This is a genomic window from Pseudomonas sp. Q2-TVG4-2 (genome assembly GCF_013620795.1).
In the GTDB taxonomy this organism is placed as follows: Bacteria; Pseudomonadota; Gammaproteobacteria; order Pseudomonadales; family Pseudomonadaceae; genus Stutzerimonas.
The window spans coordinates 56,304-112,626 of record NZ_LGLW01000009.1 but is presented as its reverse complement, the minus strand read 5'-3'; the positions used below and the strand labels follow the sequence as shown (position 1 = coordinate 112,626).

54 protein-coding genes and 1 pseudogene (1 of these 55 running past the window's edge) are annotated in these 56,323 nt (G+C 61.9%); 18 read left to right on the top strand and 37 right to left on the bottom strand.

Annotated features, from left to right (window positions below; translation table 11 throughout):
• Positions 1–56 precede the first annotated feature (56 nt).
• Positions 57–1,430: a nucleotide 5'-monophosphate nucleosidase PpnN gene (gene ppnN / locus H3028_RS18595; RefSeq protein ID WP_181298710.1), complete on the top strand. Its 1,374-nt coding sequence runs from the start codon at positions 57–59 to the stop codon at positions 1,428–1,430.
• A gap of 40 nt (positions 1,431–1,470) precedes the next feature.
• Here the strand turns inward: ppnN and H3028_RS18590 are convergent, their stop codons facing one another.
• From H3028_RS18590 to znuA, 4 genes are all read right to left on the bottom strand, one after another.
• A complete protein-coding gene (locus H3028_RS18590; RefSeq protein ID WP_181298709.1) occupies positions 1,471–2,343 on the bottom strand; it encodes a DMT family transporter in 873 nt (290 codons plus the stop codon).
• Between the two features lie 371 nt (positions 2,344–2,714).
• Positions 2,715–3,413, bottom strand: a complete 699-nt coding sequence (locus H3028_RS18585) for an NrdJb (protein WP_181298708.1) — start codon at positions 3,411–3,413, stop codon at positions 2,715–2,717.
• A gap of 49 nt (positions 3,414–3,462) precedes the next feature.
• Entirely contained in the window at positions 3,463–5,613 is a 2,151-nt protein-coding gene (locus H3028_RS18580; RefSeq protein WP_181298707.1) for an adenosylcobalamin-dependent ribonucleoside-diphosphate reductase, read from the bottom strand.
• A gap of 161 nt (positions 5,614–5,774) precedes the next feature.
• Positions 5,775–6,767 carry a zinc ABC transporter substrate-binding protein ZnuA gene (gene znuA / locus H3028_RS18575; protein WP_181298706.1) on the bottom strand — a complete coding sequence of 331 codons (993 nt, stop codon included), beginning with the start codon at positions 6,765–6,767 and terminating at the stop codon, positions 5,775–5,777.
• A 65-nt stretch (positions 6,768–6,832) separates the two neighbouring features.
• Here znuA and H3028_RS18570 point away from each other — a divergent pair, with 65 nt between their 5' ends.
• The 7 genes from H3028_RS18570 (at position 6,833) to H3028_RS18540 (ending at position 12,172) form a co-directional block, all read left to right on the top strand.
• Complete coding sequence (locus H3028_RS18570; RefSeq protein WP_181298705.1) at positions 6,833–7,318, top strand: Fur family transcriptional regulator; 486 nt, start codon at positions 6,833–6,835, stop codon at positions 7,316–7,318.
• Entirely contained in the window at positions 7,315–8,085 is a 771-nt protein-coding gene (gene znuC, locus H3028_RS18565) for a zinc ABC transporter ATP-binding protein ZnuC (protein WP_181298704.1), read from the top strand. The genes H3028_RS18570 and znuC overlap by 4 nt, the downstream gene beginning before the upstream one ends.
• A 5-nt stretch (positions 8,086–8,090) precedes the next feature.
• Positions 8,091–8,876, top strand: a complete 786-nt coding sequence (gene znuB, locus H3028_RS18560) for a zinc ABC transporter permease subunit ZnuB (protein ID WP_181298703.1) — start codon at positions 8,091–8,093, stop codon at positions 8,874–8,876.
• 6 nt (positions 8,877–8,882) lie between these two features.
• Positions 8,883–9,380, top strand: a complete 498-nt coding sequence (locus H3028_RS18555) for a M48 family metallopeptidase (protein WP_181298702.1) — start codon at positions 8,883–8,885, stop codon at positions 9,378–9,380.
• A gap of 239 nt (positions 9,381–9,619) precedes the next feature.
• Positions 9,620–10,627: a methionine ABC transporter ATP-binding protein gene (locus H3028_RS18550; protein WP_181298701.1), complete on the top strand. Its 1,008-nt coding sequence runs from the start codon at positions 9,620–9,622 to the stop codon at positions 10,625–10,627.
• Positions 10,627–11,292 (top strand): methionine ABC transporter permease, encoded by a 666-nt coding sequence (locus H3028_RS18545; protein WP_181298700.1) that lies wholly within the window; start codon positions 10,627–10,629, stop codon positions 11,290–11,292. The genes H3028_RS18550 and H3028_RS18545 overlap by 1 nt, the downstream gene beginning before the upstream one ends.
• A gap of 106 nt (positions 11,293–11,398) precedes the next feature.
• Positions 11,399–12,172: a MetQ/NlpA family ABC transporter substrate-binding protein gene (locus H3028_RS18540; RefSeq protein ID WP_181298699.1), complete on the top strand. Its 774-nt coding sequence runs from the start codon at positions 11,399–11,401 to the stop codon at positions 12,170–12,172.
• Positions 12,173–12,396: 224 nt separating this feature from the next.
• On the opposite strand, the gene H3028_RS18535 is transcribed toward H3028_RS18540, so the two are convergent.
• The 5 genes from H3028_RS18535 to H3028_RS18515 are packed head-to-tail and all read right to left on the bottom strand — an operon-like array spanning position 12,397 to position 16,416.
• On the bottom strand, positions 12,397–13,029 hold the full coding sequence (locus H3028_RS18535; protein ID WP_181298698.1) for an SCO family protein: 633 nt from the start codon (positions 13,027–13,029) through the stop codon (positions 12,397–12,399).
• Between the two features lie 50 nt (positions 13,030–13,079).
• On the bottom strand, positions 13,080–13,979 hold the full coding sequence (gene cyoE / locus H3028_RS18530; RefSeq protein WP_181298697.1) for a heme o synthase: 900 nt from the start codon (positions 13,977–13,979) through the stop codon (positions 13,080–13,082).
• A 16-nt stretch (positions 13,980–13,995) separates the two neighbouring features.
• Positions 13,996–15,066 carry a heme A synthase gene (locus H3028_RS18525; protein ID WP_181298696.1) on the bottom strand — a complete coding sequence of 357 codons (1,071 nt, stop codon included), beginning with the start codon at positions 15,064–15,066 and terminating at the stop codon, positions 13,996–13,998.
• Positions 15,067–15,121: 55 nt separating this feature from the next.
• Positions 15,122–15,703 (bottom strand): hypothetical protein, encoded by a 582-nt coding sequence (locus H3028_RS18520; protein WP_181298719.1) that lies wholly within the window; start codon positions 15,701–15,703, stop codon positions 15,122–15,124.
• 5 nt (positions 15,704–15,708) lie between these two features.
• Positions 15,709–16,416 (bottom strand): SURF1 family protein, encoded by a 708-nt coding sequence (locus tag H3028_RS18515; RefSeq protein WP_181298695.1) that lies wholly within the window; start codon positions 16,414–16,416, stop codon positions 15,709–15,711.
• A gap of 70 nt (positions 16,417–16,486) precedes the next feature.
• Between H3028_RS18515 and H3028_RS18510 the strand changes: the two genes are divergently transcribed.
• Positions 16,487–16,690, top strand: coding sequence for a twin transmembrane helix small protein (locus tag H3028_RS18510; protein WP_168426106.1), 204 nt, complete (start codon positions 16,487–16,489; stop codon positions 16,688–16,690).
• 7 nt (positions 16,691–16,697) lie between these two features.
• Here the strand turns inward: H3028_RS18510 and H3028_RS18505 are convergent, their stop codons facing one another.
• From H3028_RS18505 to H3028_RS18480, 6 genes are all read right to left on the bottom strand, one after another.
• Positions 16,698–17,597 (bottom strand): cytochrome c oxidase subunit 3, encoded by a 900-nt coding sequence (locus H3028_RS18505; RefSeq protein ID WP_181298694.1) that lies wholly within the window; start codon positions 17,595–17,597, stop codon positions 16,698–16,700.
• Positions 17,594–18,175 (bottom strand): cytochrome c oxidase assembly protein, encoded by a 582-nt coding sequence (locus tag H3028_RS18500; protein ID WP_181298693.1) that lies wholly within the window; start codon positions 18,173–18,175, stop codon positions 17,594–17,596. The genes H3028_RS18505 and H3028_RS18500 overlap by 4 nt, the downstream gene beginning before the upstream one ends.
• Before the next feature lie 23 nt (positions 18,176–18,198).
• Positions 18,199–19,827 (bottom strand): cytochrome c oxidase subunit I, encoded by a 1,629-nt coding sequence (gene ctaD / locus H3028_RS18495; RefSeq protein WP_181298692.1) that lies wholly within the window; start codon positions 19,825–19,827, stop codon positions 18,199–18,201.
• Between the two features lie 12 nt (positions 19,828–19,839).
• Positions 19,840–20,973 (bottom strand): cytochrome c oxidase subunit II, encoded by a 1,134-nt coding sequence (gene coxB, locus H3028_RS18490; RefSeq protein WP_181298691.1) that lies wholly within the window; start codon positions 20,971–20,973, stop codon positions 19,840–19,842.
• A 208-nt stretch (positions 20,974–21,181) separates the two neighbouring features.
• Positions 21,182–21,442, bottom strand: a complete 261-nt coding sequence (locus tag H3028_RS18485; RefSeq protein WP_181298690.1) for a hypothetical protein — start codon at positions 21,440–21,442, stop codon at positions 21,182–21,184.
• A gap of 401 nt (positions 21,443–21,843) precedes the next feature.
• Entirely contained in the window at positions 21,844–22,908 is a 1,065-nt protein-coding gene (locus H3028_RS18480) for a PA0069 family radical SAM protein (protein WP_181298689.1), read from the bottom strand.
• Positions 22,909–23,076: 168 nt separating this feature from the next.
• Here H3028_RS18480 and H3028_RS18475 point away from each other — a divergent pair, with 168 nt between their 5' ends.
• Positions 23,077–24,150, top strand: a complete 1,074-nt coding sequence (locus H3028_RS18475) for an acyltransferase (protein WP_181298688.1) — start codon at positions 23,077–23,079, stop codon at positions 24,148–24,150.
• 28 nt (positions 24,151–24,178) lie between these two features.
• Here H3028_RS18475 and H3028_RS18470 read toward each other — a convergent pair whose 3' ends face one another.
• The 4 genes from H3028_RS18470 to H3028_RS18455 all read right to left on the bottom strand — a co-directional run bounded on the left by H3028_RS18470 (position 24,179) and on the right by H3028_RS18455 (position 28,839).
• A complete protein-coding gene (locus H3028_RS18470) occupies positions 24,179–24,949 on the bottom strand; it encodes a DUF1835 domain-containing protein (RefSeq protein ID WP_181298687.1) in 771 nt (256 codons plus the stop codon).
• Between the two features lie 16 nt (positions 24,950–24,965).
• Positions 24,966–25,244, bottom strand: coding sequence for a YheV family putative zinc ribbon protein (locus tag H3028_RS18465; protein WP_181298686.1), 279 nt, complete (start codon positions 25,242–25,244; stop codon positions 24,966–24,968).
• Positions 25,241–27,289: an oligopeptidase A gene (prlC, locus tag H3028_RS18460; protein ID WP_181298685.1), complete on the bottom strand. Its 2,049-nt coding sequence runs from the start codon at positions 27,287–27,289 to the stop codon at positions 25,241–25,243. The genes H3028_RS18465 and prlC overlap by 4 nt, the downstream gene beginning before the upstream one ends.
• A 560-nt stretch (positions 27,290–27,849) precedes the next feature.
• The gene (locus H3028_RS18455; RefSeq protein ID WP_181298684.1) at positions 27,850–28,839 is read right to left on the bottom strand and encodes a bile acid:sodium symporter family protein; all 990 of its coding nucleotides are present in this window, start codon (positions 28,837–28,839) and stop codon (positions 27,850–27,852) included.
• A gap of 83 nt (positions 28,840–28,922) precedes the next feature.
• Between H3028_RS18455 and H3028_RS18450 the strand changes: the two genes are divergently transcribed.
• Together H3028_RS18450 and H3028_RS18445 are read left to right on the top strand one after the other, a co-directional pair.
• Positions 28,923–29,744, top strand: a complete 822-nt coding sequence (locus H3028_RS18450; protein WP_181298683.1) for a helix-turn-helix domain-containing protein — start codon at positions 28,923–28,925, stop codon at positions 29,742–29,744.
• An 84-nt stretch (positions 29,745–29,828) separates the two neighbouring features.
• Entirely contained in the window at positions 29,829–30,365 is a 537-nt protein-coding gene (locus tag H3028_RS18445; RefSeq protein ID WP_181298682.1) for a gamma carbonic anhydrase family protein, read from the top strand.
• Between the two features lie 33 nt (positions 30,366–30,398).
• On the opposite strand, the pseudogene H3028_RS18440 reads toward H3028_RS18445, so the two are convergent.
• Positions 30,399–30,785 (bottom strand): annotated as a pseudogene (locus H3028_RS18440) (hypothetical protein); the annotation flags it as partial.
• Between the two features lie 252 nt (positions 30,786–31,037).
• On the opposite strand from H3028_RS18440, the gene H3028_RS18435 reads away from it, so the two are divergent.
• Complete coding sequence (locus tag H3028_RS18435) at positions 31,038–31,682, top strand: HAD family hydrolase (RefSeq protein WP_181298680.1); 645 nt, start codon at positions 31,038–31,040, stop codon at positions 31,680–31,682.
• Here H3028_RS18435 and H3028_RS18430 read toward each other — a convergent pair.
• The 4 genes from H3028_RS18430 to H3028_RS18415 form a co-directional block, all read right to left on the bottom strand.
• Complete coding sequence (locus H3028_RS18430; RefSeq protein ID WP_181298679.1) at positions 31,679–33,622, bottom strand: alkaline phosphatase D family protein; 1,944 nt, start codon at positions 33,620–33,622, stop codon at positions 31,679–31,681. The two genes, H3028_RS18435 and H3028_RS18430, sit on opposite strands and share 4 nt — an antisense overlap.
• A gap of 177 nt (positions 33,623–33,799) precedes the next feature.
• The gene (locus tag H3028_RS18425; protein ID WP_181298678.1) at positions 33,800–34,522 is read right to left on the bottom strand and encodes a ferritin-like domain-containing protein; all 723 of its coding nucleotides are present in this window, start codon (positions 34,520–34,522) and stop codon (positions 33,800–33,802) included.
• Between the two features lie 11 nt (positions 34,523–34,533).
• The gene (locus tag H3028_RS18420; protein WP_181298677.1) at positions 34,534–35,709 is read right to left on the bottom strand and encodes a hypothetical protein; all 1,176 of its coding nucleotides are present in this window, start codon (positions 35,707–35,709) and stop codon (positions 34,534–34,536) included.
• 246 nt (positions 35,710–35,955) lie between these two features.
• Positions 35,956–37,014: an aminopeptidase gene (locus H3028_RS18415; RefSeq protein WP_181298676.1), complete on the bottom strand. Its 1,059-nt coding sequence runs from the start codon at positions 37,012–37,014 to the stop codon at positions 35,956–35,958.
• 136 nt (positions 37,015–37,150) lie between these two features.
• Here H3028_RS18415 and H3028_RS18410 point away from each other — a divergent pair, with 136 nt between their 5' ends.
• The 3 genes from H3028_RS18410 (at position 37,151) to H3028_RS18400 (ending at position 39,146) form a co-directional block, all read left to right on the top strand.
• Complete coding sequence (locus H3028_RS18410) at positions 37,151–37,576, top strand: hypothetical protein (RefSeq protein ID WP_181298675.1); 426 nt, start codon at positions 37,151–37,153, stop codon at positions 37,574–37,576.
• A gap of 122 nt (positions 37,577–37,698) precedes the next feature.
• Entirely contained in the window at positions 37,699–38,109 is a 411-nt protein-coding gene (locus tag H3028_RS18405) for a hypothetical protein (RefSeq protein ID WP_181298674.1), read from the top strand.
• A gap of 41 nt (positions 38,110–38,150) precedes the next feature.
• The gene (locus H3028_RS18400; protein ID WP_181298673.1) at positions 38,151–39,146 is read left to right on the top strand and encodes an LLM class flavin-dependent oxidoreductase; all 996 of its coding nucleotides are present in this window, start codon (positions 38,151–38,153) and stop codon (positions 39,144–39,146) included.
• Positions 39,147–39,239: 93 nt separating this feature from the next.
• On the opposite strand, the gene H3028_RS18395 is transcribed toward H3028_RS18400, so the two are convergent.
• From H3028_RS18395 to H3028_RS18375, 5 genes are all read right to left on the bottom strand, one after another.
• Complete coding sequence (locus H3028_RS18395; RefSeq protein ID WP_181298672.1) at positions 39,240–40,052, bottom strand: class II aldolase/adducin family protein; 813 nt, start codon at positions 40,050–40,052, stop codon at positions 39,240–39,242.
• A 166-nt stretch (positions 40,053–40,218) separates the two neighbouring features.
• Positions 40,219–41,481: a TRAP transporter large permease gene (locus tag H3028_RS18390; RefSeq protein ID WP_181298671.1), complete on the bottom strand. Its 1,263-nt coding sequence runs from the start codon at positions 41,479–41,481 to the stop codon at positions 40,219–40,221.
• A gap of 10 nt (positions 41,482–41,491) precedes the next feature.
• Positions 41,492–41,998, bottom strand: coding sequence for a TRAP transporter small permease (locus tag H3028_RS18385; RefSeq protein ID WP_181298670.1), 507 nt, complete (start codon positions 41,996–41,998; stop codon positions 41,492–41,494).
• 52 nt (positions 41,999–42,050) lie between these two features.
• Entirely contained in the window at positions 42,051–43,055 is a 1,005-nt protein-coding gene (locus H3028_RS18380) for a TRAP transporter substrate-binding protein (protein WP_181298669.1), read from the bottom strand.
• A gap of 468 nt (positions 43,056–43,523) precedes the next feature.
• Positions 43,524–44,438 carry a LysR family transcriptional regulator gene (locus tag H3028_RS18375; protein ID WP_258237847.1) on the bottom strand — a complete coding sequence of 305 codons (915 nt, stop codon included), beginning with the start codon at positions 44,436–44,438 and terminating at the stop codon, positions 43,524–43,526.
• 361 nt (positions 44,439–44,799) lie between these two features.
• Here H3028_RS18375 and H3028_RS18365 point away from each other — a divergent pair, with 361 nt between their 5' ends.
• Positions 44,800–46,146 carry a sodium:proton antiporter gene (locus H3028_RS18365; RefSeq protein ID WP_181298667.1) on the top strand — a complete coding sequence of 449 codons (1,347 nt, stop codon included), beginning with the start codon at positions 44,800–44,802 and terminating at the stop codon, positions 46,144–46,146.
• A gap of 67 nt (positions 46,147–46,213) precedes the next feature.
• Here the strand turns inward: H3028_RS18365 and H3028_RS18360 are convergent, their stop codons facing one another.
• The 6 genes from H3028_RS18360 to H3028_RS18335 all read right to left on the bottom strand — a co-directional run bounded on the left by H3028_RS18360 (position 46,214) and on the right by H3028_RS18335 (position 52,427).
• The gene (locus H3028_RS18360) at positions 46,214–46,429 is read right to left on the bottom strand and encodes a dodecin (protein ID WP_168425932.1); all 216 of its coding nucleotides are present in this window, start codon (positions 46,427–46,429) and stop codon (positions 46,214–46,216) included.
• 408 nt (positions 46,430–46,837) lie between these two features.
• Complete coding sequence (locus tag H3028_RS18355; protein ID WP_181298666.1) at positions 46,838–47,053, bottom strand: KTSC domain-containing protein; 216 nt, start codon at positions 47,051–47,053, stop codon at positions 46,838–46,840.
• Positions 47,050–48,849 (bottom strand): ABC transporter ATP-binding protein, encoded by a 1,800-nt coding sequence (locus H3028_RS18350; RefSeq protein WP_181298665.1) that lies wholly within the window; start codon positions 48,847–48,849, stop codon positions 47,050–47,052. Before H3028_RS18350 ends, H3028_RS18355 begins: the two co-directional genes overlap by 4 nt.
• Positions 48,846–50,000 carry a beta-glucosidase gene (locus H3028_RS18345; protein ID WP_181298664.1) on the bottom strand — a complete coding sequence of 385 codons (1,155 nt, stop codon included), beginning with the start codon at positions 49,998–50,000 and terminating at the stop codon, positions 48,846–48,848. Before H3028_RS18345 ends, H3028_RS18350 begins: the two co-directional genes overlap by 4 nt.
• Before the next feature lie 13 nt (positions 50,001–50,013).
• Positions 50,014–51,255, bottom strand: a complete 1,242-nt coding sequence (gene glf / locus H3028_RS18340) for a UDP-galactopyranose mutase (protein ID WP_181298663.1) — start codon at positions 51,253–51,255, stop codon at positions 50,014–50,016.
• Entirely contained in the window at positions 51,243–52,427 is a 1,185-nt protein-coding gene (locus H3028_RS18335; RefSeq protein ID WP_181298662.1) for a glycosyltransferase family 1 protein, read from the bottom strand. Before H3028_RS18335 ends, glf begins: the two co-directional genes overlap by 13 nt.
• 413 nt (positions 52,428–52,840) lie before the next feature.
• Between H3028_RS18335 and galE the strand changes: the two genes are divergently transcribed.
• A complete protein-coding gene (gene galE / locus H3028_RS18330) occupies positions 52,841–53,908 on the top strand; it encodes a UDP-glucose 4-epimerase GalE (protein WP_181298661.1) in 1,068 nt (355 codons plus the stop codon).
• A gap of 33 nt (positions 53,909–53,941) precedes the next feature.
• Here galE and H3028_RS18325 read toward each other — a convergent pair whose 3' ends face one another.
• Both H3028_RS18325 and H3028_RS18320 read right to left on the bottom strand, forming a co-directional pair.
• On the bottom strand, positions 53,942–55,333 hold the full coding sequence (locus tag H3028_RS18325) for a S8 family peptidase (protein WP_181298660.1): 1,392 nt from the start codon (positions 55,331–55,333) through the stop codon (positions 53,942–53,944).
• Positions 55,334–55,578: 245 nt separating this feature from the next.
• Positions 55,579–56,323, bottom strand: the 3' portion of a protein-coding gene (locus tag H3028_RS18320; protein WP_181298659.1) for a LysR family transcriptional regulator. It continues 161 nt past the right edge of the window; 745 of the gene's 906 nt are visible here — the last part of the coding sequence; its start codon lies off the right edge, out of view; the stop codon is at positions 55,579–55,581.

Here is a 56,323-nt window from a genome sequence, read left to right as displayed (position 1 = left end):
ATCCTGATGCACCTGACCTGCCTGGCTCGGTAGCATTTTTTCAGGGAACAGAACGAATGACCTCACGCTATGTAATCAATGCCTCGGTAAGCCCCAAAGGAAGCCTGGAAACCCTGTCCCAACGGGAAGTACAACAACTGAGTGAAGCCAGTTCGGGCAGCACCTATACGCTGTTCCGCCAATGTGTCCTGGCGATCCTAAACACCGGCGCGCGTATCGATAACGCCAAGACCATCCTCGAGGCGTACGACGACTTCGAGGTCCGCATTCATCAGCAGGATCGCGGCGTGCGGCTGGAGCTGCTCAACGCGCCCGCCGATGCCTTCGTCGATGGCGAGATGATCGCCAGCACGCGCGAAATGCTCTTCAGCGCGCTGCGCGACATCGTCTACACCGAAAGCGAACTGGGCAGTCCGCGTATCGATCTGAGCAGTTCCGCGGGTATCACCGACTACGTGTTCCATCTGCTGCGCAACGCCCGCACCCTACGCCCCGGCATCGAGCCGAACATGGTGGTGTGCTGGGGCGGGCATTCGATCAGCACGGAGGAATACAAGTACAGCAAGCGGGTCGGCCATGAGCTGGGCCTGCGTAACCTGAACATCTGCACCGGCTGCGGCCCTGGGGTGATGAAAGGCCCGATGAAAGGGGCGACCATCGCCCACGCCAAGCAGCGCATCCTCGCCGGCCGCTACCTGGGGCTGACCGAGCCGGGCATCATTGCCGCCGAGGCGCCGAACCCGATCGTCAACGAGCTGGTGATCCTGCCGGATATCGAGAAGCGCCTGGAGGCCTTCGTGCGGGTCGGCCACGGCATCATCATCTTCCCCGGGGGCGTTGGCACCGCGGAAGAGTTTCTTTACCTGCTAGGCATCCTGCTGCACCCGGACAATCGCGACGTGCCCTTCCCGGTCATCCTCACCGGCCCGGAAAGCGCCGCGCCCTACCTGCAGCAACTATGCGAGTTCGTCGGCGCGACACTGGGCGAGGAAGCCCAGAACCTCTACCAGATCGTCATCGACGACCCGGCCGAAGTGGCGCGGCAAATGGTCGAGGGGCTGAAAGCGGTCAAGCAGTTCCGGCGCGAGCGCAACGATGCCTTCCATTTCAACTGGCTGCTGAAGATCGAGGAAGGCTTCCAGCACCCCTTCGATCCGACCCACGAGAACATGGCCAACCTGCAGCTGACTCGCGATGTGCCACCCCATCTATTGGCGGCGAATCTGCGCAGAGCCTTTTCCGGAATCGTCGCCGGCAACGTCAAAGACAAGGGTATCCGCCGCATCGAGCAGTTCGGCCGCTACGAAATCCATGGCGACACGGCAATCATGAAACCGCTGGACGAGCTGCTGCAGGCGTTTGTTCTGCAGCACCGAATGAAGTTGCCCGGCGGGCGACCCTACGTGCCCTGCTATCGCGTGGTCAGCTGAGGCTGCTGGCCGGGCGGCAGAACCGCCACCCGGCCTCAGCTCATCGAGATCGCGGCCCCGGCGCCGCACGGAACACCAGCGCCAGACCCAGCAGAATCGCAGCCATGCCCAGCAGGCCGAGGCGCGACAGCTGATTGCCGAGGAACAGGTAATCCATCCCCACGGTTACCACCGGCACCAGATAGAACAGGCTGGTGACGTTGACCAGATTGCCGGTCTGAATCATGCGATACAGCAACAGCTGCGCCGCCACCGAAATAACCAGCCCCAGCCAGAGCACCGGAACGATGAAGCCGGCCACGGCTTCGATCCGGATTGGCTGAAACGGCACGAAGGCCAGGCACAGCAGCAGACTCACCGCGTACTGCGTCGGCAACACTTCCACCGGGCTTTGACGGATGCGCTGCTGCAAGATCGCCCCAAGCGTCATGCACAGCAGCGCACCAAGAGCGAAGAGCATTCCTGCAAGTGAGAAGCGCGCCAGCACCAGGCTCTGGAACACCACCGCGGCCAGCCCGGCCAGTGCCACCAGCAAGCCGACCAGGCGCAGCGGCGAGAAGCGTCGTTCGAGGAGCAGCAAGGTGAGTATTGGCTGCACGCCAAGCAGTGTCGCGATCACGCCCGGCGTCACGCCATGGTCCATGGCCTGGAAATAGCAGATCGAATAACAGCCGATCATCAACAGACCGGTAGCTGCCGTGTGCCGGCCAGTACCGGGCACCGGCCGCCAGCGCCATCGGTAAAGGCCGATCAGCGCCACCGCGCCCAGGGCCAGAGCAAAGCGCACGATCAGCAGCGCGAACGGGGTGCCGTGATCGAGCCCCCAGCGGGTAAAGATGGCCGCACTGCCCCATAGCAGTACGAACAAGGCCATGACGCCGTAGGACTTGCACGACGATTTGTCGATATTCATCAGTCATCCACCTGTCGAAAGCAAAACAGGCTCCAGCCGGACGTCGAGCACGTGGGCGCATCGACCCGTAGGGTCGGCGAGTCAAAGCTGGAGCTGCGAGGTGCGGGCGAATCAGCCCAGCGCAACCGCCTGTGGAGGTGGTGGCGCGATTGCCAGGACGGCAACGACAGATGGAGGAGGTGCAATCGCGCACAGCCGGCCCACACCGAACTCGGCAAGCTTCACTGGAAATAGGCTGTGGACAAGAGAGGACATGCGATCGGTGGCCGGATAGGTTGCCTTGATAACGATGCGCTGAAAACTAGCAGAGCCAGGCCCGCCCGGTAAAGCGGGCCTGACGAACGCCACGGCAGGCGATCAGTGCAGTCGGCTCAGCCGCACTTCGAATTGCCGCAGTTCAGACAGGTGGCGCAGCCATCCATCTGCACCACGGCCTGGGTGCTGCACTTGTTACAGAGTTGCGCACCGGCCGGAAATCCTTCGCCCGGCTCGAGGGCTACCGCGCCCTGGCTGGCCTCGTAGGCGGCGCGCTTTTCAGCCAGGTACTTGAGCTGGGTTTCGTCCAGCGCATGGCCTTCGAGCATGCCGATAGCGATTAGATGGCGCTCCAGCACGCCACCGATTTCGGCGACGATGGACGGCATGTAGACGCCACCCTTTTTCAGGTAGCCGCCGCGCGGGTCGAATACCGCTTTCAGCTCCTCGACCAGGAAGGTGCAGTCGCCGCCCTTGCGGAACACCGCCGACATGATGCGGGTGAGCGCAACGATCCACTGAAAGTGGTCCATGTTCTTCGAATTGATGAATATCTCGAATGGCCTGCGCTGCTCGTGCGGTGTGCCCGCGTTGAGCACGACATCATTGACGGTGACGTAAAGCGCGTGCTCGAACAGCGGCGACTTGATCTTGTAGGTCATGCCGACCAGGGTTTCCGGGCGCTGCAGACTCTCGTCCATCTCCACCACCGTGGAGGCCTTGCTGGTGGTGCTCTCGGGCGTCACGGCTGGGCGTTCGAGGGTCTCGTCGACGACCTTGAAGCCCTTGATGCGTTGGGTGATCTTGACGGTCATTACAGTTCTCCGTCCGGGCGACGCGCGCCGCCCGGCTGTCAGTCGGGGCTCAATACTTGCCGTAATAGCCTTCTTTGAGGGCGTCGAACAAGTTGGCGGCTGAATTGACCTCGCCGTCGTATTCGACCTCTTCGTTGCCTTTCAACTCGACCACGCTGCCGTCTTCGAGGATGAAGCGGTACAGGGTCTTCTCCAGGTCGGCCTCCTTGACCAGCACACCCTGGAATGCCGCCGGGTTGAAGCGGAAAGTGGTGCAACCCTTCAGGCCCTGACGCCAGGCGTAGCGGTAAATGTCCTTGAACGCCTCGAACGGGTAGTCGGTGGGCACGTTCGCGGTTTTGGAAATCGACGAGTCGACCCACTTCTGCGCCGCCGCCTGGATATCGACGTGCTGCGTCGGGGTAATGTCGTCAGCGGTGATGAAATAGTCCGGCAGCTGTTGTGACGGGTCACTGGAGCCTGGCTGCGCCTTGGAATTGATCAGGGTGCGGTAAGCCAGCAATTCGTAGCTGAAGACCTCGATCTTTTCCTTGGCCTTGCGCCCGGCCCGGATCAGATTGCGCGAATAGTGATGAGCAAAACTTGGTTCGATGCCGTTGGAGGCGTTGTTGGCCAGGCTCAGGCTGATGGTGCCGGTGGGCGCGATGGAGCTGTGGTGGGTGAAGCGCGCGCCCTGCTCGGCCAACTGCTCGATGAGTTCGGGGGCGTACTCGGCGATCCGCTGCATGTAGCGCGAGTATTTGGCATGCAGTACGCGGCCCGGCACTCGATCGCCGATCTTGTAGCCGTCTTTCTTCATCTCCGGGCGCTTGCGCAGCATCTCGGCGGTGACTTCGAAGGTTTCGGCCAGTAGAGGCGCCGGACCCTTTTCCTTCGAGAGATCGAGCGCGGCTTCCCAGCCGACCAGTGCCATTTCGCGCGCGACTTCTTCGGTGAACACGCAGGCTTCGGGGCTGCCGTAGCGTAGCTTGAGCAGCGTCAGGGTCGAGCCGAGGCCGAGGAAGCCCATGCCATGGCGGCGCTTGCTTTCTATCTCGTGGCGTTGCTGCGCCAGCGGCAGGCCGTTGATCTCCACCACGTTGTCGAGCATGCGGGTGAACAGGCGCACCACTTCGCGGTACTTGTCCCAATCGAAGCGTGCATTGACGCCGAATGGATCGATCACGAAATGGGTCAGGTTGATCGAGCCCAGCAGGCAGGAGCCGTAGGCCGGCAGCGGCTGCTCGCCGCAGGGATTGGTCGCGCGGATCGCTTCGCACCACCAGTTGTTGTTCAGCTGGTTGACCCGGTCGATGAGGATGAAGCCCGGCTCGGCGTAGTCGTAGGTGGAGACCATGATCATGTCCCACAGGTGCCGCGCCTTGACCCGGCCGTAGATCTTGCAGGCCACCAGACCGTCCTCACGAACGACGTAACCGTCGTGACTCGGCCACTCGCGCCAAACCACCTGAGCCGGATCGTCGAGGTCGAGCTCGGCCTTTTCCTTCAGGTGCAGTGGGAAGATCAGCGGCCAGTCGGCGTCGCTGTCCACCGCCTGCATGAACTCGTCAGTGATCAGCAAACTGAGGTTGAATTGACGCAGCCGGCCGTCCTCGCGCTTGGCGCGGATAAATTCGCGCACATCGGGATGACCGACGTCGAAGGTCCCCATCTGCGCGCCGCGGCGACCGCCGGCGGAGCTGACGGTGAAGCACATCTTGTCGAAGATATCCATGAACGACAGCGGCCCGCTGGTATGCGCGCCGGCGCCGGATACGAAGGAGCCGCGCGGGCGCAGGGTGCTGAACTCATAGCCGATGCCACAGCCGGCTTTCAGCGTCAGTCCGGCCTCGTGGACCTTGCCGAGAATGTCGTCCATCGAATCGCTGATGGTGCCAGAGACAGTGCAGTTGATCGTCGAGGTGGCTGGCTTGTAGTCCTGCGCACCGGCGTTGGAAATGATCCGCCCGGCGGGAATCGCGCCATTGCGCAGCGCCCAGAGAAAGCGTTCATACCAGTGCTGGCGCTGCTCGGTCTGTTCGACGTCGGCCAGCGCCCGCGCCACCCGTTGCCAGGTCGCATCGACGCTGTCGTCAATGGGCGCGCCGTCCTTGCTGGTCAGCCGATATTTCTGTGCCCAGATGTCCTCGGAGGCCGCCTGCAAGGCGATGCTGGAAGTGGTTCTGGTCTCGGCCGCGATGGGCCCGTCCGTCTTCGCCATGCGCTGCGCATCCTCGTCTTGATTGATAAAAAACGAAGCAGCAGCTTATGCCAGGAGCGACGAGCGCTTCCATGATAGATATCAATCAGGCGCCTGCCCCGTATAGAAAAGCGGCATTGTGGATCGACGGCAGCTCAACGGCCGCCGATCAGCGACGACGATCAGAGCGACTCCAGACACTCGGCGAGCGACGTGCCCAGATTTTCGATCAGGCCCTCGTATCCGCCGGCATTGGCCTCGATCCCGTGGCCCATGGCGTCCAGCTCGGCCACCCGCACCGGCAATCCGCGGACCAGACTGTCGGCCAGACGTGGACGGCTGGGGGGTTCGTGGAACACACAGCTGGGACCCGCCTGCTCCAGACGCTGGCGCATCTCGGCCACGTGACGCGCGCCGGGCTGGGCCTCACCGCCAGCGCTGAATACTCCGGCGTGTTCGAGCCCATAGGCCGCTTCGAAATAATCATAGGCTTCATGAAAAACGAAGAACGGCTTGCTGCGGGTATTACTCAGCCGCGTCTGCAGGCGCCGATCGAGCTCTCCCAGACGCTGCTTGAACGCCTCGAGATTCGCTTGGTAGCGCAGCGCATTGGCCGGATCGATCGCAGCCAGTTCACCGACCATGCGCGTGGCAATGACCAACGCATTGGCAGGCAGCAGCCAGAGGTGCGCATCGAGACTACCGGGGCGGTGCGCATGGTCGTGTTCGTCGTGCGCCGCTGCGTGCTCGTCATGACCCTCATGCTCATGATGCGATTCATGCGCGTGGTCGTCGTGCTCGGCGTGCCCCTGATGGGACTCGGCATGTTCATCACCGAAATGGCGCAGGGTCAGACCCGGCAGCGACTGTACGGCCACGCTCGGGCCCTTGCGGTCCTTCAGCACCGGCTCAAGAAAGCCTTCCATGTCCGGGCCGACCCAATAGAACAGGTCGGCGCTGCGGATATGCCGTACGTCGGAAGGTCGCAGGGCGTAATGATGGGCAGAGGCACCCGCCGGGAGCAGCACCTGCGGCTCACCGACACCGTCCTGAATGGCCGCAGCAATCAGCTGCAGAGGTTTGATACTGGTGAGCAGATCCACCTCAGCGCGGGCCGGGGCACTGCCGAGAAGGGCGATGGTCACAAGCAACGGCAACGAAAAAAGACGGAACACAGGCAACACTCGACTGGACTGAATGGGTAACATAATAACGTCTCTCAGCCACCTCGTCTCCGTCCATGCCCAAGACTCCACTGGCCTACACCACTCATGATCACGACCACTGCGTCAGCAACGCGCTGGCCGAAGCCGATACGCTCTGCGAGCGCTCCGGTGTACGCCTGACAGCCTTGCGCAAGCGCGTATTGGAACTGGTCTGGCAAAGCCACAAGCCGCTCGGTGCCTACGACATTCTCGCCGAGCTCAGCGCTCAGGACAGTCGTCGCGCCGCGCCGCCGACGGTCTATCGCGCGCTGGACTTCCTTCTGGAAAACGGTCTGGTGCACCGCATCGCGTCGCTCAATGCGTTCATCGGCTGTAACCATCCCGAGCACCCGCATCAGGGCCAATTTCTGATCTGTCGCAACTGCCATACGGCGATAGAACTGGAACAGCCGAGCATCAGCGAAGCCATCGATCAGGCCGCACGCACCGTTGATTTCAACGTTGAAGGCCAGACGGTGGAAGTGGTCGGCCTCTGCGCCCCGTGCCGGAGCGCGGCATGAGCGAGGCGCTGATCCGCCTGGATGACATCCATGTGCGCTTCGCTAAGCAGGCGGTGCTTGAAGGCGCCGAATTGCGGGTGCACCGCGGCGAGATCGTCACACTGATTGGCCCCAACGGGGCCGGCAAGACGACCCTGGTACGCGCAGTGCTCGGCTTGCTGAAGCCGGACAGCGGCACGGTATGGCGCAAGCCTAAGCTGCGTGTCGGCTACATGCCCCAAAAACTTCAGGTCGACCCGACCCTGCCACTCTCGGTGCTGCGCTTTTTGCGTCTGGTACCCGGCGTCGATCGTACCCAGGCCCTGGCCGCGTTGAAGGAGGTCGGCGCCGAACAGGTGATCGACAACCCTTTGCAGTCGGTTTCGGGAGGCGAAATGCAACGCGTGCTGCTGGCCCGCGCGCTGCTCCGCGCGCCGGAACTGCTGGTGCTCGACGAGCCGGTGCAAGGCGTCGATGTGGCCGGACAAGCTGAACTCTACCGGTTGATCGGTCGGCTGCGTGAGCGTTACGGCTGCGGTGTGCTAATGGTTTCCCATGACCTGCACCTGGTGATGAGCGCCACCGATCAGGTGGTCTGCCTGAATCGTCACGTCTGCTGCTCCGGCCACCCGGAACAGGTCAGCACCGACCCGGCCTTCGTCGAGCTGTTCGGTCAGGACGCGCGCAGCCTCGCCGTCTATCACCATCAGCACGACCACAGCCATGACCTGCACGGCAGCGTGGTCACCGGCAAACCCCACGTCCACGGCCCGAATTGCAAGCACTGATCGATATGCCCGACTTTCTATTGAACGCCCTGCTCGCTGGCCTCGCGCTGGCGCTGGTGGCTGGTCCGCTCGGCTCCTTCGTGGTCTGGCGGCGCATGGCCTATTTCGGCGATACCCTCTCGCATTCCGCGCTTCTCGGGGTGGCGCTGGGGCTGATGATGGAGGTCAACCTGACGCTGGCGGTGATCGTCTGCTGCGTACTGCTGGCAGTGTTGCTGGTGACCCTGCAGCAGCGCCAACCACTGGCGTCGGATACCCTGCTCGGCATCCTCGCGCACAGCACGCTGTCGCTCGGATTGGTATCGCTGAGCTTCATGCAGGACGTGCGCATCGACCTGATGGGTTATTTGTTCGGCGACTTGCTGGCGGTGGGCCCGACCGACCTGGCCTGGATCGTCGGCGGCAGCGCGCTGGTGCTGCTGGCGCTTATCCCGCTGTGGCGGCCATTACTGGCGGTGACCGTGCATGAGGAACTGGCGAAGGTGGAAGGGCTGCCGGTCGCGGCCATCCGACTGGCGCTGATGCTGCTGATCGCCATGGTGATCGCCGTGGCGATGAAGATCGTCGGCGTCCTGCTGATCACGTCGCTACTGATTATTCCGGCCGCCGCGGCCCAACGCCACGCCCGCACGCCGGAGCAGATGGCTCTGGGTGCCAGCTTGCTGGGCCTGCTGGCGGTCTGCATGGGACTGTCGCTGTCGTGGTTCGAGGACACCCCGGCCGGGCCATCTATCGTGGTCTCGGCGGCCGCGTTGTTCCTCCTGAGCTTCGCCTGGCGGCGCAGAGCCTGAATCCAAATGACGACATTGAAGTACCTGCGCGGTTATCCCGAGTCATTGCAACAGCAGGTTCGCCAGCTGATCGACGAGCAAAAGCTGGGCGACTACCTCGAACGCCGCTATCCGCAACGTCATCAGGTGCAGAGCGACAAAGCGCTGTATAGCTATGTGCAGCAGCTACGCCAGCAGCATCTGAAAAGCGCGCCGAGCATCGACAAGGTCCTCTACGATAATCGCCTTGACCTCACCCATCGCGCGCTTGGCTTGCATACCGCGGTGTCCCGCGTGCAAGGCGGCAAGCTGAAGGCCAAGAAGGAGATTCGTGTCGCCGCGCTATTCAAGGAGGCGGCGCCGGAATTCCTGCAGATGATCGTGGTACATGAACTGGCGCACCTGCGCGAGAGCGATCACAACCGCGCGTTCTACAAGCTCTGCGAATACATGTTGCCCGGCTATGCACAGATCGAGTTCGACCTGCGTTGCTACCTGCATTGGCGCGAATTGCCTGAGCGCTGATATACGCCAGCCTCGAACCGCCCATTGCAGGCGCGCCCGCGAATACAAGCGACCTGACGGTTCGGACGGCAAAGCGAACTCGCTTAAGACCGCGCGCTGCGACGATCCGCACGGTCTTTCACCGCCATAGTCGGTTTCACCAGCGGCGGGCTTGCTGCGCCAAGCATGCACAAACGCGTAGAATGCACGCCTTTCGCCGACTTATCCGGCTATTGACGACGCACCCACAAGGTTCGCCCGTGATCGAATTTCACCAAGTCCATAAAACGTACCGGAGCACCGGGCGTGAGATCCCCGCCCTCAAGCCGACACAGCTCGAAATCGGTGCTGGCGAGGTGTTCGGCCTGATTGGCCATTCCGGCGCGGGCAAGAGCACGCTGCTGCGGCTGATCAACCGTCTCGAGGAACCCTCCGGTGGGCGCATCCTGGTCAACGGCGAGGACGTCACCGCGCTGGACGCCGACGGCCTGCGGCGTTTCCGCCAGCGCGTCGGGATGATCTTTCAGCACTTCAATTTGCTGATGTCCAAGACCGTAGCGGATAACGTCGCCATGCCGTTACGCCTGGCTGGCAGCTACTCGCGCAGCGAGATCGATACCCGTGTGGCCGCCCTGCTGGAGCGGGTCGGGCTCAAGGATCAGGCACGAAAGTACCCGGCACAGCTGTCCGGCGGACAGAAACAGCGCGTCGGCATCGCTCGGGCGCTGGCCACCGAGCCGGACATCCTGCTCTGCGACGAGGCCACCAGCGCACTCGATCCGCAGACCACCGCCTCGGTGCTGCAACTGCTGGCAGAGATCAACCGCGAGCTGAAGCTGACCATCGTGCTCATCACCCACGAAATGGACGTGATCCGCCGCGTCTGCGATCGCGTGGCGGTGATGGACGGCGGCGAGATCGTCGAGCAGGGGCCGGTTACCGAAGTCTTCCTTCACCCGAAGCACCCCACCACGCAGCGATTCGTGCTGGAAGACGAGGCGGTCGATGAAGGCGAGCAGCGCGACGACTTCGCCCACGTACCGGGCCGCATCCTGCGCCTGACGTTCCAAGGCGAGGCCACCTACAAACCCTTGCTGGGCACCGTAGCGCGCGAAACCGGGGTCGACTTCAGCATCCTCTCCGGGCGCATCGACCGTATCAAGGACACACCCTATGGCCAGCTGACCCTCGCGCTGGTCGGCGGCGATATGGCCGCCGCGCTGGCACGCTTGGATGCCGCTGACGTACACGTGGAGGTGCTGCGCTGATGGAAGCTCTACTGGCAAACGTGGACTGGTACGAGATCTGGCTGGCCACGCTGGACACCCTGCTGATGCTCGGCGGCTCGCTGCTGTTCACCATCCTGCTGGGCCTGCCGCTGGGCGTGCTGCTGTTCCTTACCGGTCCGCGCCAACTGTTCGAGAACGGCCCGCTGTACGCCTTCCTCTCGTTCGTGGTTAACGTGCTGCGGTCGCTGCCGTTCATCATCCTGCTGATCGTGATGATCCCTTTCACGGTACTGATCACCGGCACCTCGCTGGGTGTCGCCGGGGCGATTCCGCCGCTAGTGGTGGGCGCCGCGCCATTCTTCGCGCGGTTGGTGGAAACAGCGCTGCGGGAAATCGATCGCGGCATCATCGAAGCGACCCAGGCGATGGGCGCCACCACCCGGCAGATCATCTTCAGCGCGTTGCTGCCCGAGGCGCGCCCGGGCATCATTGCCGCCATTACCGTCACCGCCATCACCCTCGTTTCCTATACCGCGATGGCCGGCGTGGTCGGAGCCGGCGGGCTTGGCGATCTGGCCATCCGCTTCGGCTACCAGCGCTTTCAGACAGATGTGATGGTGGTCACCGTGGTCCTGCTGCTGGTACTGGTGCAGGTGCTACAAAGCATCGGTGACAAGCTGGTGACTCACTTTTCCCGTAAATAACTGCCTAACCCGGCAGGAAGACAACTGCGCTCGCCTAGCCATCGCTCGCTACGTTTTCAACCACAGATGTTCGGCGATTGGTTCGTCGAACAAACAGGAGCTTTTCATGAAAAAACTGCTTGCCGCCTTCGCCGCTGTCGCGGCTTTTTCGACCCAGGCCGCCGATGAGCTGAACCTCGCCGCTACCGCCGTCCCGCATGCCGAGATCCTCGAATTCGTCAAACCCCAGCTGGCCGAGCAGGGCGTCGATCTGAAGATCAAGGTCTTCACTGACTACGTACAGCCGAACATCCAGGTGGCCGAAAAGCGCCTGGACGCCAACTTCTTCCAGCACCAGCCGTACCTGGATGAATTCAACAAGGGCAAGGGCACCGAACTGGTCAGCGTTGCAGGCGTGCATATCGAGCCGTTTGGCGCCTATTCCAGCAAGCTGAAGTCGCTGGACGAGCTGCCCAAAGGCGCTACCGTGGTCATCCCCAACGACGCCACCAATGGTGGCCGTGCGCTGCTGCTGCTGCAGAAGGCCGGCGTGATCACCCTGAAGGAAGGTGCCGGCATCACCGCCACGCCGAAGGACATCGCCGAGAACCCGAAGAACATCAAGATCCGTGAACTGGAAGCCGCGACCCTGCCGCGCGTGCTGACCCAGGTTGACCTGGCGCTGATCAACACCAACTACGCACTCGAAGCCAAGCTGAACCCGACCGAAGATGCCCTGTTCATCGAAGGCAGCGACTCGCCCTACGTGAACATCCTGGTCGCCCGTCCGGACAACAAGGACAGCGACGCGATGCAGAAGCTGACCCAGGCCCTGCACAGTGACGAGGTCAAGCAGTTCATCAACGAGAAGTATCAGGGCGCTGTCGTTCCGGCATTCTGATCCGCTCCAAGCTGATTACGAACCCCGCCGCGTGCGGGGTTCGTCGTTAATGGCTGGAGGGAGAGCAGATTTTTAGCGGGCGGGCCGCTGCGCCCGGTACGACTGACCAAGCCTTAACCAGCATTCCAAAGCGGGTCTCGCCTCCTCGGGTTGAGGCAAGGCTCAGCGGCTCCTGTGGGCGAAGCCTGTCTTTCAGACTCGGGGCTGAAGCTAGCCGGCAGCGCTTACTCCAGCGCCAGCACCGCCGGCAACTGCTCCGCGAGCTTCTCGGTGCGCATCGGTGCGCGAATGAAGCCGCGTAGTCGACCATCGGGCCCGATCAGGGCCAGGTTGCCGCCGTGGTCGACCGTGTAGTCTTCTTTCGTGGTATCACCCGGAATGAAGGGTACGCCGGCAGCGTTGGCCAGCGTCTGAATGTCTTCTAGCGGCCCCGTCAGACCGATGAACCCAGCGCCGAAGTAGTCCAGATATTTTTTCAGCTGCTCGGGCGTGTCGCGCTCGGGATCGACACTGACCAGGATCGGCTGCATCCCCTGGCGCGCCTCTTCTGGAAGCTTGCCTCGCAGCTGCCGCAGTTCAGCAAGGGTCGCCGGGCAGATGTCGGGGCAGAAGGTATAACCGAAGAACAGCAGGTTCCAGCGCCCTTCCAGTTGCGCCATCGAAACCGCTTCGCCGTCCTGATTGGTCAACGTCACGTCCGGCATGTCGCGCCCTTGCGGGAGTAGAACGATGCCCGCATCCAGCAGCTCGGCCGTGTCGAGCTGCTGCTCGGTATTGAGCACCTTGTAGACCGTCAGGCCGATAACCAGCGCGACCAGCGCGACGAGGATGAAGACGGTTTTTTGGATGCGGGTCATGGGATTCCTGTTATGGCTGGCCGGGCCGGCGAGACGTGCTCCGCATAGCCCTAGATATTCAGCAGCAGATAATGATCAACAAGCAGTGCGATGAACAGGGCGAACAGGTACCAGATGCTGAATTTGAAGGTCTTGATGGCTGCATGGGGACGGCTGTCGCGGTAGAGCACGATGGCCCAGAACAAGAAACGCGCGCCCAGCAGCACGGCTGCCGCCAGGTACAGGGGGCCGCTCATGTGAATCGCGAACGGCATAAAGCTCACCGCCAGGAGCACGGCGGTGTACAGCAGAATATGCACCTTTGTGTAGTGCTCGCCATGGGTCACCGGCAGCATCGGCACGTTGACCTTGGCATATTCCGCCTTGCGGTGAATCGCCAGCGCCCAGAAGTGGGGAGGCGTCCAGGCGAAAATGATCAGCACCAGCAACAGCGGTTCGGCAGTCACCTGCCCTGTCACCGCAACCCAGCCGAGTAGCGGCGGGGCGGCGCCGGCCAATCCGCCGATGACGATGTTTTGCGGCGTGGCGCGCTTGAGAAAGCCGGTATAGATGACCGCATAGCCGATCAACGAAGCCAGCGTCAGCCAGGCCGCCAGCGCATTGGTAAAGACCAGCAACATCGCCATGCCCGCAACGCTCAACAGCAACGCGAACAGCAGTGCCGCTGCGGGAGACACACGTCCTTCGGCCAATGGCCGCTTGTGAGTACGTGCCATCACCGAGTCGATGCGCCGATCCACCACGTGATTCACCGCTGCCGCACCGCCGGCACAGAGCGCAATGCCGAGATTGCCGAACACCAGCACGGTCCAGGGCACGCCGGCACGCGTGGCGAGAAACATGCCCACCAGCGAGGTGATGAGCATCAGCAGCACCACCTTTGGCTTGGTCAGCTCGAGATAGTCGCGCCAGCTGGCCTGGGCGCCGCGTTCGCTGAGTAGAGTCGCCATGGGGTTCTCCTTGTGGTCAAGCGTGGGGCAGGTCGAGCCCGCCCATCGTGTTCGAATCCGGACGTCTCGGGATCGCTGGCTCGCGTGCGGCGGCGGTGCCATGGCGAGTCAGATAGAGGCGATGATTGATCAGCACGGTCACCAGCAGCAGCAGTGCGCCACCGCCGTTGTGGGCAACGGCAACCGCCAGCGGCAAATTGAGCAGCACGTTACTAATGCCCAACCCAATCTGCAGGGCCAACGCCGCGATCAGCAACCCGGCGAGCCGCGATAAGCCGTTGCGCCAGAGCTGCCAGCCCAGCGCCAGCAACACCAGGGTCACGATCATCGCGCCGATGCGATGGGCGACGTGGATGGCGGTGCGCGCCTCGCCGTAGAGCATGCCGCCCAGATAGTTCGGGCCGATGTCGTGATGGGTCAGGTTGAAAGCATTGGCGAAATCCATTTCCGGCCACCAGCGTCCGTGGCAGGTAGGGAAATCGGTGCAGGCTACTGCGGCATAATTGCTGCTGACCCAGCCGCCGAGGGCTACTTGAAGGATCACCGCGAGCATGCTGACCGCCGCCAGCACTTTGAGCCGAGCCGGCATTGGTGCGGGCGCTGGTAGCCGGCCCGACAATCGCAGGCTGAGCAGAAACAGCAGGCTCAAGGTGGCAAAGCCGCCCAGCAGATGCGCCGTGACCACCTGCGGCCAGAGTTGCAGGGTGACCGTCCACATGCCGAACGCAGCCTGGGCGATGACCACAACCAGCAACAAGAGCGGGAGTTTTAGAGGTTGGCCCGGTAGCGATTGCCGCCGCACCGCTTGAACGGCAAGACCGAGAATCACCAGTCCCAGCGCACCGGCAAAATAGCGGTGCACCATCTCGTTCCAGCCTTTCTGCACCTCCACCGGTGCATCCGGGAAGCGAAGCGCCGCCAGGCTTTGCGCCTGCTCGCTCATCGGCACCGCAAGAAACCCATAGCAACCGGGCCAGTCCGGGCAGCCGAGCCCGGCATGGGTCAGCCGCGTATAGGCGCCGAGCAGCACTACCATAACGGCCAGCAACGTGGCGACGAGGGCGAGGCGGTAACCGGGTTTTGCCATCTCGTTCTCCTTGGGCGATCTCGTTGTGACTCCAGCGAGACGGCCGGGTGCCTGGTCAACCGATCTGGGAAATTTTTAGCAGATACTTGAGATCGTCGAGAATCGCCTTGCCGTTGGCCTTGGTGTCGTAGCGCAGTACCAAGTTGCCATGCGGGTCGACGATCCAGAGCTGCGCACCGCCAGGCACATCCGGGTTACTGACATAAACCGCAGGGTCCAGCACATAGCGGTGCAGCTGCGGATATTCGCGCTGCAGGCGCTGATCGTAGTCGGCCGCCAGCGCCTGCCCACTCGCCAGGGCATGGCTGGCACGCCCGGCTTCGCGTGCCAGGCCGATATTGATCTGTCGTGCCAGGTAGACCAGCTCCTGGCAGGCCTCGGCGCAGCCTTCCGGTGCGGTCACCAGCAATTCCCAGCGCGGCTCGGCCTTAGCCGGCACGCTGACTCCGAGCGCGTCGCGCCCCTGCCCATCGGCAACCAGCGCACCATCGTAGCTGCGGGTTTCCGGCAGCCAGAAGCCGAAGTGGTACATCGCTGAGGCCAGCAGCATGGGACCGATTACCACGGCCAGGATCAGCAACAATTGCAGCCGTCCGCGACGCCGTTGCACAGGTGCGGGATTGAAGGTCGGATTCATCGCATTCACTGCTTGCTCCCCCGTGCCTGATGCACGCCGAAATAGATGAACAGCGCCAGCAAAGCGGCCGCTAACGCGAACCACTGCACGGCGTAACCTAGATGTTGCTGCGGCTGCATGCTGGTGATCGACCAGTCAGCCCGGTAAGCAGCCGGTCCAGGCTCGAGTCGAAGCTCGTAGTCGATACCTTCACGCCCGAGCAGCTGCCATATCGTCTCGACATCGACGTGGCTGAGCAGCCGCGGCCAACCCTCGGCCATGCGTCGATTGAGCAAGAAAGGCTTTCCGGAAGGCGCGTAGACCCAGGCGGCCAGCTTCAAGGGGCGGTCCGGCGTATCAAATTTTGGCGCGACGCGCCGATCCGGCCAAGGTATCCACCCACGGTTCACCAGCACCCAACGACCGCTGGGCTGATCCTGAAAAGGCTGCAGCAGCTCGACCCCGACCTGACCATCGCGGGTGCGGCTGTCCAGCAGAAAACTGTGCTCGGCATCGAAACTGCCCTGCAAATGAATGCGAGCATAGGCCGGCTCGTCCATGTGCTCGATCTGCTCGGGTCCCACTAGCGCTGCCTGCTGACGTGCGTCCTGGCGAGCCAGCATGTCGCGCTTCTGCTCGCCACGCTCCAGCTGCCAGACGCCCAGCCAGACCAGCAACGGCAGCAAGGTCAGAACCACCAGCGTCGGCAGCAGACCGGGTCTGAACCCGCTCATGCCCCGCCTCGCGGCGTATCGATACGGCTGGCTATACTGCACCCCCACTTCCCCTGTTACGGACTCGCTCATGCTCAAGGCGGCGATTGTTCTGTTATTAGTAGCCACGCTGGTCAGTCTGTTCAGTGGTCTGTTCTTTTTGGTCAAGGACGAGGGTCGAACCTCGCGCGTTGTCACGGCCCTCTTCGTTCGTGTCTCCCTGACTGCGTTGACAGTCGCGCTGATCGCCTGGGGCTTTTATTCCGGCCAGTTGCAACCCGGTTTTGGACCCTGACCTACCCCTAAATCACGTAGACGAAGACGAACAGCCCGATCCACACGACGTCCACGAAGTGCCAGTACCAGGCCGCCGCCTCGAACCCGAAGTGCTGCTCGGGTGTGAAATGGCCGCGAAAGCTGCGCACCAGCATCACCGTCAGGATGATAGCGCCCATGGTCACGTGAGCGCCGTGAAAGCCCGTGAGCATGAAGAACGTCGCGCCGTAGATGCCAGAGCCCAGGGTCAGGCCGAGCTCGGTGTAGGCATGGATGTACTCCTCGATCTGCAGGATCAGGAAGATGACACCCAGCAACACGGTCAAACCGAGGCCGAGCTTGAGCTGCTTGCGGTTTTGCTTGCGCAGCGCATGGTGCGCCCAGGTCAGGGTGAAGCTGGAGCTGACCAGCAGAATGGTGTTGATAAGCGGCAGACCCCAGGGACTGATGGTGCCTTCGGGTGCGGGATAGACCTTGGGGTCCGGGTTGTTCAGCAGCGGCCAGGTGTATTCGAAGTTCGGCCAGAGCATGGCACTGACACCCTTGTCACCATCACCGTCGAGCCAGGGGCCGACCCAGTAGCGGATGTAGAACAGCACCCCGAAAAACGCGAGAAAGAACATCACCTCGGAAAAGATGAACCAGCTCATGCCCCAGCGGAACGAGCGATCCATCTGCGCGCTGTAGAGGCCTGCTCGCCCTTCGCGGACCACCGCACCGAACCAGCCGAACATCATGTAGGCGATCAGCAGCGCGCCGACAAAAAAGATCAACGGTCCACTGATCTCGTCGCGGCCGGCCTTGAGGTCGTTGAACCAGCTGCCCAACCCGAACACGGTGGTCAGCAGCGCCACGGTCCCGACTATCGGCCACTTGCTCTGGGCGGGAACGTAGTAGTTCTCGTGCGTGGTGGTCTGTTGGCTCATTGCAGACTCTCCTTGGCCGCCACCATGGACGCCTGATCAACGACGGCGACGGGAGGTTGGCGAGACGTGATATCGAACAAGGTGTAGGCGAGCGTCAGGTGACGCACGTCTGCGGGCAAATTACGATCGACGATGAAGCGCACCGGCATCTCGATGCGCTCACCGGGTTGTAGCACTTGTTGGGTGAAGCAGAAGCATTCGGTCTTGTGGAAGTAAGCGGCCGCTTTCGATGGCGAAACGCTGGGCACCGCCTGTGCTGTCATCGGCTTGTCGGTGGGGTTGTAGGCGACGAAGCGCATTTCACGGCTGGCACCGGGGTTGACGCTGATCTGGTCGGCGACCGGCTTGAATTCCCAGACCATCCCCGACGCGTTGGTGGCAAGGAACTGCACCCGCACTTGGCGATCCTCATCAACCGTCTGCTCGCCCTTGTAGGCACCCGCGGTTTTGCCGTTTATGCCGAACGCCTTGCACATGACGTCATAGATCGGCACCAGCGCGAAGCCGAAGGCGAACATCGCCACGACCACCAGCAGCAACCGGCGGACCAGTCGGCCAAGTGGCAGTTCAGTGTTCATGGCGAGTACCCGAATCCGGCAGGTTAATCATGCTTGGGCCCCGTACGGTGCTCGTGCAGCTGTTCCATGTTCGGCGGCACGCTGAAGGTGTGGTAAGGCGCCGGCGACGGCACGCTCCACTCCAGCCCCTCAGCCCCATCCCAAGGCTTGGCGGCGGCCACCGGGCCACCCTTGATGCACTTGATGACGATGAACAAAAACAACAGCTGGGTCGCGCCGAACATGAAGGCGCCAACACTCGAAATCATGTTGAAGTCGGCGAACATCATGTTGTAGTCCGGAATCCGCCGCGGCATACCGGCCAGCCCCACGAAGTGCATCGGGAAGAACGCCAGGTTCATGCCGACGAAGCTCATCCAGAAATGCAGCTTGGCCAACGTCTCGTCGTACATGTGCCCGGTCCACTTGGGCAGCCAGTAGTACGCCGAGGCGAAGATACCGAAGATCGCCCCGGGCACCAGCACGTAGTGGAAATGCGCTACCACGAAGTAAGTGTCGTGATACTGGAAGTCCGCCGGAGCGATGGCCAGCATCAGACCGGAGAAGCCACCGATGGTGAACAGGATGACGAAGGCCACGGCGAACAGCATTGGGGCCTCGAACGTCAGCGAGCCGCGCCACATGGTCGACACCCAGTTGAACACCTTCACCCCGGTGGGGACCGCAATCAGCATGGTGGCGTACATGAAGAACAGCTCGCCGGTCAGCGGAATGCCGACGGTGAACATGTGGTGCGACCAGACGACAAACGAGAGGAAGGCAATGGCACCGGTGGCGTAGACCATCGAGGTGTAGCCGAACAACGGCTTGCGGCTGAAGGCCGGGATGATCGAGCTGACCGCGCCGAAGGCCGGCAGGATCATGATGTACACCTCGGGATGGCCGAAAAACCAGAACACATGCTGGAACAGCACCGGATCGCCCCCGCCGGCCGCGCTGAAGAAGCTGGTGCCGAAGTGGATGTCCATCAGCATCATGGTCACCACACCCGCCAGCACCGGCATCACGGCGATGAGCAGAAAGGCAGTGATCAGCCAGGTCCATACGAACAGCGGCATCTTCATCAGGGTCATGCCCGGCGCGCGCAGGTTGAGCACGGTGGCGACCACGTTGATCGCGCCCATGATCGAGCTGATGCCCATCAGGTGGATGGCGAAGATGAAGAAGGTCACCGATTCCGGCGCGTAGGTCGTCGACAGCGGTGCGTAGAAGGTCCAGCCGAAGTTGGGTCCGCCGCCCTCCATGAACAGCGTCGAGACCAACAGGCCGAACGCCGCCGGCAGCAGCCAGAAGCTGAAGTTGTTCATCCGCGGCAGCGCCATGTCCGGCGCGCCGATCATGAGCGGGATCATCCAGTTGGCCAGCCCGACGAAGGCCGGCATCACCGCGCCGAAGACCATGATCAGGCCGTGCATGGTGGTCATCTGGTTGAAGAATTCCGGCTGCACGATTTGCAGACCCGGCTGGAACAGCTCGGCACGGATGACCATGGCCATCGAGCCTCCCAGCAGGAAGGCGCAGAAGCTGAACCACAGGTACATCGAACCGATGTCCTTGTGGTTGGTGGTCAACAGCCAGCGCGAGAGGCCCTTGGCCGGGCCGTGGTGATGGTCATGCCCGGCATGACCATGATCGTCGATCACTGCACTCATCACCTGATCCTCTTACTGGGTGGCTTCTTCGGCCTGTTTGAAGACGAGCACGTCTTTCGGCGTGACCATGTCGCCCTTGTCGTTGCCCCACGCGTTGCGCTCGTAGGTAATCACGGCCGCAAGGTCGACCTCAGACAGTTGCGGACCAAATGCCGGCATTGATGTGCCCGGCGCGCCCTTGACCACGATGCTGATGTGGTCTTCGGCATCACCCGTGGCGATCGGCGAGCCTTTCAGCGCTGGGAACATGGGCGGCAGGCCTTCGCCTGTCGGCTGGTGGCAGGATGCACAGTTGGTCTGGTAGACCTGCTCGCCGCGGGCGGTCAGCTCTTCGCGTGTCCATTCCTTGCTGGTCAGCTCGGCGAGCTTGGCCGCTTCGGCTTTTTTCTCGCCTAGCCAGGCGGCGTAGTCCTCGGTGGACTTGACCTCGACCACCACCGGCATGAAACCGTGGTCTTTGCCACAGAGCTCGGTGCATTGTCCGCGGTAGATGCCGGGCTCCTCGACACGGGTCCAGGACTCGTTGATGAACCCTGGGATGGCGTCCTTCTTCACCGCCAGATCCGGTACCCACCAGGAATGGATGACATCCGCCGCGGTGATCAGGAAGCGCACCTTGGCGCCCACCGGAATCACGAGGGGTTCGTCCACCTCAAGCAGATAGTTCTCGCCCTTGGGGGCTAGATTGTTGATCTCATCGCGCGGCGTGGTGAGGTTGCTGAAGAACTCGACGTCCTCACCCAGATACTTGTAGTGCCACTTCCACTGATAGCCGGTGATCTGGATGTCCACATCCGACTCGGACGCATCGTAGATATGGATCAGGGTGCGCGTTGCCGGCACTGCCATGCCCACCAGGATAAGCAGAGGTATGACCGTCCAGAGCACCTCGACTCGGGTGTTCTCATGAAAATGCGCCGACTCGAGCCGCTTGGAGCGGCGGTGGGCGAACATCGACCAGAACATCACCGCAAACACCAGCACGCCGATGATCACGCAGATCCAGAAGATGGTCATGTGCAGATCGAATACCGAGCGACTGACGTCCGTTACACCGGCCCGCATATTCACATCCCAGGCCGCCTGGGCCTGACCGAATAGCGACCACAGCCCAATCCCCATCCAGACTCGTGGATGTCGCGACATTAGCGGGTTCCCCTTATGGTTCTTGTTATCCCGCCGACTGCCTGTCCGGTCGAAGAGCAGAGCAAACGCTCGCTACGACGACCTGACTACGCTCTGATCTGGCTCCCCCCAATTCCTGGTTGCCAGTCCTCGCTTTGCACGCGCAGTCGGATTCAAACGGTACGCTTACGATCGGAGTATAGACAGCGATCCCGGACTGGCAATTTCATCAACCACTCGCGTTGGCTTCCGCTTCTGCTGGACGATCATTCTTCATCACCCCGCGGACATTCATCAGCGCCAGACACACCTGCAGCGTGATCAGCGCCCAAGCCTGGGCATACCAGCCCCAGATGACCCAGAGCAAGTTGCTCAGCAGAAAACACCAGAAGCCGACCGTACGTCGGCCCGGTCTCAGCGAGCCAATCAGCCAGGCAGCAAGCACCGTGACCACCATCGCCGGCCATTGCAAAAGATCGATCCAATCCACGATGCCTCCGGTGCGGGAATACAGGGATTGGTGCGACAGCGGCCGGGGATAGTTCCTGCGTGGGCCCGCTTGCCGACGGGCGCGAGGGCAGTGCGGCAGTGCCTGTGCGGCGTCCGCTTGGCTGCATGAGCCAAGGTCATCGAACGGCTGCGTCGCGGTGCGTGGCGGCGCTGCGGGCCAACCGGCGCCCTGCTCTGTAGGGTGGGCTTTAGCCCACCGAGGGTGTTTCGCTACCGATAGGCGAGATCCTACGGCATGGGGCTGAAGGCGTTCTGTTCTGGCGCATTGACTTGGTCCGGCGCCAAGTTTCGGTGGGCTGAAGCGGAGCGCCGTCCGGCCCACCCTGCGATTGCCTGGCAGGCGGCCGCGGTGGGTCACCCACCCATTCGGCTGCGGCAGGCTCAGATCAGGCTCATTTGCTGCCCGGGCGGCGCGAAGCGGCTGCAGTCGAGCCCGTAATTCTGATCGCGGCGGTTGTAACCCAGGCGCCTGCAGGCCAACTGGAAGCGCTGGGCGAGCAATTGCGCGAACTGGCCCTCGCCGCGCATGCGGCTGCCGAAACGGCTGTCGTAATCCTTGCCGCCACGCGACTGGCGCACCAGGCTCATGACGTGGGCGGCACGCTGCGGAAAATGTTCCTGCAGCCACTCATCGAACAACCCCGCCACCTCGTGCGGCAGGCGCAGCAGCACGTAGCCGGCCGACTGCGCGCCCGCTTGCCGCGCTGCCTCGAGCATCCGTTCGAGTTCCATGTCGTTGATCATCGGGATCATCGGCGCGCACATCACGCTCACTGGCACACCAGCGTCATGCAGCGTGCGCAGCACCCGCAGGCGCGCCGCGGGCGAGGCGGCACGAGGCTCCATGATGCGCTTGAGCTCGTCGTCCAGCGTGGTCAGGCTGACCGATACGCTGACCAGTTTCTGCTCGGCCAACGGCACCAGCAGATCCAGGTCGCGCAACACCAGCGAGCCCTTGGTAATGATGTGCACCGGATGTTTGTAGCGCAGCAGGATTTCCAGCGCCTGGCGCGTCAATCGCTGCTCGCGCTCGATCGGTTGATAGGCGTCCGTGTTGACCCCCAACGCGATGGGCTGCGGCACGTAGCCGGGTTTGCTCAGCTCCTGCTCCAGCCGCTCGGCGAGATTAGTCTTGGCGATCAGCCGCGTCTCGAAGTCGATCCCCGGCGACATGTCCCAGTAGGCATGGCTCGGTCGCGCAAAACAGTAGATGCAACCATGTTCGCAACCACGATAGGGATTTACCGAGCGGTCGAAACCGACATCCGGTGATTGATTGCGGGTAATCACGCTCTTCGCCGTCTCGCTGCGTACCTCCGTGGCACGGGTCGGCGGCACGTCCTGCTCCCAGCCATCGTCGTACGCCTCGCTGCGCGTAGGGGCGAACCGATTATCAGGGTTGACGGCCGTGCCGCGACCGCGCGGCGTAATCGACACAACGCGCATGGAAGCCTCCGAATACTGTTTATTCATACAGTATGCGGCATCGGTCGGCTCATTTCTTGCCAACCGTCGGGAAAAAAGCAAACCGACGGGGAATTATTTGGACTCACCCCTGCCAAACAAAGCCACGCTGCGAACCCAGCTTTCTTTGGTATCGACAAGGAGGTGAAGATGCCCGCCCACCCAGGCGCCCTGTTCACTCGCGAGAACAATTTCGACTTTCTGAGATTTTTCGCTGCATCGCTGGTCTTGCTCGTTCACAGCTATCCGCTGGCCGGACGCCGCCCCGACGAGCCCATCGAACTACTGACCGGCTACGAGAACGGTGGTGAGTTCGCCGTCGCGATCTTCTTCGTCATCAGCGGTTATCTGATCACGTCGTCCTGGATCGCCAGCAGCAGTGCCAGAAGCTTCCTGATCAAGCGCGCGTTACGTGTCTTTCCAGCGTTGGTACTGGCGGTCCTGCTATCGGCATTCGTCATCGGTCCGCTGGTGACCGAGGGCAGCATGACCAGCTACTTCTCGTCCCCGGTCACCTGGACGTACCTGCAGAATATCTTGCTCGTCACGCGTTTCGAACTGCCGGGCGTGTTCAGCCAGAACATCTATCCAAACGTCGTAAACGGATCGTTGTGGACGCTTCCGCTCGAGGTACTGATGTACATCGGTGTGCTGATCATGGGCTTGGTGGGATTGTTGAACCGCCGCCTGATCTTCCTGCCCATCGCCGGCCTCGCCCTAGGTCACTTCTGGGTACTGGGTAGGCTCGGCATCGAGTCATTTTTCATCAACAACATCTTTAAGCTGGGCCTGATGTACTACACCGGCGCGGCTATTTTCCTTTACCGCGACTCATTGCCCTGGCGTGGCTGGATTGCAGCGGTGCTGGTCGCCGCATTGGCGCTGACGTTTCACACCGCTGCCGGGCCGTTCGTTTACGTGATTGCATTGCCCTATCTGGTGATCTACCTCGCCTATGCACCGATCCCTCTGATTTCCCGGTTCGGCAAGTACGGCGACTTCTCCTATGGCATGTACATCTATGCGTTCCCGTTCCAGCAGCTCACGGTCTACCTGCTTGGTCACGAGATCGGTGTGTTCTGGCTGACCGTTATCAGCCTCGTGCCGACCTTGCTGCTAGCGATCTTGTCCTGGCACCTGATCGAGGCGCCGGCGATGAAGCTCAAGCAACGCTTCTCCCGTATGCCACAAGCTGGCCTGGTAGCCCCGAAAACCTTGGTTTGAATCAAAGCCACTGGAGCGGATTGCCTCGTCAGATCAGGCGACGCACCCGTGCCTTCTGGTAGCTGTCACTGCCACTACCGCTGAGTTCGAGGACACCACGCTGCGCCAGCTCACGAGCTCGCCAGTAAAGAAACAGATCGGTGGCGAAGAAGCCGTCGCAGCGGCCCATTATTTCGGCCATGGCACCGGCAAGCGGCATCCAGCCATGACCGCATGTCGCGGTCAATTCATCATCGATACGTGCATGGTCCTCACCGGCGAAACGCTTATTCATCCAGCGACGTATCGCAGCATTTTGCTCAACGGTAGTACGCCACTGGCTGGCGAGTTCGGACGTTCTGGCGGGCTCTACCGTGCGCGGTTGGTATAGCGCTGCCAGAGCGTCGGGCTGATGCATCGACACGGCCATTCGGCTAGCGACACGGCTATCGCCCGTGCCGCAAACAACCTCCTGGAAAGGCAGTGACGAGCCTTCCAATATCGCCGCCACGCGGGCCAACATCAGCTGTTCGGAGGCGCTGTCGCCGTGCCAGACCGTTACCGGCCGCGACTGGCCAGGCAGACCTGCCAGCCACTCGGCATCGTCGGCAATGCTCAAGAAATCCGGTCGAGGCTCCAGCCCGGCAGGCCAGACCCGCTCCCAGAACGCCAACCGCACCGTGCAGGGCGGGGTGTCAATACCAGCCAGCGGCCCGACAGCCAGGTCGTCGCGCAGAACGCGCACCTTGTCGCCGTTCCCTTCGCCCAGCAGCTGCCGGACGCTGTCAGCGGCAAGATCGCCACAGGTGATATGCCACACGGTGAGCTCCAGGCGGTCAGTCGGGTTTTTTCTTCAACTTCGGGTTGGGGAAGAACTGCACCGCCTGCACCTGCGGATCGGCCGCTTTCGGCTTGGCCTGGTTGACCCGCGTGCCCAGCTCGGAGGGCACCGACTGGCCTTGCGCATTGAGCGTGTCGGCATAGCCGCATTCGACGCATTCACGATGCGGGACGCCGCCGACGTCCCACATCTTGATGCTATCGCTGGCGCTGCATGCCGGGCACACGGCGCCGGCAATAAAGCGTTTGGTGGTGACTTTCACATCGTCGCTCATGCCACGTCCTCGCTCAGGCCGAGGTGGCGCAGCAGCGCGTCGGTAGACGGCTCGCGGCCACGGAAATCGACGAACAGCACCATCGGTTCCTGGGAACCTCCGCGTGCCAGGATGGCGTCGCGGAAGGCGCGCCCGGTCTCGGCGTTGAACACGCCCTCTGCCTCGAAACGCGAAAAGGCGTCGGAGGACAACACTTCGGCCCACTTGTAGCTGTAGTAACCGGCGGCGTAACCGCCGGAGAAGATGTGCGCAAAGCTGTTCGGGAAGCGGTTGCTGGCCGGCGGACGCATCACAGAAACCTCGTCGCGAATGCTTTCCAGCACCTCAAGTACGCTGCGACCGTCGCCATGGGTGGCGTGCAGTTCGAAGTCGAACAGCGAGAATTCCAACTGGCGCATCATCATCAGGCCGGACTGGAAGTTCTTCGCCGCCAGCATCTGGTCCAACTTGTCCTGCGGCAGCCGCTCACCGGTCTGGTAATGGCCGGAGATCAGCGCCAAGCCTTCCGGCTCCCAGCACCAGTTCTCCATGAACTGACTCGGCAGCTCGACCGCATCCCAGGCCACACCATTGATGCCCGACGCCCCGGCATGCTCGACCTGCGTCAGCAAGTGATGCAGACCATGGCCGAACTCGTGGAACAGCGTGGTGACTTCGTCGTGGGTCAGCAATGCCGGGCGCTCGCCCACCGGCGGTGTAAAGTTGCACACCAGATTGGCCACCGGCGTTTGCAGCGTGCCGAGGCAGGTGCGGCGCTTGTCGCGGGCGCCATCCATCCAGGCGCCACCGCGCTTGTTGGCCCGCGCGTAGAGATCGAAGAAGAAGCGTCCGACGTGCTCACGCTTCTCGCGAATCTCGAACAACCGAACGTCCGGGTGCCAGCTGTCGAAATCTTCCAGTTCGTGGATTTCGATGCCATACAGGCGCTTGACGATGGCGAACAGGCCGGACAGTACCTTATCGATCGGGAAGTAGGCGCGCAGCTCTTCTTGGTTCAAGCTGTAGCGCGCCTGGCGCAGTTTCTCGCCGAAGTAGTTGACGTCCCAGCTCTGCAAGTCGCTGATGCCGTGCTCGGCGGCGAAGGCGCGCAGCTCCTTGAGATCGCGCTCGGCGAACGGCTTGCTGCGCCTGGCCAGATCACGCAGGAAACCCAGCACCTGATCGGTGCTTTCGGCCATTTTGGTGGCCAGCGATAGCTCGGCGTAGTTGCCGAAGCCCAGCAGCTGGGCCAGCTCCTGGCGAAGGTCGAGGATTTCTTCCATCACCGGGCCGTTGTCGAACTGGCCGGCATTCGGCCCCTGATCGGAAGCGCGGGTGGAATAGGCGACATAGACCTCTTCGCGTAGCGCGCGGTTATCGGCGTAGGTCATCACGGCGTAGTAGCTGGGAAATTCCAAGCTGATCAGCCAGCCATCGAGTTCCTTGGCCTTGGCCGCTTCGGCCATCTGCGTCTTGGCCGAATCGGTGATGCCGGCCAGCAGGCTCTCATCCATGACGTGCTTGGTCCAGGCCTGGGTGGAGTCGAGCAGCTGGTTGGAAAAGGTGCTACCCAGCTCGGCGAGCTTCATGCGGATCGCACCGAAACGCTGCTGCTCGGCGGGCGGCAGGTCGATGCCGGACAGGCGGAAGTCACGCAGTGCGTGTTCGAGGATAGTCTTCTGTGCGACGTCGAAACCATCGGCCTCGGGGCTCAGCGCCAGCGATTGATAGGCGGCGAAGAGGTCAGCGTTTTGGCCGAGCTCGGTGGCATAGGCGGATAGCTTGGGCAGGCAGGCCTCGTAGGCGCTGCGCAGTTCCGGGTTGTTGCGCACCGCGTTGAGGTGGCTGACCGGACCCCAGGCGCGGCTGAGGCGCTCGTTCATTTCGTCCAGGCCGATCACCAGGGTGCTCCAATCGAGGCTTTCGGCCGGACGGCTGAGCAGCTCCTGCAGGGCGACGCGGTTGTCACCGAGTACGGTATCGACGGCCGGTTCGACATGCTCCGGACGAATCTCGGAATAGGGCGGCAGGTCGAAATCCCGAAGCAGCGGATTGGTATCGGTCACGGCAGTTGCCCCTTCTGAATAAATGATTACCGGCGCATGTTAAAGACAAACGCGCGCCCGCGCAGCCTGGAAACGGACCGATAGAGTGACGCTATACATAACGGAACCGCAGGGTTGACGCATCACGACAGCTCAGCGGCGCGGCGTCATCAAACCTTGTCTCGGGCTGGCGAGAGCATCTCTATTGCGACGGTTTCGAGCAGTGCGGGTTCCCAGGAACCGCTGTATCGGTAATTGACTGAGGAGTAGGCAAAGGGTGGCGGCACCGGCGAAGCCACGCTTAGGGCCGTCAGGCACTCATTACCACCCGTAGGAGCAAGCTTGCTCGCGATTAAGCGTGTTCGATCCATCTGGCAGCGTTGTGTGTTCTGCTGCCCAGGATCGCCAGCAAGCTGACGCCTACAGGCTGCAACGGGTGTTCGCGCGGTGGTGCGCCTACGAAGCGGCAGAAGTCACCGCGTAAACCAGACAATCATTGCTGCGCAGAACAACGCCCGGGCGATACAAATTACGCTACCGACCGGCGGGTTCGGTTTCAGGCTGCACCGACTCGGGACCCACTAGGCGGCGGGTGCTTCCACAGGCAATTCGGGACGCCGCGCATAGCGCTGCGCCAGCACTGCACAGACCATCAACTGTATCTGGTGGAAGATCATCAATGGCAGGATGATCATCCCTACCGCATTGGTGGCGAACAGTACCTGCGCCATGGGCACGCCGGTGGCGAGGCTCTTCTTCGAGCCGGCGAAAATGATGGTGATGCGATCTTCGAGATTGAAGCCCAGCCGCTTGGCGAGAAACTGCGTCAGCCACAGCACCATCGCCAACAACATGCAGCAGGCCAGCACCAAGCCCAGCAGATGCGTGAGCGGCACCAGTTGCCAGAGCCCCTCGACCACCGCGCCACTGAACGCAACGTAAATCACCAGCAGGATCGAACTTTGGTCGACGAGCTTCAGCCAGCCTTTGTTGCGCGTCACCCAGGCACCGATCCAGCGCCGCGCGATCTGGCCGGCAACGAAGGGGACCAGCAGCTGCAGGACGATCTTGCCGATCGAATCCAGCGTCGAGCCGGCTTCGCCCTCGACCCCCATCAACAGCAGCACCAGCACAGGCGTGAGGAAGATACCGATCAGGCTGGACGCGGCCGCGCTGCAGATCGCCGCCGGGATGTTGCCGCGTGCCAGCGAGGTAAAGGCGATGGCTGACTGCACCGTCGCCGGCAGGGCGCAGAGATAGAGCATGCCCAGGTACAGCTCGTCGCCAACCATGGGCGTCAGCACCGGCTTGAGTGCCAGTCCCAGCAGCGGAAAGAGCACAAAGGTGCAGGCGAACACCAGCAGGTGCAGCCGCCAATGACCCGCGCCGGCGAGGATCGCTTCACGCGACAACTTGGCGCCGTGCATGAAGAACAACAACGCAATCGCCAGGGTGGTGAGCCAGTCGAAAAACACCGCACCCCGACCTTCGCACGGAAACACCGTGGCGATCGCCATGACCGCGAGCAGGGCGAGGGTGAAGTTGTCGAACAGTATGCGGAGCTTGGCCATCACAGATTCCTTGGGTCTTGCGAACGACGGAAATGGACCTTAACGTGGTCGCCCGCTTCCGACTAGCGCCAAGCAGGCAAGAAATGTCTTCAAACGGACACAGCCCCACCTTGATGGCGCGCCTCAGCGAACTCAAACAGCTGCCACGCCCGGTCTATGGGCAGCTGGACTCGCCGCCGAACCTCAAGCTGGGCTATCGCCACAGCCACCCCTGGGTTCAGCTGTCCCATGCGGTCGAAGGCGTGCTCGAGGTACGCACCGACAGCGGTCGCTTCATCGCGCCCCCGCTGCGCGCGGTGTGGATTCCGGCAGGCATTACTCATCAGGTGTTCTGCGCCCCGAACACCTGCATTCGCAGCCTGTACATCGACCGCAGCGTGGCAGGCGACGCGCCCGACCACTGCCGAGTGCTGCAGGTGAGCCCGCTGCTGCGCGAGCTGATCCGCCATTTCAGCACGTTACCCGAAGCCTATGCCGCGGACGGTGCCGAGGGCCGGTTGGTACAGGTGCTGCTGGACCAACTGGGTTGCGCCCCGGAAGTCGAGCTGGTCCTGCCATTGCCGGCCGAGCCGCGTCTGCACCGCCTGTGCAAGCGTCTGCAAGCGCGTCCCGATTCGCAGGAAGGGCTGGCTGACTGGAGTCGCACGCTGGGCGTATCGGAACGCACCCTGAGCCGGCTGTTCCTGCGCGATACCGGGCTGACCTTTCGCGCCTGGCGCCAGCGTCTGCGACTGCTCAGCGCGCTACCCGCTCTGGAGCGCGGCGAGCGTGTCACCGACGTCGCCCTGGGCTGCGGCTATGAATCGCTGTCGGCCTTCATCGCTGCCTTTCGTGAACAGTTCGGCGCCACGCCTGGCGAGTTCTTCCGTTCCGGCACCCAGCACGGCGGCGACCGTGTCCATTGATCATCCAAGCGAGATGCCGGCATGCGTCCGCTACCCTTCCGGAAACCCCGCTTGGGTTTCCCACGATCCGTTTAGGAGATGCCCATGAGCATACGCACCTATCAGAACCACACCCCCAAGCTCGGCGAACGCGTTTTCGTCGATCCCAGTGCCGTGCTCATAGGCGATATCGAGATCGGTGAAGACAGCTCAGTCTGGCCGCTGACGGTGATCCGCGGCGACATGCACCGCATCCGCATCGGCTCACGCAGCAGCATCCAGGACGGCAGCGTGCTGCATATCACTCACGCCGGCCCGTTCAACCCCGACGGCTTCCCGCTGACCATCGGCGACGAAGTCACCGTCGGACATAAGGTCATCCTGCACGGCTGCACCCTCGGCAGCCGCATTCTGGTGGGCATGGGTTCGATCGTGATGGACGGCGCGGTGGTCGAGGATGAGGTGATCATCGGCGCCGGCAGCCTGGTGCCGCCGGGCAAGACCCTGCAGAGCGGCTACCTCTACGTCGGCAGCCCTGCCAAACAGGCGCGCCCGCTGACCGACAAGGAACGCAGCTTCTTCAGCTATACCGCCGGCAACTACGTGAAACTGAAGAACCAGCACATGGCCGAGGGCACTTAACAACAGCTGCAAGCCGGAAGGCTGAGGCATTCTCTAAATTGGAACCGTTAGCGCTCCTGACTCATGAACTCGAAAGCACGCGTTTGAGTGCATATGAGAAAAACGCACACACGAAACCACACTTTTTTGTGCATGTTGGCCTTGTCGTGTCATCGAGAAGGCATTTCTGCGTGCATGTAAGGCCTGCTGCCAACATCCAATAAGCAGTTGAAACAGCGCATCGTTGAGGTAGAAATTTTCTTTGCCGAGACGATGCTTGGTCAGCAACCCGATCCCGACCAGCTCATCAAGATAGCGGGACGCGGTGTTGCGGTGGACCTGAAGCTCATCCATCACAAACTCGATTTTGGTGTACGGATGGCGGAACAGGTTGTTGACCAGGTCCTGGCTGTAGATCTTCGGCAATTCGTCGCGTAGCCGTTCCTTGTGTTGTCCTTGGCAGGCGAATCGCGCTCGACCAGCAACTTCTGCATACGACCTTGTCCGGGCCTGCGCTCATTGTCACCGGACACGTACTGCATAATGTCCGGGCGGAAATGTAAATTGGGACCTGCTGATCTTTAACCGGATCCACTCGCTACGGCGTCAACGCCAGGCTATACCGCCCCACCGATTCCCCATGATGCTGCTGCGCTCCGGTGTCGCAGCGCAAACGCCACCGACGAGCTATATATGCACCACTCCACCATCCTGTTCGACCTCGACGGCACGCTCACCGACCCACGCGAAGGCATTACCCGCTCGATCCAGCATGCGTTGGCGCGGCTGGGGATCGACGAGCCGGATCTGACCAAACTCGAACCCTTCATCGGGCCGCCGCTGCTGCAGGCGTTCATGGAGTTCTACGGCTTCGACGAGCCGCGGGCGTGGGAAGCGGTCGGCCATTACCGCGAGCGCTTCAAGACGGTCGGGTTGTACGAAAACCTGCTGTTCGACGGCGTACTGGACATGCTGGAGCACCTTCGCGCTCAAGGCCGCACGCTCTATGTGGCGACGTCGAAGCCCTCGGTTTTCGCCCGCGAGATCGCGCGGCATTTCGCCTTCGACCATCACTTCAAGGTGATTTACGGCAGCGAGCTGGACGGCACCCGCACCAACAAGGTCGAGCTGATCGCCCATCTACTCGCGGAGGAAGGACTGGACCCCGAGCGCACGCTAATGGTTGGCGACCGTAAGCACGACCTGATCGGCGCGCGCAGCAACGGCCTGCAAGCGGCAGCGGTGGGTTACGGCTTTGGCAGCCACGCCGAGCTGATGGCCGAGTCGCCGGCGTACTACTACGCGACACTGCCGGCGCTGCGGGCAGCGTTCAGCTAACGCGTCTGGTCGCGCTCGGGGGCGAAGGTCACCGGGGGCGAGCCGTCGGCGTTGATCTGCTCCACGCGCGCCGGGCGACCCTCGGCGTCGAGCCGGACGCGACCGATACCTGCGCCGTTCCACAAACGCTCACCGGATCGGCTGCGGCTTGGCAGCCACGGCTGGACCCGCACGCGGCGGCGTTTGGTGAACCAGTTCAACGGCGAGCGCGGGGAATACAGCCAGCGGTTGAGCCGATCGAACATGTCCAGCAGACGCCGCGGAAACTCATTCTTCACCCCGCTGCTGGTAACCTGCCAGAGCCTGGGCCCTTCCGCACGGCCGCGAATCCGCACCTCATATGCGAAGGAGTAGTGCACATCGCCGGAGAGGATCACGTAGTTACCCGGCGTACGGGTATGACGAAAAATGTTGAGCATGACCTGCGCGGCGCCGCGATGGGCCATCCAGTTCTCCGCATCGACCAATAACGACAGCCCGGCCCAGCTGAACACGCGCTGTACTGTCTCGATCAGCTTCACCCCGAACATCGGCGCCGGCGAAACGATGACCACCGAGCGATGATCCAGTATGTGCTGCTGCAGATCGGTGAGCGCTTCCCAATCCATCAGGCCTGAAGGCCGACTCAGGTTGCCCTCGCTGCGCCAGCGTCGGGTGCGGGTATCAAGCACCACCAGCGCCGGTTCGCTGGGCAGCACATAGCCCCAGTTGCCATGCTGCAACAGCTCGTCCACCACGTGGTCGTGCAGGGCGCAATCAAGTTGCCCATCCTGTCCACTGACCAGCAACGCCTCAACCGCCTGCAACGGCGCGGCACAGGCGTCGGGATCATTGCCCCACGCCTGACACAGCAGATAGCCGAGCAGCGCATTGCCGACGATGCGTCGCGAGAAGGGATGACCATAGGCGGTTTGCTCCCAGCGCGCGCTGAGGTTCCAGTCATCCGTGATGTCGTGATCGTCGAAAATCATCAGCGACGGCAAGTGCGCCAGCGCCCGCGCCACCTGCGGCAGCCCCGTTCGGAACGCTTCGATGCACGCAGCTTCGCGCGCGTAGCGCTGGGCCATTGCCTTGTCCAATGTCGGCGCCTGCTGTTCGATCAACGTCCAGGGCACTGGCGACCAGACCAGCAGGTACATCGCCAGCACCTCGCCCAGCGACACCAGATGGTTGTGCGCGTTGGACGTGGTGAACACCGGCTTCTCGACCCCACCGAAGAAGCGTTCGCGCAGAGCCGCGTTGGATTTGAAAGCCGGCAGCAGCTGCTCGCGCCGGTAGTAGGTGGCCGGATGGGCCATGAGCTCATCACTGTCGGCGACTACCGCCCCTTCCAGGCATTCGCCGTACAGACCAAGACGACGGACCAGCGCGTGAATGGCCACCAGGGTTGGCCCGGCGACATCGTCTGCGTAGATCTGGTCGCCGGTCATTAACAGCGCGGCCGGCCATTGCCCGGGGGTTTGACGCGCTTGGGCGACCAGCGCATCGACCAACACCAGCCCGTCCGCCGCCGGATGATGTGGCTTGCGGCAAGAGCCGTGCAGCAGATCGTCATAGCGCGACCGCACGACAAAAGCCGGGCGACCCGCACCCTTGTGGATCAGGTGCGGTGACCATGCAGCCACGCCCTGTTCGAGGCCATTGCGCACAATCAGCAGGTCATATTCGATCAGCCGATCGACGGGCAGCGGTTTGTCGAGGCGCACATCGATCAGGTGCAACCAGGCCGAGGTGCCGATACGCAGCTGACGGCAAGCCTCGCCGTTCAGCTCGACCGAACGCGGCGCTTCGCCCTCAGGCTGCAGCATCAGGCGCACCGTCAACGGCTCACTCGCCACCAGCCAGAGCACCAGCCGTCCGGCCTCCAGCCTGCGCAGCAGCGGGCCAGCAAGTACAACGGGTAAGGACGAAAGCGCATCGGAAGGCACAGAGTTGGTCATGCAACGGCTCTTGGGCGGAGTGAACAGGGCCAGAGTGTAACGAACCCCGCCGGTACGCCTACGCCTGATGCTTCCAGCGCTGCCCGCGAATGGTCCCGATAGGCCAGCTCAAGATAGAAAACCGCTCAAAAAAAAGCGCGCCCGAAGGCACGCCAAAAGGTTGAAGCGCACGCGTGTCTATTTGATTTGGACGATCAGATCCCGACGCATCAGCGTCTTGACCTTGATGAGGTGGTCGTCTTCCTGGTCCTTCGCCTTATGGAACCCCTTGGCGATCTTCGGATGGCCGCCCGCTTCGGCCAGCTCGATGAGCAGTTCCCAAGCGGCGTTATCCTCGAGTTCGACCGTCAACAAGGCATTCAAGCCCTGCGCGACGTTGGTGCGTGGATCGGTCAGCACCTGCATCACGCCGATCGACTTGACCCCGACGATATCGGCGCAAGGGGTTTGCGCAGTGGGGTCTGCACCCAGCGTCTCAATCGCCTCGGCGACCAGGTTCATGTGCTCGAATTCTTCATCACGGATGTGCTGAAGTACCTGGACCATGTCGGAATCCGCCGGGCCTAGTGCCTTCGCCTTGGCGATCATCGCGTCGTATAGACGCACACCGCTGCGCTCGAACGCCAGACGTTCACCCAGCTTGTCGACCAGTAACTCCGGGCTTTTGCCCAGCGCCATGTCGAAGGTGGACTTGAGCATGCCCTTGGCTGAACCGGGGACCGGCACCGAACCGATGCGGTCGGCCTCCCCGGCACGGGTGGCGCGCTCGAGCATGATGCCCTTGGAGTCGCCCGGGACGTCCGGATGAATCTCGTTGACGGCGTCGAGCAGGCTCTTGGTGTCTTTTGGGGACATCTGTACGCCGGTGACATTGCTGCCCAATTTCGCTGAAGTCGCCATGTTCGTTCTCCTCAAGATACCTTGCGCATACGCATGAGTTCGCCACCCGGTGCCCACTGATAACCCGCCGAGACGATGTTCGACGCAATGCCTTCGGAGTTGAGGTGGGCGCGGTAATCAAGCGAGTTCTGTGGCTCTTCGCTCTTGTCGACGTACTGGGTGCCGCTGGTGCGCAGGTTGACTTCGGCGGCCAGAACCTGGCGGACGAACTCGCGCTGGCTCTTGAATTCGATCATTTTTGGCAACGGGCCTCCCAGAATTTCCGCTGGGTCGCGGCGCTCGATGTTCTTGAAATGCTCGCAGGCGACGGTCAGATGGCCGAGCTCGTAATCGAGGAAGCGCTCCCACATGGCCTTGATTCGCGGATTGGTTTCCTGCTCGGCACAGCTGGCGTAGGCATAGACCTCCATGGCCTCGTGGACTAGCCACTTCTCCATGAAGGATTCCTGCGGATCGGCGAGCGAGCCGTACTGGGTCACATGCTGCTCTTCCACCGAGGCGATCTCGGCATAGAGCTGGCGTGCCAGCGGGTCGGCGAATAGCGGGCCGACGTTCATGTAGTAGTCGTGGGTCTGGAACTCGGCCGCGGTGATCAACGCGCAGTGGATCTTGGTGATGAGATCCGCCTGCTCCTTCTCGTAGCTATCACGCAGGTCATTCGTTGGATGGCGGTGGTGCTCGGACGTCTGCCGACCCGGCACGATGTCGGTGTAGCCCTGCAGGATGTTGTTCGCATCCTTGCCCTCGAGGCGATCGAGCATGGCTGAGTAACGGTACAGGTGGTCGAAATCTTCCAGCAGGCCAAAGCGGTAGGTCTGCGCCTGGTAGGGATCGGGCTCGTTCTGAGCGACCGCAGCGGTCACCTCGATAGCCACCTGCTCATAGGCAACGGTGGTTTCCAGCGGAGAATGGTCGGCGGAAATCAGCCAATTGACCATGGTGGCCTGGTGCTGCTCGACGCGACGAATCTCAGCAAGCGGGCCACGTAGCTGGCCGGTGATGCGGGCGATGCCATGCTTGAGGCGCAGCGCATCGGTTTCGACACCGTTCATCAGGATGATCCGCACCCGGGTAAAGGCGTCGTCATCGAGCTTGCTGATCGGTTTGCCCGCCATTTCCTTCCACGTGAACTTCTGTTTTTCGAGCGGCGTGCCCTTGTTATCGAGAATGCCGGATAGATTGTCCATGGAGCCTCCATTGAACGGCTTTTTTAGGTGGACGTTTGAGCGCGTACGGCTCAATCACGGGTCAGCTAGGCTGACGTCCTAAAAAATGGACGGGGGCAAAGGGAAAACAATTCCATGGTTTGTGGCTTGAAAAAGCCGGAAGTCGATAAGTGGCGTGGCCAACCCCTTCGAACAGGACGCCATCCGATCTTTAGGAATTACCGCCATGCCTTGTCACGGCTAGCTTTAAACGAAGCGGCCGAAGGCTCAGCGAAACACTTCGAGCTGCTGCGCCCGCTCGTCGGCAGGCAGGCGACCCAGGGCTTCAACCCGAGCATGGAAAAGCAGCCATTCCCCGCCGACCTGCTCGAACAATGCCGCGAAAGCCGGCACCCAGCGATCATAAAGGCCGAATGGCAGAAGGCTGGCGTTGTTCAGTGGCTGGGCCATCCAGCGGTCGAAACGGTGATCACCCTTCCACGCGCCGTCACGCAGCTGGCGGTAGGCCTGGCGCAACCGCATGAACTCGGCGCGCTTGGCGGCGCGCATGGCCGCTTCGTCCAGGTCCGAGGCATACAGCTCGGCCAGCCGTTCGCGGGTATCGAGCATCAAACCGCTGAGTTCGGCATAGCGTCGCTGCGCCGTCTCATCGACCGGCGGCAGACCACGGCTGGTACGCCACTGGCGCAACCCCTCACGCTCGACGAAGGATGCATACGACTCGTTAAATGCGGTATCGCCGGCAATGTAGAGCCGCTGATGCGCCAGCTCGTGAAAGATCAGTCCGGCCAAACGCTCATCCTCCCAGCGCAGCATGGAGCTGAGCAGTGGGTCATCGAACCAGCCCAGCGTCGAGTAGGCCTGCACGCCGGTCACCAGGGTGTCATAGCCTTCGCTCCTGAGCATCGCTGCCGCTCCACGGGCGCGCCCCTGTTGGTAGTAACCGCGATAGGCCACACAACCGGCGATCGGAAAACAGTGATTCAGCGGCGCCACGGAGAACGCCTCGGTGGCGAACAGATTCCACACCACGAAGGGCCGCTGGATATCGACGTAAACGCGATAACTGTCGTTGTCCGGCAATGCCAATGTAGTGCTGGCGAAGCGTCTGGCCTGCAGGGCGAGGCCGAGCCGCTGACGCAGCTGAGGATCGGTTCGGGGGCTCTCGATGATCGTGGCGATGGGCTCGCGCAGGCGCAGCAGCTCCAGCTGACCGACCGCCAACTGCCCGTAATAGGTGCTGCATCCAGTCAGACCAACCGCCAGCAGCAATGGAACCCAACGCCCGCCGCGGTTGTCGACTAGGGCGGTTTTCAGCTTCGACATGAACAAACGCCTGCTCGCATTTGAAGACCCGAACGGTCGGTGCGCTGAGCCTACAACGACATCGAAGCCCGCCCAACCACTGAAGGCACCCGTGCCCTTGCAGCAGACCGCCCAGCCAGCGGCCGGAGATCTATCCATGCGAACCCTGATGCTTGCTCTTGCGCTGTCCACCCTCGGCGGCTGCGCCCTATGGATGCCCCAGCCAGACCCGAACCAGGCCTGGATCGAGTTGGTCCCGCGCGATGAAACCGAATTGAAAGCCGTTGCGGTGGACCAACGCCCTCTGAACGACCATCGCTACTTCCAGGTGACACCCGGCAGCCACCAGCTGGGCATGCACTATCGCTTCGAGGTGGGCGCGGCCAACGTAGGTGGTGACAGCGAAGCGCTGGAGCGCAATTGCCGCCTGACCTTGGATTACGACAGCTTCGATGCCGGTGCGCGCTACCGCCTGGTCGCCGGCGGCTATGGCTTCCGCCCGTGGGCGCGGCTCTATGACCAGCATGATCAGCTGCTGGCCCGAGCCAGCGAGCGCGGCTGCGGTGGTGTCGCAACTCGCTGACGCGCCGGAGCCCGCTTTAGCTGCCGCCGGTCGGGCCTGTTGCAACAGCGCCGCGGCTGGATCAGTCTCAACAGGACACCGCGACAGCACTGGGCTGACTGCGGCCTGTCGAGGAATCCGTCATGCGCCTGCTATTTGCCCTGCTCCTGGCCGCTGGCCTGACCGGCTGTGCCGGCCCGCTGCCCGTGCCCGATCCGAACATGGCCTGGGTCGATATGAGCGCGCAGCCGAGCGACATCTTCATGTCCGACCGGCTGGATAACAAACGCACGCCGGACGGCCGTTTTTTCCAGGTCAGCCCGGGCGCGCATGAACTCGAGGCGCGTTACGAATTCGAAATCAGCAGCGGCGGATTAGGCGAGTTCGGCGACACTCAGTATCTGCGCTGTACCATGGTCATCCGCTATGACGATTTTAAAGCCGGGCGGCGCTATCTGTTTCAGGCGCGCTCGCTGGGCTTCACGCCACAGGGCTGGCTGTACGACGAACAGCGCAACGTGCTGGCGCGCGCCGATGCTGAGCACTGCCACTGAGTCGCCCGTGTCAGCCGCTGCGGCCAACGGAGAGATAAACGATGTCCCGTATCGAACACACCCGCTTTTCCACCCTCGACCTGGCTCCGATCCGTGATGACGCCGACGCCGGCCTCGCCCTGCGCAACTCCCTGGCGCTGGCGCAGCATGTCGAAAAGCTCGGCTTCGAGCGCTTCTGGGTGGCCGAACACCACAACATGGACGGCATCGCCAGCGCCGCCACATCGGTATTGATCGGCTACCTGGCGGCCGGCACGTCGCGGATTCGGCTGGGCGCCGGTGGGGTAATGCTGCCCAACCATGCGCCGTTGGTGATCGCCGAGCAGTTCGGTACGCTGGAAGCGCTCTATCCTGGGCGTATCGACCTTGGCCTGGGTCGCGCACCGGGTGCCGATCAGTTCACCGCCCACGCACTGCGCCGCGACCGCATGGGCAGCGCCGATGACTTCCCGGCGGATGTAGAGGAATTGCAGTTGCTTCTCGGCCCCCGCCAGCGCAACCAACGGGTAATCGCCATGCCCGGCGTCGGCAGCAACGTGCCGATCTGGCTGCTCGGCTCCAGCTTATTCAGTGCTCAGTTGGCGGCGGCCAAGGGCCTGCCCTACGCCTTCGCCTCGCATTTCGCGCCGCGCTACGCCCATGAGGCGATTCGCCTGTACCGCGAGAATTTCCGCCCCTCCGAGGTGCTCGACAAGCCTTACGTGATGCTCGGTGTGCCGTTGATGACCGCCGACACCGACGAGCAAGCCGAGTACCTGGCAACCACGGCATACCAACGCATCCTGGCGCTGATCCGGGGCCAGAGCCTGGTGCTGGTGCCGCCCGTGGAAAGCATGCAAGGCAAATGGCTGCCGCATGAGCAGGACGCAGTAGGCAACTTTCTCGGCATGGCACTGATCGGCGGGCCGGAGAAGATCCGCGCGCGGCTGGAGATCCTGCTGGACCAGACCCAGGCCGACGAGTTGATGTTCACCTGTGATTTTTACGAAACCGCCGACCGCCACTACGCCTTCGAGATCCTCGCCGGGCTGCGCTAGTGGCGGCCTGAACACAGGTAGTAAAAGAACGCGATCAGCAAAAAACGGGCGCCGAAGCGCCCGATCACTTATCAGCGAGCCGTGCTACTACGGTCAGTCAAACATGTCCGGGCTATCCTGAACCAGCTGCTCCCAGATGGGCTGGAAATGCAGCCAACCGATATATTCGCTACCGACATGCTCGCGGCTGTAGCGCGCCCGGTCGGGCGTCACATACGTCGGCTTGATGCCCGTCGCCTCGATCAGCAACTGCTGTTGGCAGCAACGCTCCAGAGCTATGAACCAAAAGGCCGCCGATTCGATGCTATGACGGCTAGCGGTAAGCAACCCGTGATTCTGATGGATCGCCGCTTTGACGCCCTTGAAGGCCTTCGCCACGTTGGACCCCGCGTAGTTTTCCACCGCTACCGCACCCGCCTCATCACCGATGATGACGTGATCTTCGAAAAAGGCGCAGGCATCCTGAGTGACGGGCTCGATCGGCCTCCCAAGCGCCGCGAAGGCCGTTCCATACACGCTATGCGCATGACACATGGCGATGATGTCCGGATGGGCTTCGTGGACATTGGCGTGCAGGATGAACCCCGCACGGTTCACCGCATATTCACCTTCCACCACCATGCCCTCATGGTCGACGAGGATCAGGTTGGAGACCTTCACCTGGGCGAAATGCACCGCCATCGGGTTGGTCCAGTAGAGCTGCGGCCGCTCTGGATCACGAACGGTGAGATGCCCTGCGAACCCGTAGTCCAGCCCATGCAGCGCAAAGGCCCGGCAGGCGGCCACCAGACGCTCCTTGCGGTGTTGGCGTTCGTCGGCAAGGTTGCTAAACCTTGGCATTTCCGGGAACTTTAGGCCCTTCTGCTCCGGCTGATAAATTGAAACCCGGTCACCTAAATCAAACATCGCACCACCTCTAAATTCGCTTAATTAGAACCCGAATTCTTTAAAGAAAAACACCGGGAAGCTCAAACTTAATCCGACCTGGAGCCAGCATCAACAGGTGCGCTCATATAACTATTATTAGCAATTAATATAAACGCACGCCATGAGTCCTAATGAGCCAAATTGCTTAGCCGAATACCGAAAGGAGACCGGGCACTAAGATAAAAAACACCAATAACGCGGCATATAACAGCAAATACGGGACAGTACTTCGACAAACATCCTCGAAGCTCCTGTTGGTAAGGTTCGTTGCGATAAACAGGTTTAACCCAACAGGGGGAGTGATCTGCCCAACCGCGACCGCAATTACGATGAATACCCCAAAGAATATCGGGTCGATGCCCATGGCACTGACTACCGGCATCAAGGTAGGCGTGATCAGAATAATGGCCGCCACGTTGTCCAGGAATGTGCCTAATACAAGCAGCATCGCCAAAATAATTAAGAGAATGACCGTCGGGCTGTCCGATAAACCGATCAAACCCGCGGCAAGCGTTTGCGGCACATTCTCCGAAGTGAGGATATAGGTAAATATATTGGACGTGCCAATCAGGAACAGAATTGTCGCGGTAACTTCTACGGTCTTCTTGCTCACCGTAAAAACACTGCTTATAGACATATTCCGATACCAGAAAAAACCAACTAGCAAACCATATGCGCTGGCTACGGCAGCAGACTCCGTCGGAGTGAACGCGCCGGAATAAATGCCACCCAGAATAATTAAAGGCATGGCTAGAGCGATCAGGCTGTCCCGAAAGATCCTCAACGCCTCGTCTCGGGGAATCGGCTCACTGCCGATATAGCCCTTGCGGTGCGCTATGTAGTAGTTCAGCGCCATCAGACCTGCAGAAATGATCAGCGCCGGTATGATTCCGCTGAGGAACAGATCACCGATCGATACGCCGGCAACCACGCCATAGAGCACCATGGTGATGCTGGGCGGCACTACCAGGCCAAGGATGCCCGAGGCGGCAACTACCGCGGCGGAGTCAGCCTGGTCATATCCCCGCTTGGCCATCTCAGGGATCATTACCGAGCCGATAGCCGCCGTGGTGGCATTGGCAGAACCGGAGATCGCACCGAATACAGCTGACGAACCGGTGGCCACCAACGACAGGCCACCCTTGAACCGACCAAGGAATACTGAGGCTAGCGCCACCAGGCGATCCGAGATTTTCGCCTCCGACATGAGGTAACCGGCAAACAGGAACAGCGGTATCGCCATCAGCGCGAACACGTCCAGCCCTGAATACATGCGCTGGATGATGAGCATCATCGGCATGTCGGTGAAGACCAGCAGCGACAGGATGGAAGCACAGGCTAACGCGAAGGCGATCGGCACGCCGAGAAATATCAGAACAAAGAAAGCCAGGAACAGTGTGATAACCATAAGTTTGCCTTCACTGCAAAGGGTCTTGAACCACAGAAGGCGGCGCATCCTTCGATACGAACAGCAACTGCAGCATTGGCGCGAGCGCATAGAGAAACATCAGCACGCCGCCGATGGGAAAGGCGTAGATGATCAGGCCCTTAGGGATCTGTAGCGCCGGGGTCGTTTGCATCATGGTCCGCTGCGCCAAATCGTTGCCCTTGATGATGAACAGCGAGGCGATGAACAGGATCGATGCGAAGTAGAGAAACGCAGCCATTTTCTGCAGCAATGGCGGGAACTTCTCATAGAAGTATCCGATCGCCATATGCGCCCGGTCACCCACGGCCACGGCGCTGCCGAGCATCACGATGTAAATCAGGATCGCCCGTGCCGCCTCTTCAGAACCGGTGAGTGGACTGTTGAGCACATAACGATAGAACACCTGCAGGCAGACGAGAGCTGCCATCGAGAGAAATGCCAGCGCGGTGACGCCGGTTATAAACCTGGTGAGTACGGCCAAGGCCTTCATATACATTTTTCAGCCTCCTATACAGCCGGGCGGAACCTGTCGGCCCGGCTGAAGACCGTTATTGGGTAGCTACGATGCTGTCGATCAGCTCGACGCCGAATACGTCACGGTACTTGGCAATGACCGGCTTGGTAGCTTCGACGAAGGGAGCCTTATCCACTTCATTGACCTGCATGCCGAGCTCTTGGATCTGCTGCCACTGGGACGCTTCTTCGTCGAGCACCATACGGGTGTGTTGCCCCGCCATTTCCTTGCCGGTATCCAACATCACCTTCTGATATTCGGCCGGCATGCGCTCCAGCAATGCTTTGTTAATAAGCACCGGGGATGACAGATAAATGTGTCCGGTCTTCGAGGCGTATTTCTGCACTTCGTAGAACTTCTGGGTGAGGATGTGAGCGGGCGGGTTTTCCTGTCCGTCAATTACCCCCAGTTGCAGGGCCGAATAAAGCTCGGTGAAGGCAATAGGCGTCGCGTTGGCACCCAGCGCGCGGAACGTCTCGACGAATACTGGCCCTTCGGGCACGCGGATCTTCAAGCCGTTAAGGTCCTCGGGTTTGGTGATCGGCTGCTTTGAGTTGGTGATATGGCGGAAGCCGTTTTCCCACCAGCCAATGACTACTGCCCCCTGCTGCTCAACTTTGGCCGAGAGTTCATCGCCAATCTCGCCGTCGAGCACCTTGCGTACGTGTTCAGAGTCGCGGAACAGGAACGGCAGGTTGATGACTCCGACCTCCCGCACGGTGTTGGAAAGCACAGCGTCGGAGGTGAGCACCATGTCGTTGGTACCAATGAAAGTCCCGTCCACCAGCTCAATCTGCTTGCCCAAAGAGTCAGACGGATAGGTCTTGATCTTTACCTTGCCGCCAGTTCGTTCATCCACCAACTGGGCGTAGCGTTCGGAGATTTTTTGGAAGTGATGATCTGGCGAGCCAGTGTGGCCGAGGCGGATCTCGAATACTTCGTCGTTTTCCGCGGCATTGGCCAGTGAGTGCCCCAGCGGCAGGGCAACAACCAGACCGAGCAAGGCGGCTAGCAACGGTGACGTTTTCTTGTTCTTCATTTCGTGTTCCTTTTTATTGTTGGAAAGTTTTTGGAAACGTTTCGCGGTCGAAGGGGGACCGTGAGCAGCAGTGGGCTATCTGCTGACCCGCGGGCGCAGTACAAGAGGAATGAAAAGAAGGCCCGCCCTGCCTCGCATCGAGAGGACGAACTGAAGCAGTGCAGGTCGGCTAACGTGCCCTCAATGGCCGACTCGGTGTCGTCAACGTACCGGTACGGCAGGACAGACGAATGATGCTGCTGGGTTGGCGAACAAGGCGGAGTCTGCGCTCCGAGGGCAGGCCTGCGATCATATCGTTACCTCGCGCTGACGCTTCCCTACCGGCTTGCCGACAACCCATGCAAGGCGTGGCCGATCAGCTTAGGTCTACCCTGGAGGAATCGGGGTTAGGGGCGTCTTTCGTTATTGTGTGCCTGCAATCTATCGGGCCGTCTCAGGGGGCGTCAACACGGTGAAACCCCATAAGATTTATTGCGAGCGCTGATGAATCGCGACTTCTGACAACCATGGCGGCTGTTTAAAAACCTCCACCAGGTAATCCACGAAGGTACGTATTCGCGGCAACAGCTCGCGTTCGGGCAGGAATACGGCGTGGATAGCCGTGTTATCGCGCGCCTGATGATCTTCCAAAAGCGGAACCAACAAACCGCTGCGGATCGCGGGCAGCGCCAGATGCTCGGCCAGGCGCATTACGCCGACACCGGCCATGCAGAGCTCGAACAGTGTCTGACCGCTGGTGCTTCGAAAGTTACCCCTCGCCAGCCAAGTCTGAGATTCCCCATTCTTTAGGAATGGCCAGCGATTGAGGTGGTCGAGCGGACCCTCCCACATCAGGCAGTTGTGATCGCGCAAGTCTTCAGGCTTGCGAGGAGTGCCATGCGCTTGGAGATATCCTGGAGCAGCCACGACGATCCGCTGGAGATCGCAAAGCTTTCGGCTCTTCAGCGAGGAATCGACCAGCCGCCCCATGCGAATAGCCACATCGACGTTGTCCTCAATTAGGTTGGAAACAGCGTCCGACAGCGCCAGGTGCAGCACCATTCTCGGATGGTCTGCGAGAAAAACCGGCAGACGTGGAACAATCTGGTCCAGTCCGAAGGCGATAGGTGCACTGATGCGCAAATCGCCACTGGTTTGCAGGCGGGCGGCTGAAACCTCAGCTTCGGCTTGCTCGATTTCGTCCAAGATGCGGTTGCATGACGCCAGAAAACGTTCACCCTCTTCGGTCAATCGGCTGCCACGGGTGGAACGGTGCAGCAGGCGCACGCCCAGCCTGGCCTCCAGGCTGGTAATAGCCTGACTGACGAATGGCTGGCTCAAACCCAGCACATGCGCCGCCGCGGTAAACCCCCCGGCGTCAACCACTACCTTGAACACACGCATTTCGAGGAGTCTGTTGTCCTTCATCTTCGATCCATACTTGGCGATGGTTTCTATAGCTGATTAACCGAGCCTTCACAATGCTGCGATCCGAACCAGATGTGCGCCGACGGTACATCGCCACAAACATGCCCGATTAACCGAACAGGGTCGAGTGTTGCACGTTCAGCGAGTCGCCAGCGTAGGCGGGACAGTCGCTGAATAGCCATCAGTGCACAGCCGTCTGCTCAGCGACGCAGGCGAATCAACTCATCGTGAACCGCCTGGCCTCCGCTTGGCGGCGCAGCTGAACCCCGCCGAGCCACGCCGTTCGAATCTTCAGCCTCGCGCACTTAGCGCATCACGCTCGCTTCCGGAAAACTGCATGAATTTTCTCGAATGGATGGCCGTGCTCGGCATCCTGCTGTTGATCCTCGCCCTGGCATCGGCCTACCTGCGCTGGCTGCCGGTAACCACGTCACTCATCTATCTCGGCTTCGGGTTGCTGATCGGACAGCTGGGCATCGGCCTGTGGGAGATGGAATTCCTGCTGATTGCTGGCTGGATGGAGCACCTCACCGAGGTCGTGGTGCTGGTGTCGCTGTTCGTCAGTGGCCTCAAACTTCGCATGCCGCTAGGCCATCCGGCCTGGAGGAGCACCTATATCCTGGCCGGACCGGTGATGCTCGCCTGTATCGCCGGCGTCGCGCTGTTCTGCCATTACCTGCTGGGGCTCGGCTGGGGCCTAGCGGTACTGACCGGCGCCATCCTGGCGCCCACCGATCCGGTTCTGGCCAGCCTGGTGCAGGTCAACAACTCCCGCGACAGCGATCATGTACGTTATGGGCTGTCCGGCGAGGCCGGATTCAACGACGGTACGGCCTTCCCCTTCGTGGTGCTTGGCCTGCTGCTGATCGAGCAGGAAGCCTTGGCGCTGGGCTGGGTCGGTGAATGGGCGCTGCATCGGCTGGTCTGGGCCGTTCCGGCCGGGCTGCTGTTCGGCTATATGCTCGGCAAGCTGATCGGCAAGCTGGCGATCTATTTGCGCACCCAGCACGCCGACACCTCGATGTCGCCGAACGACTCACTGGCGCTGGCCCTGATTGCCCTCGCCTATGTCGGCGCCGAACTCATCGGCGCCTGGGGCTTTCTCGCGGTATTCGCTGCGGGCCTGGGCTTGCGCCGCGCCGAAGTCTCGGTCGCGAAAAAATCCGAAACGCCGTCCGAAGAGCTGATTGCCCATGCCGTTCCGCATGTGGTCGAAGGCGGTCTGTCACCCCGTGAGCTTCCGCTGGAGAGCAAACGCATCGACGAACCCAAGGTGGCTGCAGGCGTGATGATGGGCGATATCCTGACCTTTGGCGGGCAGTTGGAGCGCAGCCTGGAAGTGCTGCTGGTGACCATGCTCGGCGTGCTGGTGTCGGCGCACTGGGATTGGCGCGCGGTGCCCCTGGCGTTGGCACTGTTTCTGCTGATCCGGCCGTTGAGCGTATGGCTGCTGATGCCACGCCGCTACCTGGATCGATCCCAACTGCTGACCGTCGGCTGGTTCGGCATCCGTGGCATCGGCAGCCTGTACTACCTGAGCTATGCGGTGACTCATGGTCTCATGCCGGATGAAGCCGAGCAGGTCATCCAGCTGGTGATCCCTGTGGTGGCGCTGAGCATTCTGATTCACGGCCTAAGCACCCAACCGCTATTGCGACGCTACGAGCGCAGCCGAGCGGCCTGACGACACAGCCAGCGCCAGGCTGCCCCGGACAGCCGACCTTCAGGCGCTGCCGGGTGGCCTGGGGCGATCAGCTGTCAGCGAGGCGAAAGCCGACCTTCATGGTGACTTGATAGTGTCCGACCTTGCCGTTTTCGACATGGCCACGAATTTCTCCGACCTCGAACCACTCGACGTTGCGCAGCGTTTTGCTGGCTTCGGCGATGCCGTTCTGAATCGCTTCGTCCACGCTGGTGCGCGAGGAACCGACGATCTCGATCTTCTTGTACGTGTGATGATCCGACATGAATGTATCCCCTTGTGGTCTGAGGAGCCTCCGCTCGGAATTGACGCGTCCTGTCCATTGAGGCCCGCAGAGCTGCCCGGAAGTTCAGCGAGGCGGCTCAATCGAGGCGCTGAATGCTTCGCGGATCACGCGATAACCGCCGGCTTGGTGAGATGATCGCGAGCAAGCTCGCTCCTACGGGGCGCTAGGTGCTCGGCCACTTACGGGAACGACGCCAGCTCGACCGATAAGCTCGGCAACCCTTGCCGTCAGCTGCCCGCGTAGACGCGTAGGGCGAATAACGCAAAGCTCATCCACCGCCTGCCCCTGCGTAGGGTCATCGATAGCGGTATCACCGAGGTGTCCGAAGTGGAAGATGCTTCGCAGTTTCCACCCTAGGCTGGCACCACTGCTCGCCTGCCGCCGATGTCACGCAAGGCGCCGATAGCGGTAATGCTGGGGTTTGAATACCTGATTGAAATACCGTCCCAGGGAATCGGCCTCAAGCAGCGCCTGCACCACCTCGGCGGGCACTTGCTCGTAGCGGTACACCGAGCCGTTGTGAAACAGCACCTCCAGAGCTTGCTCATCGGGGTCGTAACCCAGCTCACGGAGGCTGCGAGACTTGACCGCGACGCGCTTCATACCGCCGGATCGGGTTGCTGCTTGAAGCCCTCGGCCTGCATGCGCCACAGCGCGTCGAACGCGCCGCCACGGTTGCGCAGCTCATGCGGCGGGCCGTCTTCGATGATCTTCCCGTCGCGCAGCACGATGATCCGGTCGAAGCTCGACAGCGTCGAAAGGCGATGTGCCACGGCTACCACGGTACGGTGATGCACCAGATTGTTGAGTGCCGCCTGGATCTCCGCTTCGGATTGGGTGTCCAGCGCCGACGTGGCCTCATCGAGGATAAGGATCGGTGCGTCCTTCAAAAACGCCCGAGCGATCCCCAGGCGTTGACGTTGACCACCAGAGAGCATCACCCCGCGCTCGCCGACCAGGGTGTCGTAACCCTGCGGCAGCTCGCGAATGAAACCGTCACAAAACGCACTGCGTGCGGCTTCGACGACCTGCTCGTCAGTGGCGTCTGGGCGCCCGTAGCGGATGTTCTCGCGAATGCTGCGGTTGAACAGTGCGGTCTCCTGCGGCACCACCGCGATTTTTTCCCGCAGGCTGTTCTGACTGACGAAGCGGACGTCCTGGCCATCGATCAGGATGCGTCCGCCCTGTACGTCATCCAGACGCTGCAGCAGCTGGATGAGGGTGGACTTGCCTGCGCCAGACGGCCCCACCACGCCTACTTTCTGCCCTGCCGTGATATGCAGATCCAGATGCTCGAAGGTCGGCGCTCGGCCGGGATAACCGAAGCTGATGTCCTCGAAGGTGATGTCGCCTTCGGCCAGCATCAGCAGCGTTTCGGAATCCTCCAGTCCGTGCGGCTGGACAATGATGCGCAAGGTGTCGTTGATCGCACCCATCTGTTGGGTGGTGTCCACCAGCGCCAGCGCCAGATCACGTGACCCGTGCAAAATGCGGAAGGTCAGGGCGCTGACCAGCACCACATCGCCAGAGGTTACGGAGCCGCCAACCCACAGGTTGATCGCCCAGACCAGCATGCCGCCTGCCATGAGCGACAGGCAGATGTCGTGGATGACGCGCGCCTTTTCCAGGTACATCCAGCTGCGCCGCTGCGCCTTGGCCTCGTAGCCGATCTCACTGGCCAGCCGTTCGGCTTCGCGGTCCCGCGCTGAAAACGCCTTGATTGTCCAGACGTTGGACACCGCGTCGACCAGCTCGCCGCCCACCCTCGCCGACTGTGCCGCGAAGCGTTGATGCTTGGAGCGACCGCGGATGCCGAAGCCGGTGATCAGAACCGCGACGATGGCGACGAACATGATCAACGCAACGGCCATGCGCCAGTCTACGGTGAGCAGCACCACTACCGCGCCGATGAAGTCCACGATGGGCGGTACGATCTTCCAGGCCAGGCCACCGTAGATCGCGCCAGCGGCCTGGCCCAGCGCTGAGATACGGTTGCCCAGCGAGCCGGCAAAGTGCTCGGTGAAGTAGCGCATCGGGTGTCCGGTCAGGTGTTTGAACAGGTCGACACGGATATCCACCATGCTGGCTACCACGGTGCGGCAGCCGAGCCACCCGCCGAGCCGCCAGAACACGTTCTCGATGACGATCAGGCTGATGAACAGCCCCAGCGGGAACCAGACGTCGGCTGCGCCTCGGTTGGAACTCCCTTGGGCCATCGCATCGACCAGTAGCTTCATGCCGTACTGCACCGCCACCGCGCATGTCGCCGCGCTGACGATCAGCAACAGCAGCCCACCGAAATGCCAAGGCCGCGCACAAATGTAGTGCCACAGAAACGCGACCGGCCGATCCGGCAAACTTGGCAGCACCGATGGTTTGCGGGGCGCCTGCGCGTTCATGGCAAGGCTTCGGCGAGCTGCAGGGCGTGGTTGAACTGGCTGAAACGCATCTGCTGCAGTCGCAGCTCGTCGGCCAGGCCTTCGTGTATGCAGCGGTTGCCGTTTTCGTCGGGAAAGCCCAGCAAGCCGACCGGGCAGTGGCGCTCGTCGGTCCAGCCGGGATAGTCCAGTACCGGGTACAGGCAGATACCCTCGACCGGAACCCCGCGCTGCATGGCCAGTCCGGCCTGTTCACTGACATAGCGCAGCCAGTCGCCGCGCACGTCACCCTCGGCGCCAGTTTCGGCGATCAGCAGCGGGCGCTTATAGCGTTGCCAGATTTCCGTGAGGATGCCCTTGAAGGGACGGTAGTCCGGGTTGTCGCGCTCAATGGTGCGGCCGTCGCCGTGGTACCACTGGTTGTTCGAGTAATAGTTCACGCCCAGCATATCGAGGTATTCAGGCGCGCCGCCGAGGCCGGGCCAGAGCTCGCCGCAGAGCATGTCCCAGGCCTCGAACTGCGACTGGCGGAAGCGCTCGGCGTCGCGCTGCGGGCCGGGCCGATCATTCGCTGCGGCGACATGAATGGCCGGGTCGACCTGGACGAAGCGCGCCCGCGGCTCCACGTCACGGATCGCCTGCATTGCAGCGATGGTCGCGCGTACCAGTTGATGCTTGAGTTCGAAGCCGCGGCCGCGGGCCATCGGGTTGAAGTAGGCCTCATCGCCACCTGCCCAGGCCCAGAACGAGATCTCGTTGAGCGGCGCATAGAAGGGCACCGTGTCGGTTTCATCCTTGATCAGCTGGGCTACGGCGGCGGCATAGCGGGCGAAGCGCTCGACGAACTGCGGTCGCCAGATATCGATATCGTCCGGCCAGCCGTAATGGCACAGGTCCCAGATGACCTGGGTTCCCTGGCGCTGCGCGGCTTGCAGCATCGGCAGGAAGCTCGACCAGTCATACTCGCCGGGCGCGTGCTCAATCAGGTGCCAGCGCAGGCCGTCGCGCACGCTGTGCAGACCATGACGATGCAGCACGGCATAGTCATGGGCGGCCCAGCGATCGTGTCCAGTAGCGGCAAGCAGATCGAGACGCCGGCCGTCGCTGCGGCGGTGATTGGAGCATTCGAATCCCCCCATGAAAAAGCTCTTGAACAGCGTGGGCTGATGCATCTTGCGCCTCGTCTCAGGGTGCCTGTTCAGCCAGCGACTGGCTGTGTTCGGTGCTTTCGCCGGGCTCAGGGCCGCGCTCGGCTTCCTCGATGCGCTTGTACAGCGCCAGCGCCTGACCGACCACCTGATCCATGTTGTAGTACTTGTAGGTGCCGAGACGCCCAACGAAGGTGACGCCCGGCGTCTCGTCGGCGAGCTTCTGGTAGCGCTTGTACAGCTCGGCGTTTTCCGGCCGTGGAATCGGGTAATACGGATCGCCCTCGGCAGAGGGATATTCGTAGGTGATGCTGGTTTTCGGGTGGACCTGCCCGGTGAGGTGCTTGTACTCGCTGATGCGCGTGTAGGGCACCTCTTCGCTCGGGTAGTTGACCGTGCCGACGGCCTGGAACTGCTCCTGGTCGAGCTGCTTGTGTTCGAACTTCAGCGAGCGGTACGGCAGCTTGCCGAAGCGGTAGTCGAAATACTCGTCGATCGGCCCGCAGAAGATCAGGTGATCGTGCTGCACCTCGTCGCGGATTTCCCGATAATCGGTGTTGATCATCACCTTGATGTTCGGATGCGCGAGCATCTTCTCGAACATCTTCGTATAACCGTACTTGGGCATCTGCTGGAAGGTATCGGTGAAGTAGCGGTCATCGGTATTGGTGCGCGTCGGGATGCGCGAGGTCACCGACTTGTCCAGCTGCGATGGGTCCAGCCCCCACTGCTTGCGGGTATAGCCGCGGAAGAACTTCTGATACAGCTCACGTCCGATGCCGTTGATCACCACGTCTTCGCTGGTCTGGATGTCATCCACCGGCTCGGCACGACTGGCGAGGAACGCCGCCGCCTCCGCCTCGGTCGTCATGTTCAGGCCGTAAAGCTTGTTCAGTGTGGTCATGTTGATCGGGATCGGCACTTGCTGACCATCCACCTGCGCCAGCACGCGATGCTCGTAGGGTCGCCATTCGGTAAACCGCGAGAGGTAGTCGACGATGCGCTGGGCGTTGGTATGGAAGATATGCGGCCCGTAGCGATGGATCAGCACGCCGGCTTCGTCGTAGTGATCGTAGGCATTGCCGCCGATGTGCGGGCGCCGGTCGACGACAAGCACGCGCTTGTTCAGCCCGGCGGCGAGGCGCTCGGCCAATACGCTGCCGGCGAATCCGGCACCTACGATCAGGTAGTCGAAGCCGCGACGGCCACCGGACGGATGGTCGCTGGCGCCGCCACCTGCGTATTCGGGATTGCTGTCTCGCAGGCTCACATCGCGCATTGCATCTTCTCCTTCATCAACGCCCAGGTATGGTCCCAGGACATATCGCCAAGAATCTCATCGGCAGTCTTCAGCAGACGGTCGCGATCTTCACGGTCAGCCAGCGCCTTCTCGACCGACGCGATGAACGCATCGGGGGTATCGGCGATGTAGACGATGTCGGTATCGCCATAGGTGCGCACCACGTCCTTGATCGGCGTGGACACCACCGGGCAGCCACCAGCCAGGTATTCAGGCGTCTTGGTCGGGCTGATGAAACGCGTCGATTCGTTCATCGCGAAAGGCATGATCGCCACGTCCCAGCCAGACAGATAACGTGGCAGTTCGTCGTATGTCTTGCCGCCCAGGTAGTGGATGTTGTCGCGCTGCGGCAGGTCCGCCGGATCGATCTTGACCACCGGGCCGACCAGCACGAACTGCCAGTCCGGCCGCTTCTGAGCGACTTCAGCCACCAGCTCGATATCGAAGCGTTCATCGATGACGCCGTAGAAGCCCAATCGCGGCTGAGGAATTTCGGCCTGATCGTCCGGGTCGGCCTGGGTCCGCCGTGCTTCGGCGAAATGGGCCACGTCGACACTGCTGGGAAAGGCGAACGCGTTGTCGTGAAGCTCGCGCTTGGCTTCCCAAATGCTGTAGCCGCCGGTGAAGACCAGATCGGCGCGTTTGAGCAATTCGCGCTCGCGCTCGACCAGTTCCGGTGGCGCGCCGCGGAAGGCGGACAGTTCATCCATGCAGTCGTAAACGGTGAGTTTCGGCTTTAGGTGGCCGGCATAGCCCAGCGCCATCGGCGTGTAGTACCAGAGCATCAGGTCGTTGACGCCGAGCTTGTCCAGATAGCCATCGAGCAGGTCGCGCTGTACGCGCAACGCCGTATCGCCCTCACAGCCCTGTGGCAGACGCGGAACCAGCACCTGCACGTCGTTTTCCTCGGGACGCACCTCCAGCCAGGGCTGGGCGTCCTCGGTGGGAATCGGCTCTTCGACGAACAGCACGTTAAAATCCCGTGCGAACCGGGACATCAGGTGCTGGGGGCGCTGATAGACGAAGCTCCAGCGAAGATGCGAAAGACACAGCAGAGTCGGCACCAGCTCATCGAAAACAACTTCGGGCGGCGTTTCCTGCTTGTCGGGGGATTTTCCAATCTCGTATTGATAAGGGCCGGCCCAGCTCATGGCTACCTCGTGCAGATGGCGAAGTCCTCCAGAGTCCCTTCTGCCGCATCGCATAAACCCGCGCAGCCTGCGCGGTAAAGAAAAATCGAGGCGCACTGCAGCCTGCCCAACCGTGGCGATCACAAGCGCAGCTCGCCGGCTATGGACGACACAGGACGAGCCAAGGTTCCCCATACCGTAACCGGGCGGTCGGTCATCGGCTGACCGCCGCCTCGTTGGAACTTGCTCGCACCTTCCCCCGTCCCTATCACAGGACGCCTGATTTACCCCGGCATCGGCGCCGTGTGCTTCAGCAGTCAGCACCGCCCGACTCGCCGACACCAACCCTGGAGATGCTTGCAGCGGCCGCGCTCATACGGTCAGCGGTGTATCTCCGTGCGCGTCGAAGAATTTCCGCTATGCGAGGTAGACACATGATTCTGGTAACGGGAGGAGCTGGTTACATTGGGTCCCATGCAGTGCTGGAGCTGCTCCTGGCGGGCAACGAAGTGCTGGTGCTGGATAACCTCTGCAACAGCTCGAAGATTGCGCTGGACAGAGTCGAAGCCCTCACCGGTCGCAAGGCTCAGTTCGTCAAGGGTGACGTGCGCAACCGCTCGCTGCTCAATGCGCTGTTCGCCTCATACCCGGTGACCGCGGTGCTGCACTTCGCTGGGCTCAAGGCTGTCGGCGAAAGCGTGCGCGAGCCCCTGCGCTATTACGAGACCAACGTCAGCGGCAGCATTGCGCTGTGTCAGGCGATGGCCGAAGCGGGCATCTTCAAGCTGGTGTTCAGCTCGTCGGCCACGGTCTACGGCGATTCGCCTAAAATGCCGATCACCGAAAACTGCCCGACCGGCCTTCCGACCAATCCTTACGGTCAGTCCAAGTTGATGGCGGAAAACGTGCTCAAGGGATTGGCCGAATCCGATCCGCGCTGGTCGATCGCCCTGCTGCGCTATTTCAACCCCATCGGCGCGCATGAGTCCGGGCTGATTGGCGAGGACCCCAACGGCACGCCCAACAACCTCCTGCCCTACATGCTTCAGGTGGCGGTCGGTCGGCGCAAGCAACTCAGCATCTACGGCGCCGACTATCCGACCCCGGACGGTACCGGTGTGCGCGACTACATCCATGTGGTCGACCTGGCCAAGGGGCACCTGAAGGCGCTGGAGCGGCTGAATCTGGTGCACGGTGTTTCCACGTGGAACCTCGGCACCGGCCGAGGCTATTCAGTACGGCAGATGGTGACCGCGTTCGAAGAAGTGATCGGCCGGCGGCTGCCACACGTGTTCAAGGCGCGCCGCCCTGGCGACATCGCTCAATGCTGGTCAGACCCGACCAAGGCCCGGGAGGAGCTTGGCTGGCAGGCGGAGAAGGACCTGCTGACCATGCTCACCGATGCCTGGCGCTGGCAGAGCCGCAATCCGCAGGGTTATGCCGTGGAACAGACCGCAACCGGAAAGGCCGAAGCAAACCCCGAAACCGCGCTGGCGAGCTAGGCGTCGGCGCGGTTGCGATGATCAAGAGCCATGTCAGGACGCGCTGCAGGCCAGTTCACGGCGGATCTTGGCTACGTCTAGCCGGCGGTTCAGCTGAACCACCCCGGTAAGCTGCGGATCACGCACTGCGAGCCTCAGAAGCGCCGTGCGGATTTGCGCTGCCGTCGCACAAGGATTCAACGACGCGTACAACGCAGCAGCACCCGCCACGTGGGGCGCAGCCATCGAGGTGCCGCTCATATAGGCATAGCCGGCCGCACCGGTGGAAGTCGGCACCGTGGACACGATGCTCACTCCTGGCGCCGCGATGTGCACATTGTTCACGCCATAGTTGGAGAAGCTCGCACGGCGGCCTGCCTTGTCGATAGCGCCCACAGAAATCACGTTTGGCAGCGTGTAGCTCGCCGGATAGCTGGGCGTTTTATCGATGTTGAGTCCGCTATTTCCAGCAGCGGCAACGAACAGGATGTTGGCGTTGCCTGCGGCCTTGATCGCATCGTAAAGCGCCTGCGAATAACCACCCCCGCCCCAGGAATTGTTGGTAGCGACCAGATTGATCTTCTTCGCCAGCTTCAGCTTCGTCAGGTAATTGATGGCCTTTACCGCACCCGCCGTCGTGCCGCCGTTGACTCCGAGGAACTTGGCGGTAATGAGCTTGGCGGTAGGGCATACGCCGAACACGCCCGCGCCATTGTTAGCGACTGCGGCGACAGTCCCGGCCACATGGGTGCCATGATCATCTGCCGGTCCGTCGTAGATGCTGGCGTTGTTGGCGGCGAAATCCCAACCCTGAATGTCGTCGATGTAACCGTTTCGGTCATTGTCCTTGCGGTCAGCGCGGCTGCCTTCGCCCGGATTGATCCAAGTATTGGCGCGCAAGTCACCGTGGGCGGTCATGACGCCTTCATCGATGATGCCGATGTGAATCTTGTTCGAGCACAGCGCTCCGGCATTCCAGGCGCCTAGCGCGCCGCTACCGTAAGGCGACGCCGGTGAAGTGGTCGCGCCCTGCATGCCCCAGAGCAGGCTCAGTCCCGGGTCTTTGGGGTTGGCGAGCTGGCGATGATAGATCCAGTTGGGCTCGACGAAGGCCACCGCAGGATCGGCAGCAAGCCGCGCGATGAGCGCGGCATTCACCTTCTTGCCTTTGCCCAGTTTGGCCTGCACCAGATCGCCTTTGGCGTCCTTGCGGGCCGCCTTGTCGAGCAGCTTCTGCGCCGCCTTGGCGCCCTGCTTGCTCAGCGCGGCACCCTTTGCCGCCTCCGACGCGCCGGGCTTGAATTGCACCAGGAGCTCGCCCTCGACGAAGGGTCTGCCCGCCTTGAGTGAGGCTTCTACCGCCGGGCTCGGCTTGGCCGCTACCTGCTCTGCGCCAGCTGCCAATACAACGAATAGAAAAAGACCGACACGCCGCTTCTTGACCATCACTGTTCTCCTCGAACAACTGCAGATAGCCTGCGCCGAATCGCCAGGCAGGTCCCAGAGAGGGACGATAACGACTGTATCGGCAGCGACAGCGGCGGTTTAGTGGCAACAGACAAACGGCTCGCCGCTTGTCGGTTACCGTTAATGTCCGCCGACTTCCCAATCCCGTAGGGTGGTGGGCTTCAGCCCACCGAAACGCCTGGAGGGCTCAAGCGGGGCGCTGCTCGGCCCGGCCTAGCTCGCCGCTACCTTTGTGCGGTTCCGTTGCCGCTCAGCTCGTTGCGTAGCCACTCGGCCAGCCGCTCCGCACGGCGATCCAGCCGGCGGGACGGCACCCAGAGGGCCAGCCTGGCGCGGGTCTCGACAAATCCCCAAGGCGCCAGCAAGCGCCCCTGGCGCAGATCGTCAGCCACCAGCTGTTGTGGCGCGATGGCCACGCCGAGCCCCGCCAGCGCCGCTTCCAGCAGAAAGTAGAGATGCTCGAAACCCTGGCCCATCTGCAATCGGGCTGGATCGAGGCTGTTGCCGATCGCCCAGGCCGGCCAGGCCTGAGGACGCGATACGGTGTGCAGCAGCGGCTCGCCGAGTAGCTCGTCCGGCTGTGCCTGACTCAGGGCGGCACAGCGTGGATGGAGCGGACTCAATACCGGCCCGATGCGTTCGACGGCCAGCTCGTGCACCTGCATGTCCGCCGGCCAAGGCGGCTCGGCATACCAGAGCGTGGCGTCAAGGCCGGCGCGCCGCGGGTCCAGCTCACCCTCGCTCGCCGAGAGCTGCAGGTGCAGATCCGGCAGTTCACGGTTGAGGCGATCCAGCCGCGGAATGAACCAGCGCGCCAGCAAGCTACCCGGGCAACCCAACACGAAAGGCGCATCGGCGGTCTGCTGGCGCAGCTCAACACAAGCCCCCCGCAGCCGTTCGAAGGCATCGCCCGTCGCATCACGCAGCCGCAGCCCGGAATCGGTGAGTTTTACGCCGCGACCTTCCTTG

What these genes read in the sequence shown, in the direction of transcription:
- ppnN (WP_181298710.1), top strand. Translation starts at nt 57, where the DNA reads ATGACCTCACGCTATGTAATCAATGCCTCGGTAAGCCCCAAAGGAAGC.
- H3028_RS18590 (WP_181298709.1), bottom strand. Translation starts at nt 2,343, where the DNA reads ATGAATATCGACAAATCGTCGTGCAAGTCCTACGGCGTCATGGCCTTG.
- H3028_RS18585 (WP_181298708.1), bottom strand. Translation starts at nt 3,413, where the DNA reads ATGACCGTCAAGATCACCCAACGCATCAAGGGCTTCAAGGTCGTCGAC.
- H3028_RS18580 (WP_181298707.1), bottom strand. Translation starts at nt 5,613, where the DNA reads ATGGCGAAGACGGACGGGCCCATCGCGGCCGAGACCAGAACCACTTCC.
- H3028_RS18570 (WP_181298705.1), top strand. Translation starts at nt 6,833, where the DNA reads ATGCCCAAGACTCCACTGGCCTACACCACTCATGATCACGACCACTGC.
- znuC (WP_181298704.1), top strand. Translation starts at nt 7,315, where the DNA reads ATGAGCGAGGCGCTGATCCGCCTGGATGACATCCATGTGCGCTTCGCT.
- znuB (WP_181298703.1), top strand. Translation starts at nt 8,091, where the DNA reads ATGCCCGACTTTCTATTGAACGCCCTGCTCGCTGGCCTCGCGCTGGCG.
- H3028_RS18555 (WP_181298702.1), top strand. Translation starts at nt 8,883, where the DNA reads ATGACGACATTGAAGTACCTGCGCGGTTATCCCGAGTCATTGCAACAG.
- H3028_RS18545 (WP_181298700.1), top strand. Translation starts at nt 10,627, where the DNA reads ATGGAAGCTCTACTGGCAAACGTGGACTGGTACGAGATCTGGCTGGCC.
- H3028_RS18540 (WP_181298699.1), top strand. Translation starts at nt 11,399, where the DNA reads ATGAAAAAACTGCTTGCCGCCTTCGCCGCTGTCGCGGCTTTTTCGACC.
- H3028_RS18535 (WP_181298698.1), bottom strand. Translation starts at nt 13,029, where the DNA reads ATGACCCGCATCCAAAAAACCGTCTTCATCCTCGTCGCGCTGGTCGCG.
- cyoE (WP_181298697.1), bottom strand. Translation starts at nt 13,979, where the DNA reads ATGGCGACTCTACTCAGCGAACGCGGCGCCCAGGCCAGCTGGCGCGAC.
- H3028_RS18525 (WP_181298696.1), bottom strand. Translation starts at nt 15,066, where the DNA reads ATGGCAAAACCCGGTTACCGCCTCGCCCTCGTCGCCACGTTGCTGGCC.
- H3028_RS18520 (WP_181298719.1), bottom strand. Translation starts at nt 15,703, where the DNA reads ATGAATCCGACCTTCAATCCCGCACCTGTGCAACGGCGTCGCGGACGG.
- H3028_RS18515 (WP_181298695.1), bottom strand. Translation starts at nt 16,416, where the DNA reads ATGAGCGGGTTCAGACCCGGTCTGCTGCCGACGCTGGTGGTTCTGACC.
- H3028_RS18510 (WP_168426106.1), top strand. Translation starts at nt 16,487, where the DNA reads ATGCTCAAGGCGGCGATTGTTCTGTTATTAGTAGCCACGCTGGTCAGT.
- H3028_RS18505 (WP_181298694.1), bottom strand. Translation starts at nt 17,597, where the DNA reads ATGAGCCAACAGACCACCACGCACGAGAACTACTACGTTCCCGCCCAG.
- H3028_RS18500 (WP_181298693.1), bottom strand. Translation starts at nt 18,175, where the DNA reads ATGAACACTGAACTGCCACTTGGCCGACTGGTCCGCCGGTTGCTGCTG.
- ctaD (WP_181298692.1), bottom strand. Translation starts at nt 19,827, where the DNA reads ATGAGTGCAGTGATCGACGATCATGGTCATGCCGGGCATGACCATCAC.
- coxB (WP_181298691.1), bottom strand. Translation starts at nt 20,973, where the DNA reads ATGTCGCGACATCCACGAGTCTGGATGGGGATTGGGCTGTGGTCGCTA.
- H3028_RS18480 (WP_181298689.1), bottom strand. Translation starts at nt 22,908, where the DNA reads ATGCGCGTTGTGTCGATTACGCCGCGCGGTCGCGGCACGGCCGTCAAC.
- H3028_RS18475 (WP_181298688.1), top strand. Translation starts at nt 23,077, where the DNA reads ATGCCCGCCCACCCAGGCGCCCTGTTCACTCGCGAGAACAATTTCGAC.
- H3028_RS18465 (WP_181298686.1), bottom strand. Translation starts at nt 25,244, where the DNA reads ATGAGCGACGATGTGAAAGTCACCACCAAACGCTTTATTGCCGGCGCC.
- H3028_RS18455 (WP_181298684.1), bottom strand. Translation starts at nt 28,839, where the DNA reads ATGGCCAAGCTCCGCATACTGTTCGACAACTTCACCCTCGCCCTGCTC.
- H3028_RS18450 (WP_181298683.1), top strand. Translation starts at nt 28,923, where the DNA reads ATGTCTTCAAACGGACACAGCCCCACCTTGATGGCGCGCCTCAGCGAA.
- H3028_RS18445 (WP_181298682.1), top strand. Translation starts at nt 29,829, where the DNA reads ATGAGCATACGCACCTATCAGAACCACACCCCCAAGCTCGGCGAACGC.
- H3028_RS18435 (WP_181298680.1), top strand. Translation starts at nt 31,038, where the DNA reads ATGCACCACTCCACCATCCTGTTCGACCTCGACGGCACGCTCACCGAC.
- H3028_RS18430 (WP_181298679.1), bottom strand. Translation starts at nt 33,622, where the DNA reads ATGACCAACTCTGTGCCTTCCGATGCGCTTTCGTCCTTACCCGTTGTA.
- H3028_RS18425 (WP_181298678.1), bottom strand. Translation starts at nt 34,522, where the DNA reads ATGGCGACTTCAGCGAAATTGGGCAGCAATGTCACCGGCGTACAGATG.
- H3028_RS18420 (WP_181298677.1), bottom strand. Translation starts at nt 35,709, where the DNA reads ATGGACAATCTATCCGGCATTCTCGATAACAAGGGCACGCCGCTCGAA.
- H3028_RS18415 (WP_181298676.1), bottom strand. Translation starts at nt 37,014, where the DNA reads ATGTCGAAGCTGAAAACCGCCCTAGTCGACAACCGCGGCGGGCGTTGG.
- H3028_RS18410 (WP_181298675.1), top strand. Translation starts at nt 37,151, where the DNA reads ATGCGAACCCTGATGCTTGCTCTTGCGCTGTCCACCCTCGGCGGCTGC.
- H3028_RS18405 (WP_181298674.1), top strand. Translation starts at nt 37,699, where the DNA reads ATGCGCCTGCTATTTGCCCTGCTCCTGGCCGCTGGCCTGACCGGCTGT.
- H3028_RS18400 (WP_181298673.1), top strand. Translation starts at nt 38,151, where the DNA reads ATGTCCCGTATCGAACACACCCGCTTTTCCACCCTCGACCTGGCTCCG.
- H3028_RS18395 (WP_181298672.1), bottom strand. Translation starts at nt 40,052, where the DNA reads ATGTTTGATTTAGGTGACCGGGTTTCAATTTATCAGCCGGAGCAGAAG.
- H3028_RS18390 (WP_181298671.1), bottom strand. Translation starts at nt 41,481, where the DNA reads ATGGTTATCACACTGTTCCTGGCTTTCTTTGTTCTGATATTTCTCGGC.
- H3028_RS18385 (WP_181298670.1), bottom strand. Translation starts at nt 41,998, where the DNA reads ATGTATATGAAGGCCTTGGCCGTACTCACCAGGTTTATAACCGGCGTC.
- H3028_RS18380 (WP_181298669.1), bottom strand. Translation starts at nt 43,055, where the DNA reads ATGAAGAACAAGAAAACGTCACCGTTGCTAGCCGCCTTGCTCGGTCTG.
- H3028_RS18375 (WP_258237847.1), bottom strand. Translation starts at nt 44,438, where the DNA reads ATGCGTGTGTTCAAGGTAGTGGTTGACGCCGGGGGGTTTACCGCGGCG.
- H3028_RS18365 (WP_181298667.1), top strand. Translation starts at nt 44,800, where the DNA reads ATGAATTTTCTCGAATGGATGGCCGTGCTCGGCATCCTGCTGTTGATC.
- H3028_RS18360 (WP_168425932.1), bottom strand. Translation starts at nt 46,429, where the DNA reads ATGTCGGATCATCACACGTACAAGAAGATCGAGATCGTCGGTTCCTCG.
- H3028_RS18355 (WP_181298666.1), bottom strand. Translation starts at nt 47,053, where the DNA reads ATGAAGCGCGTCGCGGTCAAGTCTCGCAGCCTCCGTGAGCTGGGTTAC.
- H3028_RS18350 (WP_181298665.1), bottom strand. Translation starts at nt 48,849, where the DNA reads ATGAACGCGCAGGCGCCCCGCAAACCATCGGTGCTGCCAAGTTTGCCG.
- H3028_RS18345 (WP_181298664.1), bottom strand. Translation starts at nt 50,000, where the DNA reads ATGCATCAGCCCACGCTGTTCAAGAGCTTTTTCATGGGGGGATTCGAA.
- glf (WP_181298663.1), bottom strand. Translation starts at nt 51,255, where the DNA reads ATGCGCGATGTGAGCCTGCGAGACAGCAATCCCGAATACGCAGGTGGC.
- H3028_RS18335 (WP_181298662.1), bottom strand. Translation starts at nt 52,427, where the DNA reads ATGAGCTGGGCCGGCCCTTATCAATACGAGATTGGAAAATCCCCCGAC.
- galE (WP_181298661.1), top strand. Translation starts at nt 52,841, where the DNA reads ATGATTCTGGTAACGGGAGGAGCTGGTTACATTGGGTCCCATGCAGTG.
- H3028_RS18325 (WP_181298660.1), bottom strand. Translation starts at nt 55,333, where the DNA reads ATGGTCAAGAAGCGGCGTGTCGGTCTTTTTCTATTCGTTGTATTGGCA.